This is a genomic window from Skermanella rosea, assembly GCF_016806835.2.
GTDB lineage: Bacteria > Pseudomonadota > Alphaproteobacteria > Azospirillales > Azospirillaceae > Skermanella > Skermanella rosea.
In genome coordinates, this window is the sequence record NZ_CP086111.1 from 2,989,284 (window position 1) to 3,045,303 (window position 56,020).

Here is a 56,020-nt window from a genome sequence, read left to right on the forward strand (position 1 = left end):
CGCTGACCGCCAGATAGACCATTTCCTTGGTCAGCGGATCCAGCGCACCGGGCGCCATGACCTCCTTGATGCTTTCCCAGGTGCGCTTCAGCGTCGGCGGATGATTGGCCAGCACCTTCCAGAAATTGTTGATCAGGTCGGTCTTGCGGGTCGCCATGATGTCGTCATAGACGGCGCGGACTTCGGGACTGGCGTCCTCGTACTCGACCATCTGCCCTCCCCTCGGAAATGATGCCCTTGAACACGACTGCGGGGCGCCCCGTTGGGACGCCCCGCCGATCCTAACACCGCAGGGAAGGCGAAGGATCAATACATGTGTTGGCCGCCGTTGATCGACAGGGTCGAGCCGGTGATGAAGCCGCCTTCGTCGGCCACCAGGAACAGGACGCCGCGGGCGATTTCCGACGCCTTGCCGAGCCGGCCGACCGGCACCTTGGCGACGATCTTCTCAAGCACGTTCGGGGGAACGGCGCGCACCATGTCGGTATCGATGTAGCCCGGCGCGATCGCGTTGACGGTGATGCCCTTGGCCGCACCCTCCTGGGCGAGGGCCTTGGTGAAGCCGTGGATGCCGGACTTGGCCGCCGCGTAGTTCACCTGGCCGTACTGGCCGGCCTGGCCGTTGATCGAGCCGATGTTGACGATGCGGCCGAAACCGCGCTCGCGCATGCCGTCGATCACGTTGCGGCACATGTTGAAGCAGGAGGTCAGGTTCGTCTGGATGACGTCGTTCCACTGCTCGTAGGTCATGCGGTGCATGACGCCGTCGCGGGTGATGCCGGCGTTGTTGACGACGATGTCGACCGGACCCAGTTCCGACGCGACCTTCGCGAGGCCTTCCTTGCAGGCTTCGAAGTTGCCGACGTCCCACTTGAAGACCGCGATGCCGGTCCGCTCGGAGAATTCACGGGCCTTCTCGTCGTTGCCGGCGTAAATCGCCGCGACGGTGTATCCGGCGTCCTTCAAACCGACCGAGATGGCCTCGCCGATGCCGCGTGTGCCGCCGGTAACAACTGCAACTCGTGCCATTGATTCCTCCCCCAGAAAGCGATGATGATTTGACGAGATGGTCGAAGCTGAAGCCACCACTCTGTGCGGCTTCAGCCTGACAGGCTTAACAGTCGTTCAAGTCCTCAGCGTTGACGTGCATCAATCCGGACGGAACCGGCCCAATGTCAACGCCAACGTGCACAACAGGAACCGGACCGCTTAGTCGCGTGCGACGGTGAGGGCGATGCCCATGCCGCCGCCGATGCACAGGGTGGCGAGCCCCTTCTTGGCGTCGCGCTTCTGCATCTCGTGCAGGAGGGTGACCAGGACGCGGGCGCCGGACGCGCCGATCGGGTGGCCCAGCGCGATCGCGCCGCCGTTGACGTTGACCTTGGACTTGTCCCAGCCGAGGTCCTTGTTGACCGCGCAGGCCTGCGCGGCGAACGCCTCGTTGGCCTCGATCAGGTCCAGGTCGTCGACGCTCCAGCCGGCGCGCTGCAGGGCCAAGCGGCTGGCGGGGATCGGGCCGGAACCCATGATCGCGGGATCGACGCCGGCGGTCGCCCAGGACACGATGCGCGCCAGCGGCGTGATGCCGCGCTTGGCGGCGGCGTCGGCACCCATCAGCACCAGGGCCGCGGCACCGTCATTGATGCCCGACGCGTTGCCCGCGGTGACCGAGCCGTCCTTGGAGAAGGCCGGGCGCAGCTTGCCCAGGGCATCGACCGTGACGCCAGCCTTGGGGAACTCGTCGGTATCGACGATGGTATCGCCCTTGCGGGTCTTGATGGTGACCGGAACGATCTCGTCCTTGAACTTGCCGGATTTCATCGCCGCCTCGGCCTTGTTCTGGGAGGCGGTGGCGAACTCGTCCTGCTGCTCACGGGTGATCTGCCACTTCTGAGCGACGTTCTCGGCCGTGGTGCCCATGTGGTAGCCGTTGAAGGCGTCCCACAGGCCGTCCTTGATCATGGTGTCGATCATCTGCGTGTCACCCATCTTGGTGCCGTTGCGCAGATGCATGCAGTGGGGGGCGAGGCTCATGCTCTCCTGCCCGCCGGCCACGACGATGTCGGCGTCGCCCAGCTTGATCGCCTGATAGCCGAGCGCCACGGTGCGCAGGCCGGACCCGCAGAGCTGGTTGATCGCGTAGGCGGTCTTTTCCACCGGGATACCGGCGGCGATCGCTGCCTGGCGGGCCGGGTTCTGGCCGGTGCCGGCGGTCAGGACCTGCCCCAGCACGACCTCCGACACTTCGCCCGCATCGACGCCCGCGCGCTTCAGCGCCTCGCGGATCGCCACTTCGCCCAGGGTATGGGCGGGTACCGAGCTCAGCGAGCCGTTGAACGCACCGATCGGCGTGCGCGCGGCGCTGGCGATAACGACTTCGGTCATGGGGAACGCTCCTTAGCTGATGGCAATTTTCTTATGGGCCTGCCTTTAGCACGGCTTAAACTAGCCCCGGCAATTTTTCGGCGCAAGACACCGCGGGATCATGTCCGCCCTACACTTTTGCCCGCGCCACTAAGTCGCGCATTCGAAAAGAGAAACCTAGTCTCCTAACTATCGGAACATTCACCTTCGGTTGCAAAGCCATTCGGCAAGCGGTTCCCATACCAAAGTCTGTGCCCCTGCACTGACGATCATGCCGACATGGCCCAGATGGGGATTGTGGATGGCGGCGCCCGGGATCGCGTGGGCCAGGGCCTTCGCCGAGCATGGCGGGACGATACGGTCCTTCTCGGGGATCATGACCAGCGCCGGCGGCCGGAGACGGCGGGGGTCGATGCTTTCGCCGGCGATGGTCCAGCGCCCCTCCGCCGTGTCGTTGCGGCCGTACCAGCCGGTCAGGCAGTCCCGCGCGACGGCGGCCGGCAGCGCCACGCCGTCGTTCAGCCAGTCCTCCAGCGCCACGAAACCGCGGGCGGCGGCGCCGTCCGGCGGCATCCGCGCGAACCGCGTGAACTTGCGCGCGACCTGCAGCGGATCCTGCATGGCGAACAGGGCCTGGATCGCGTCCACCGGCAGTTCGCCCCAGGCGTCCAGCACCGGCTCGTAGGGAGCAAGCGCGGCGGCCGTGCGCTTCGCCATGGCGGGATTGTCGCCGTGGAAATCCCAGGGCGTCGCCAGCAGGGCGAGTGCGGCGATGTCGCGGGGTCGGCGCTGGGCAAGCGCCGTCGCCAGCAGTCCGCCCATGCAGTATCCGACGACGGCAGGCCGGGCGGGGAACAGGTCCAGAATGGCGTTCAGCGCCCGCTCCAGTCGGCCGGCCACGAAGTCGGTCATGGTGAAGCGACGTTCCGCCGGGCCGGGCCGCCCCCAGTCGAGCAGGAGCGGACGGATGCCGCGGCGCGCCAGCCAGCGCATCAGGGAGCATTCCCCGGACAGGTCGAGTATGTAGTGGCGGTTGATCAGCGACGGCACGAACAGGACGGGCATCCCGCCGTCACCGGCACCATAGTCGAGCAAGCGGGCCGGCCCCTCGCGCCAGACCGTCGGCGGGTCGGCCAGGTCGCGGCGGTAGGGATGGTTCCGGTACCGCTCCACCCCGGTCAGCAACGCGTCGAAGCGCCACCGCATCTCGCGGTCGACGGCCCGCGCGAAGGCTTCAGGATCGACGCCGGCGAGTTCCCCCCGGAGATCCTCGGCGCGGTCCCGGAGGCTCCCCTTCCAGGGAATCGAGCCGCTCCTCAAGAACGGCAATCCGGCGGGCGAGCTCAACAGCGTGGTCAGGGTCGCCGCCATGTGGAGCGCGAGCGGACGCGGCCCCTGTCGGGGTATCCGCCATGGGTCGGCCGGCCGTGAAGGGGGCGAATGGGTCATGGAACTGCTGATGTTGACTGCTGCCGCGCGCGGCGAATGCCGAGAAGGGAGCCATGGCGGCGGCTCCCTGCCCCAGGATCTGGAAGAGGCGGGCGAAATTCTCCGCGACCTCGGGATCGACCGCCAGAGCCGACCACTGGTCCTGCCAGAGGTCCAGGTAGCGGCGCGCGAGGCTTTCCAGGGAGGGCGGTTCCTGATCCGATGAGTTGGCCATGGCGGCGAATATAATAGTGAACTACCGCATTTGAACAGGGCGCCGCCATTGTACGGTATGTCGCGGCCCGAACAGGTCGCCGCCCAATTGCGGGCGACGACGCGGCAGAAAGCTTGCTTAAGGGAGCTTTCTTCGCGTACTCCTAATGTCTTGAGGGATTTAAGCGCAATGCCACCGCGTGAAAGCATACGAAATGGCCGAAAAAGACGACGCGAAAGTTGCCCCGATCACGATCAAAAAGTACGCCAACCGCAGGCTGTACAACACTGCAACGAGCAGCTACGTCACGTTGGACCATCTCTGCCAGATGGTCAAGGATGGGATGGACTTTGTCGTCTATGACGCGAAGACGGGCGAGGACATCACCCGTTCCGTGCTGACGCAGATCATCGTGGAAGAGGAAAGCAAGGGTCAGAACCTTCTGCCCATCAGCTTCCTCCGCCAGCTGATCAGCTTCTACGGCGACAACATGCAGTGGGTCGTACCCCGTTACCTCGAATACAGCATGCAGTCGTTCGCCCGGAACCAGGAGCAGATGCGCGACTACTTCTCGAACACGATCGGCGGGATCTTCCCGTTCGGCACCACGTTCGAGGAAGTGGGCAAGCAGAACCTGGCGATGTTCGAACGGGCGATGCGGATGTTCACTCCGTTCGGTCCGCAGACCGAGCAGGGCAAGGCCGCGGCGGAGCAGTTCGACCAAGCGGCCCAGCGCGCCCGGGCCGAGAGCGAGAAGACGCTGGACGACCTGCAGAAGCAGCTGGAAGAGCTTCAGAAGCAGCTCGTCACGATCACCAAGTCCAAGGCCGAGTAAAGGGACCGGGTGACGGGGAGCCGAGAATCGGCGATGGCGTAACGGGAGCCGGTCAGCCCAGGCGTGACCGTCGGCGATCCGGACCGGCGGTCCGGGTCCGGCGGGTCGATGCCCATCCGCCCGCCCCGTGGCGACGCGTGTGTCCGAGGCGCCTCCCGCTGGGGCTAGCCCACTGTCGTCGCGGGGATTCGGAATTCCTTAAGGCCCCGGGATCGAAACTGCTGTTGAATCCCCGAAAGCCCAGCCACCAGAAGGTTCGCCACGGGAATGGCCGTAGGCCCGGTTTCACGCTCCCCGTTCCAGCCCCTGCCCGACTCGCGCAGTCTGGTGCCGGTGACACCCGCCCGTGCCCTGCCCGTCCGGGCGGATGCGGTCGAGCGTGAGAACCGCCGCCGCCCGAAGCGGGCGGAGGAACGCGAAACCGAAACGGCCACCGCCGGTACCGCCCATTACCACGCCGACCCCGCCCTGCGGGGGAACGGGACCGAGGCGCCGCACCGGGTCGCCATCGCCGCCCCGCCCCCGCCGGAGAGCGGACGCGGTTGGGCGGCACCGGGCAGTGCCCCGTTCGTGGCCCAGGTGCTGGCGCAGGAAGTCCTGAAGACGGGCCTCTACATCGAGCCGTGGCGGCAGGCGATCAGCGCCTATGAGCGCGCGAGCGAGACCGCCGCCCCGCGCCTGCGCTACGGTATGCCCTAAGGGCAACGGTGCCCGCCAGGGTTTCGGCCGCCCGTCATGAAGCGCTTGCACGGCACGGGGATTTCACATACTTGCGTTTGTGCAGCAGCGTCCATCCGATATCGCCACAGATCGCGGCAGCAAAGTGACCGTCGGTTTCACACCTACCAAACCCCTTTCCGTTTTGAGCGGTGAACGCACATGAAGACGACGGGCTCCGCGCGAACCGTGGTATGGCCCGGGCGGTCCTATCCGCTGGGCGCCACCTGGGACGGCTTCGGCGTCAATTTCGCCCTGTTCTCGGCCAACGCGACCAAAGTAGAGCTGTGCCTGTTCGACAAGACCGGAACGCGCGAGATCGATCGGGTGACCCTGCCCGAATACACGGACCAGGTCTGGCACGGCTACCTGCCCGAAGCCCGGCCGGGGACCCTGTACGGCTATCGGGTCCACGGCCCGTACGAACCGTCCGCCGGCCACCGGTTCAATCCCAACAAGCTGCTGCTGGATCCCTACGCCAAAGCCCTGTTCGGGGCGCTTCGCTGGTCCGACGCCCATTTCGGCTACCGGGTCGGCTCGACCCGCGAGGACCTGTCGTTCGACCGCCGCGACAATGCGCGCGGCATGCCCAAGTGCCGGGTGGTCGACCGTGCCTTCACCTGGGGCAACGACCGTGCGCCGCGCGTGCCCTGGAGCGACACCGTCATCTACGAAGCCCATGTCCGCGGCTTCACCATGCGCAACCCCGACGTCGGGCCCCAGCTCCGGGGCACTTTCGCCGGGCTCAGCACCCAGTCGGTGATAGACAAGCTGCGCTCGCTGGGAATCACCTCGATCGAGCTGCTGCCGGTCCAGGCATTCTGCGACGACCGCCACCTGGTCGAGCGCGGCCTCCGGAACTACTGGGGCTACAACACGATCGGCTTCTTCGCGCCGGAACCGCGGTTCATGACGACCGGCGTCCTGTCCGAGTTCAAGACCATGGTGGCACGGCTGCACGAGGCCGGGATCGAAGTCATCCTGGACGTGGTCTACAACCACACCGGCGAAGGCAACCACATGGGCCCGACGCTGAGCTTCAGGGGCATCGACAACGCCAGCTACTACCGGCTGATGCCGGGCGACAAACGCTTCTACATCGACGACACCGGCACCGGCAACACGCTGGCGATCACCCATCCCCGGGTGCTCCAGATGGTGATGGACAGCCTTCGCTACTGGGTGTCGGAAATGCATGTGGACGGCTTCCGCTTCGACCTCGCCACGACGCTGGCGCGGGAGACCCACGGCTACGACCCCGGTTCCGGCTTCCTTGACGCGGTGCGCCAGGACCCGGTGCTGTCCGGGATCAAGCTGATCGCCGAGCCGTGGGACATCGGCCCCGGCGGCTACCAGGTCGGCGGCTTCCCCCCGGGCTGGGCGGAGTGGAACGACCGCTACCGCGACACCGTCCGGCGCTACTGGCGCGGCGACGAAGGCATGCTGCCGGAACTGGCCGGTCGGCTGACGGGATCGAGCGACCTGTTCGAACGGCATGGGCGCCGCCCCTGGGCGAGCATCAATTTCGTGACCGCCCATGACGGCTTCACGCTCAACGACCTGGTCTCCTACAATCACAAGCACAACGAAGCCAATGGCGAAGGCAACCGGGACGGCCACTCCGGGAACCACAGCTGGAACCACGGCGTCGAGGGCCCCACGGCCGACCCCAAGATCGCCGACCTGCGGGAACGCCAGCGCCGCAATTTCCTGACCACGCTGCTGCTCTCGCAGGGCACGCCGATGCTGCTGGCCGGCGACGAGATCGGCCGGAGCCAGGGCGGCAACAACAACGCCTACTGCCAGGACAACGAGGTCTCCTGGATAGACTGGCAGGGCGTCAGCGCCGATGGGCGCGCCCTCGCCGACTTCACCAGGCGGCTGCTCGACCTGCGCAGGCAGCACCCGGTGCTGCGCCGCGGCGTCTTCCTTCACGGCACGAAGACATCCGCCGACGACGTCAAGGACATCACCTGGATCACGCCCCAGGGCACCGAAAAGACCAGTGCCCAGTGGAGCGACAGGCATGCCCGCTGCATCGGCCTTCTGCTCAACGGAGAGGCCGGCGACTACATGACGCACGACGGCAATGCGGCGACCGACGACCGGCTGCTGATCATCCTGAACGCCTTCCACGACACGGTGCCGTTCATCCTTCCGAAGGTGCCGGGCGGAACGGCTTGGCGCTGCCTGCTCGACACGGTCGAGGCCACGGGCCAATCCGACCGCGGGGACCTTCCGGCGGGCGACACTTTCGACGTGGACGGCCGCTCGGCCCACCTGTTCGTGCTGGTCGATACAAATCGCCTCGATTTAGCGGTGCGTTAGGGATTGGCGGCGATACTGGGCTGTCCCGCGCGCCCGCGCCGATCCCGCCCCTCTGCCGACCGATCATCGCCCATGCCAGAGTACGATCTAAGCCAGGTCGAGTGCATCCTGTTCGAGCCCGAGGGCAATGTCCGCCGCCTGATGCGCGACGCCCTGGGACATCTGCGGATCAGCCGCGTGCAGGCGTTCGGCCACATGGAGGACGTCCGGAAAGCGTTCGGAACCGGCAATCCCGACCTTCTGGTCGCCGACGCCACCGGCGCGGACAGCGAGACTTTCAGGGTCGTTCATGCGATCCGACACGGCGTACTCGGCGCCAACCCGTTCCTGGCGATCGTCGTGACCGCCTTCAACCCGACCAAGCCGCTGCTCGCCCGGGTGACCAATTGCGGCGCCGACGCGTTGCTGGTCAAGCCGCTGGCCCCCAAGCAGCTCCACGAGCGCATCACGGCTCTGGTGGAAGGTCCGCGGAACTTCGTGGTCACCAGCGACTTCATCGGCCCGGACCGGCGGAAGTCCCCGCGCGAAGGCAGCCAAATTCCCCTGGTCGAGGTCCCGAACACGTTGCGCCTGAAGGCGACCAACGCCTTCGGCAGGACCAACCCGCACGAGCTGATCGAACGGGCATCGGCCGAGGTGAACGAGCAGAAACTGTTGAGGCAGGCGTTCCAGGCGGCCTTCCTGATCGAGTTCGCGGCCCCGGGACTTGCGGTCGAGCCTGCCGAGCGGATCGCCGTGGAGCATCTCACGCGGGTGGTTCCGGTATTGGACGACCTTATCCATCGCCTGTCCGCCCAGGCGACCGGCAGCCGCGCCGCGGCGGCCGACCAGGCGAAAGCGCTGATCGCCGCGGTCGAGGTGGCGCACGCCCAGATCCTCTCCGGCATGGTTCCGCCGGGGCTGGACCGGTTGATGCCCTCGGCGCTGGAGATCATGGCGACGCTCAGCCCCGACCGCCTTGCGGATGCCCTGGCGCGCGAGGTCGGCGCTGCCGCTGCCCTTTACCGCAGCCGTCTCAATGCGTTGGCGGAGGCCAAGGCGGCCGACGGGACCAAGGGCTTTGCCCAGGGCGGAGTCGCCGGGACGGGCGGCTTTCTTTGAGCTTTCCGGGAATGGGCGGGATCATCCGCCATGTGTGGATGTTCTAAGCGGTGTCTCATCAGTCCAATCCCAGGATGGCTCCCCGATGTCCGCCCGCTTTGCCCACTCCATGCCTTTCGGCGCCGAACTCCGCCAGGACGGAACCACCCGTTTCCGCCTCTGGGCGCCCTCACATGCCGAGATCGGCCTTGTCCTCGACGGCCGGACGGACTCTCCCCTGCCGATGACGGCGCGGGAGGACGGCTGGTTCGAAACCGTGACCGACCGTGCCCCGGCCGGAACCCGATACCAGTACCGGCTGCCCGACGGGCTGTGCGTTCCCGATCCCGCCTCCCGCTTCCAGCCGGAAGACGTCAATGGTCCGAGCCAGGTGGTCGATCCCAACGCCTACGAGTGGCGCAACACCGCATGGCGCGGCCGGCCGTGGGAAGAGACGATCCTCTACGAACTGCATATCGGCTGCTTCACCGACGAAGGGACCTATGACGGCGTCCGCCGCAAGCTCGACCATCTGGCGAAGCTCGGCGTCACGGCGATCGAGTTCCTGCCGCTGGCCGACTTCGCCGGTCGGCGCGGCTGGGGCTATGACGGCGTGTTGCCCTATGCGCCCGACGATGCCTACGGCGCGCCCGACGCCCTGAAGCGGCTGATCGACGAGGCGCACGAGCGGGATTTGATGGTCTTCCTGGACGTGGTCTACAACCACTTCGGGCCGGAGGGGAATTATCTCAGCACCTACGCCAAGTCGTTCTTCACCGAGCGCCACCACACCCCCTGGGGTGCGGCGATCAATTTCGACGGCAAGGACGCACGCCCGGTCCGCGACTACTTCATCAACAATGCGCTCTACTGGCTCGATGAGTACCGGTTCGACGGGCTGCGGTTCGACGCCGTCCACGCGATCATCGACGACAGCAAGCCGCACATCCTGACCGAGCTGGCGGAGACCGTCCGCGGCAGGATCGAGTCGGGCACTCCCGGCCGGCACGTCCACCTCGTGCTCGAGAACGAAGCGAACCAGGCGCACCGGCTGGGCCGCGACGACGCCGGCCTGCCGCCCCACTTCACCGCGCAATGGAACGACGATTTCCACAATACCGCCCATGCCCTGGTGACCGGCGAGCGCGCCGGCTACTACGAGGACTTCGCAGACGATTCGCACGGCAAGCTGGCCCGCTCGCTGGCGGACGGGTTCGTCTACCAGGGCGATCCTTCCCCCCACCAGGACGGCAAGATCCGCGGCGAAGCCAGCGGTCACCTGCCGCCGCAGGCCTTCGTCAGCTTCCTCCAGAACCATGACCAGGTCGGCAACCGCGCCATGGGCGAGCGGCTGTCCGCGCTGATCCCGGCCGAGCGGCTGAAGGCGATCACGGCGGTGTTCCTGCTGACGCCGCAGATCCCCATGCTGTTCATGGGCGAGGAATGGGCCAGCGACCGTCCGTTCAACTTCTTCACCGATTTCCACGGGGAATTGGCCGACGCCGTGCGCGAGGGGCGCCGCAAGGAGTTCGCCGGCTTCGCCGAGTTCTCCGACCCGGAAGCGCGCAAGAAGATCCCCGACCCCAACGCCGAAAGCACCTTCGAGGGATCGAAGCTCGACTGGAACGCGGCGACGGCCTCCGGCCATACCGAATGGATGGACTGGTACCAAACCCTGATAGGCATCAGGTCGCGCCTTCTGGTTCCGCGGCTTGCCGGCATCGGGTCCGACAGCGTCGCGAAGGTCCGCGGCAGGACCGCGATCGAAGCCCATTGGCCTTTCAAGGATGGCGGACGGCTGACATTGATTGCTAACCTGGGCGACGAGGCCGTGGACGGTATCGAAGCGCCCACTGTCGACCCGCTGTTCGAGACCGGCCGATCCCAAGGCGGACAGCCGGCGGGCGGCGACCTGAAATCCGGACGTCTCGGTCCCTGGACCGTCGCCTGGTACATCACCGAACCGTCCGGCACGGTCTGACGCGGAGACCGGTGGGATCAAGAGGGGAAAGCAGAGCATGAAGGATGGAGCCGATCTGGACCGGCTGGCCGGGCTTTTGGGTGTCGAGCCGTTCTATCACGACATCTGGGGAAACCGGCGCGAGATCGGCCCCGCCACCAAGCGGGACCTGGTCCAGGCGATGGGCTTCCCGGCCGGCACGCCGGAGGAGGCTGCCGACAGCCTCTACCGGCTGCGGGAGCGCGACTGGCGGCGCATGCTGAAGCCGGTCTTCGTCCTCGGCGAGTCGGACGCGGTGGAGATCGATTTCACGGTGCCCGACCGCACCGGCCCCGCCGGGATCACCTGGACCCTGTCGGAGGAGTTCGGCGACGTCCACTGGGGCGAGCAGCCCCTGTCCGACCTGCCGGCGGTCGGGGAGGAGACGTTCGACGACGTCCGCTATACCCGGCACCGCCTGACCCTGCCCGAAGCCCTGCCCCAGGGCTACCACCGGCTGGCGATCCAGCTGAACGTGGCCGACAGCGTCGTTCACGAGGGGGCTGCCTGCGTGATCGTGGCTCCCGAAAGCTGCCTGTCGCCCGACGAGCTGGCGGGCGGCGACGGATGGTCGTGGGGCATGGGCGTGCAGCTCTACGCCCTTCGCTCCGCGACGAACTGGGGCATCGGCGACTATGCCGATGCCGGCACCGCGGCGGAGCAAGCCGCCGCCATGGGGGCCGGCGTGCTGGGCCTGAACCCGCTGCATGCCCTGTTTCCGGCCGATCCCAACCACAACAGTCCCTATTCGCCAAGCAACCGGGGTTTCCTGAACACCCTGTTCATCGATGTCGCCGGCCTGCCTGAGCTGGCGGAGAGTCCGGAGGCCCGGGCGCTGGTCGACAGCGCCGACTTCCAGGTGCAGCTCCAGGCCGTCCGCGAAGCGCCGCTGGTCAATTACGGGGCGGTCGCCGACCTCAAGATGCCGGTTCTAGAACTGGTCTTCAAAAGCGCCCGGGAGTCGACCGGGCCGCGCCGCGACGCCTTCCTCCTGTTCCAACGGGAAATGGACGAACCGCTTGTCCGGCAATCCGTCTTCGACGCGCTGCACGAGCATTTCTTCAAGGGCGAAGGCAAGTGGGCTTGGCAGGACTGGCCCGCGGCCTATCGCGACCCCCGGAGCGAGGCGGTTGCCCGGTTCGCGGAGGAGAAAGCCGACCGGGTCGAGTTCTTCCAATGGCTTCAGTTCGTCGCCGACGACCAACTGGCCGCGGCGGCGCACCGGGCCCATCGCGCCGGCATGCCGATCGGCTTCTACCGCGACCTCGCGGTCGCCAACCATCCCGGAGGCGCCGCGGCGTGGTCGGCGCAGGACGTCATCGTTCAGGGTGCCAATGTCGGTTCGCCGCCCGACATGTTCAGCCCCGACGGACAGAACTGGGGGCTGGCGCCGCTGTCGCCGCTCGGCCTGATCGAGACGGCGTACGAAACCTTCATCCAGTCGCTGCGTGCCAACATGCGCCATGCCGGCGCGATTCGAATCGACCACGTGATGGCGCTCCAGCACCTGTTCTGGATCCCGTCGCGGCCGGACCACGAGGGCGGCGCCTACGTGGCCTATCCCATGCGCGACCTCGTGCGCATCATCGCGCTCGAGTCCCGGCGGAACCGCTGCCTCGTGATCGGCGAGGATCTCGGCACGGTCCCGGATGGCTTCCGCCCGGCCATGCAGAAGGCCGGGATCCTGTCATACCGGGTGCTCTATTTCGAGCGCGGTCCGGACAAGGGCTTCATCGCGCCCGAACATTACCCGCGCGATTCCCTGGTGTCCGTCACCACCCACGACCTGCCCACCCTGAAGGGCTGGTGGAACGGCCACGACATCCGGATCAGGGCCGAGTTGGGGCAGTATTCCGAACCCGGTGCGCTCGATTCCGAACTGGCGGAGCGAAGGACCGATCGGGAACGCCTGCTGTCCTCCATGCGCTGGTCCGGCGTCGTCCCGCAGGAGACCGGCTCCGAAACGCTGACAGCCGAACTGGCCGGAGCCATCCATGGGTATCTGGCGCGCACGCCCGGCCGCATCCTGATGGTCCAGGTCGAGGACATGGTCGGCGAAATCGATCAGCCGAACCTGCCCGGCACCGTCCACCAGCACCCGAACTGGCAGCGCAAGCTTCCGGCCGCGATCGGGGCCATTCCCGAATCGCCGCTCGCCCGGGCCATCGTCCAGGCGATCGACCGCGAGCACGGTCGCGGCTGACCTAGGGGTCGTCATGGTGAGAATGGTTATCAGTACAAGAAATCCGGCCTTGAGAATAACTTTCAGGTTTTATTTCGGGCCGGTTCGTATATTTAACAGAACGCGAGGTTTCCGCACCCCAGTCGGGTGCGATCGAGGGGCTAGTCCACAGCGCTTGCACGGAGAAGAAAATGAAGGGCGATCCCAAAGTAATCCGTCATCTGAATACCATTCTGACGAACGAGTTGACGGCGATCAACCAGTACTTCCTGCACGCGCGCATGCTGAAGAACTGGGGACTTCTGCGGCTCGCCAAGTATGTCTACGACGAATCCATCGGCGAGATGAACCACGCCGATTACATCATCGAGCGGATCCTGTTCCTCGAAGGCCTGCCGAACCTTCAGGACCTGCACAAGCTGAAGATCGGCGAAGACGTGCCGGAGATGTTCACCTGCGACCTAGGCGTCGAGAGCCATAACCGCGCCTGCCTCCAGGAGGCGATCGCCTACTGCGAAGAGGTCCGCGACTTCCAGACCCGCGAGATCTTCGTCAAGATCCTCGATGAGACCGAGGAGCACATCGACTGGCTGGAAACCCAACTCGACCTGATCCAGCGCGTCGGTGCCCAGAACTACCAGCAGGAGCAGATGTTCGAAGCGAGCTGAGCGCTCCTTCCACATCCCTTCGTGCCAGATCCGGCGGCGGTCCCATTCGGGGCCGCCGTTTTGCTTTCCCGCTCTTGCCTGACTGTTGATACACCGGTCCGCAATCGCTAGCGTTGCCCGATGCAGCACAGCCCCCTCATGCCCCAGGCCGAGACCTCGGAAGCTCCCCCGCCCGAGGAACTGCGTCGCCTTTATGACGAGCTGTCGCCCGCCGCACAGGTCGTGGCTCACCTGAAGATCGTCGCCGGCGCCGAAGCGGGGAACAACACGCTGTACAAGGCGGCCTCGGCGGTCCGAATTCCGCTGCCCGGCGGAAAGACGCTCGGGGCGGGCTTCGTCGGTGAGGTCGTGGCACAGATCAAGGGCAGCGGCCTGTGGCTGGGATTGAACCAGGAGAGAAACCAGTTCTGCCATGACATGAACATCGCCGCTTTCGCGGATCCGCAGCATGGCCTCTATATCGAAGCGGTGGAGCGGACCAGCCGTCCCACCGGATACATCCATTATCAGGCGCATCGGACCCGGGAGCTGCGTTTCGTGGTCTACGGGAACTATGCCGATGCCATGACCGGAAGGCTGGTGGAGGACACGCCCGGCACCCTGGCCCTCCTGGCGGGTTTCTTCGGCCATGTCAGCCTGCGCCCGGACTGGGTGTCCAGCCGGGCACCCGTCATCCGGGAAGCCGTGCTGGCGGCGAAGCTCAACGTGCTTCTCCGCACCGGGCACCGCCCCCCGGATTTCGATGATCTGCGGGCGCAACTCGACCAGCTCGCGGCGGTGAGCGAGAATCCCGGCACCCGCATTTCCCTCGCGCGTTATGCGATCCTGAGGGGCGACCCTGCCGGAGCGAGTCGGATCAGGGAAGAGCTGCGCCCCGGGACGCAGGAGATCGAGGGGGAAAAGGCGAGCGACCATGCCGTGATGGTGGCCGCCTACCAGCATCTGATCTCGGCGATGGCCGATTTCCTCTGCGGACGGAACACGGAGGCGCTGGCGGAATTCCGCGAGGGGCTGAAGCTGTTCCGCAAATCCACCCGCAGGCGAAAGATCTTCCTGCCCGACATAGAGGGCCTGCTGGCGATGCTGTGCATCCTGCGGGAAGGAAATCCGGCGCTGATCCCGGAATTGCTCGGCTGGGTGGAGGATGCCGGGCGCGATACCTGGCCCGGCTCGACCCAGGGCGGCGTCGCTGCGATCTGGGCGATGGCTCTGATCGTGCAGGGAAAGGACGATGTGGCCGGAAGCATCCTGAGGAACACTGCCGCCAGATACGATGCTCCGCTGGCCCGGGCCCTCGAACCGCTTGCCCAATTCCTGCTCGACCCCTTGCCGCTCCGGGGCCGAATGGCGGAACTCAAGGCGCTGTTCGAGAGCAATCGGGACACCTTGCCGCTGGTGGCGGAGATCTACGCTTCGCTGCTGGAGAAGCTGGCTGGCGATCCCGAGATTTACAGGGAGTACCTGGAACGGCCCGACCGCCAGCCGATCATCCGCCTGGTCGACCTGATCGAGGTGAACGACCCATGGGAACGCGCGCTCGACCATCTTGAAACATTGCTGGCGCCGCCTGACAAACCGGTTGCGGAGACAGCCAGGAAGCGGTCGAAGCGCCTGATCTGGCTTCTGGAGCCCGATATCGGGACGATCGAGGTGGTCGAGCAGACCGCGAAGGTGAGGGAAGGATGGAATGCAGGACGCACGCTGTCTTTCCGCCGTGTCGGCAAAAACGAGCCGCCGCTCGAGATGGATGACCACGACCGGCGGGTGGCCTCGACGCTGCGGCGTACTCACGAGCTGAACTATTATTATCAGCCCACGACGGAAAGCTACGGCCCGGATCCCTACAAAACGCTTCTCGCCCTGGTCGGGCACCCCCGGGTGTTCCGCGCGGACGACAGGAGCCGCCAGCTCGAACTCGTCCGCTATCCGGTCGAACTGGTCGTCTCCGAGGTACGGGGCGGGTATCGCATCGCGCTTTCCCACTTCTCCGACCAGCCCACGGCCTTCCTGGAGCAGGAGACCCCTGACCGCTACCGTGTGATCGATGTCTCGGCGGACGTAGTGAAGGTCGGGTCGCTTCTCGGACCGGACGGCATGACCGTCCCCCGCGACGGACGGGACCGCGTCGTGAACCTCGTCCGGCGATCGATCGGCGGGGCGCTGCCCATCCGCTCGGAGATCGACGCCGTGGAAGTGCCGGCGATCGAGGGCGATCCGAAGCCCGTCCTTCGCCTGGTCCCGGTCGACCGCGGGCTTCGGGCGTCCGCCTTCGTCCTGCCGTTCGGGAACGCCGGGCCGCACTATCTGCCGGGGCAAGCCGGCAAATCGGTGCTGTCGCTGGTCGACGGCAAGACCCAGCGCGCCAATCGCGACCTGGAACGGGAAACGGCGGAACTCAATGCCTTGCTGGCTGCCTGTCCCAGCCTCGACCAGCGCGCCGTGGGCGAGATGGAATGGGAGCTGCCGGACCTCTATGACAGCCTTCAGTTCCTGTCGGAGGTCCAGGCATACCCCGGAACGGTCTCGCTGGAGTGGCCCGAAGGCGGCCGGCTCCAGGTCACCGTTGCGGCAGCGAGCGCCGGCATGTCGGTCAAGCTGCGGGCATCGCGCGACTGGTTCCAGGTCAGCGGCGAAATCCGCATCGACGAGAACCTGGTGATGGACCTGCGGGAGCTGCTGGACCGGGCCGCCCGGACCCAGGGCCGATTCATCCAGCTCGACGACGGTCGCTTCCTGGCGCTGACGGAGGAGTTGCGCCGCCGCCTGGATCGCCTGGGTGCGCTGTCCGAGGGCGACGGGCGGGGCCGCAAGGTGCATCGGATGGCGGCATTCGCCGTCGCGGAGGCGCTGGAGGATGCCGGGAAGCTCGACGCCGACAAGCAGTGGCGCGAGCAGCTCGAACGGATCCGGGAGGCGGGCCACCACGCCCCGAAGGTCCCCTCGACGCTCCAGGCCGACCTGCGCGACTATCAGGTCGAAGGCTTCCGCTGGCTGTCGCGGCTGGCCCACTGGGGTGCCGGAGCCTGCCTGGCCGACGACATGGGGTTGGGCAAGACCGTCCAGGCCATCGCCGTGATGCTGGAGCATGCGCCCCAAGGCGCCACCCTGGTGGTCGCCCCGACCTCGGTCTGCCACAACTGGGCCGCCGAGATCGAACGCTTCGCACCGTCCCTTTCCGTCCGCCAGTTCGCCGATGCCGGAGACCGCACCGCCCTGGTCAAGTCGCTGGGTCCCTTCGACGTGCTGGTCACCAGCTATGGCCTGCTCAACCAGGAAGCAGCGCTTCTGTCGGAAACGCCCTGGAGGATCGCCATCCTGGACGAGGCGCAGGCGATCAAGAACGCGGCGACAAAGCGCGCCCAGGCCAGCATGAGGCTCCAGGCCGACTTCCGGCTGGCCTTGACCGGCACTCCGGTGGAGAACTACCTGGAAGAGCTGTGGAGTCTGTTCCACTTCATCAATCCGGGCCTGCTGGGTTCGCTGGAAAGCTTCCGGAAGCGCTTCGCCCTGCCGATCGAGCGCGGCGACCGGGCGGCCAGGCAAGCCCTGAAGGCTCTGGTCGGTCCGTTCATCCTGCGCCGCACCAAGTCGGCGGTGCTGACCGAACTGCCGCCGCGCACCGACCAGACGATCCTGGTCGATCTGGACGACGACGAACGGGCCCTTTACGAAGCGCTGCGCCGCCGCGCCATTGAGCGGATCGAGAGCCTGCCCGACGACGCCTCCGCCCAGCGCAAGATCCATATCCTCGCCGAGATCACCCGGCTGCGGCGCGCCTGCTGCCACCCTTCCCTGGCGGCTCCCGACGCGACCGGGATGGAAGGTGCCAAGCTGTCGCTGTTCCTCGAACTGGTCGACGAATTGCTGCGCAACCGGCACAAGGCGCTGGTCTTCAGCCAGTATGTCGGGTTCCTGGAGATCGTGAGGAAGGCCCTGGAGGAACGCGGGATCGCCCACCAGTACCTGGACGGCCAGACGCCGCAGCGCGAGCGGGAGAAACGGGTCAAGGCCTTCCAGGCCGGCGAGGGCGACCTGTTCCTGATCAGCCTCAAGGCGGGAGGCACCGGGTTGAACCTGACCGCCGCGGATTACGTCATCCACCTCGACCCCTGGTGGAACCCCGCGGTCGAGGACCAAGCCTCCGGCCGCGCCCATCGGATAGGCCAGCAGCGCCCCGTCACCGTCTACCGCCTCGCCGTCGCCGGGACGATCGAACAGGGTATCCTCGGACTGCACCAGGACAAGCGTCAGATGGCTGCCGAATTGCTGGACGGCAGCGAGGCCAGCGCCAAGCTCAGCGACGAGGAGTTGATGAACCTGCTGAGCGGCTGATCCCGGGCCGAGCGATACAGGAGGACGGCAGGTTCCGCGTCACCGCACCGCATCGACCCGAACGGCGAAAACCGCGACAGCTCGCGCTGCTCCGGAATACCCGGGCGTGCGGGAGCTTAACGATGGCGAACCATTACGACGCGACGGTGAAGGAACTGGTATGGGCTGGTGCCCCGGCCCTGCTGGGAATGCTGGCGGGCGCACCGGTCCAGTGTTTCCTCTCCGCCGAGTTCTCGTTGGTGCGCCAGCGGCGCCCCGACATGGTGGCCCGACTGATGAACGGGAGCATCTTTCACCTGGAATTGCAGGCCGGCCCGGACGCGCGTCTGGACTGGCGCATGCTCGAATACTACGGTCCGATATCGGAATTGAACGACGGCGCTCCGGTGACGCAGCTCGTCCTGCACCTGGGCGAACGCGGCAGGGACAAGCCGGCCGGCATCGCACACCCCAACCTGAACTTCGCCTACCATGTCCGTTACATCGGCGACCTCGACCCCCGGCCGTTGCTCGACAGTCCGGCCCCCGAGGATGCGGTGCTGGCAATCCTGTGCGGAAGCGACGATATTAGGACGCGCGTCCGGAACATCCTGACCCGCCTCGTGCCGCTCGACCGCCGGGCTCGTGACGATGCGGCGGCCAAACTCTTAATCCTTGCCCAACTGCGCAGGGCGGTACCGGTCGTGAAGGAGGAGCTGAAGTCCATGGCAGTCCAGATCAACGTCGATGAACACCCCTATCTTCGGGAAATCGCCGCGATGGGAGAGGCCCGCGGCGAGGCCAGGGGCGAAATCAAGGGGAAGGCCGGATCCCTGATCAGGCAGATCGAGCGCCGTCTCGGACAGGTCCCGCATTCGGTGCTTGAGCGCGTGCGCGGCGGCTCCGCCGAAGAACTCGACCGCTGGATGGATGCGGTGTGCGATGCCTCCACCCTCGATGCTGGCGCGCTCGAATCGATCCTTTCCCCCGCTCAGCACTGACCCGCCCGAACCCGGTCATGTCCACCCCTGGATGCTATGTCGCCCGCTTCGATGACGGATCCGAAGCGGTGCGCGTGATCGACCCGGACGGCGCGGAGATCAACGACGATGACGCGACGTGCATAAGCGACATGCTCGGGGAGTTGCTGGACGAATTGAGCCGTCGGGGTTTCGATGCCACCTCGGCCGTATTCGCGATCAACCGCCGGACCGACGGCACGCCCTGACAGGCGCCCCGCCCTCGCGGATGCACCAGGGCGAGCGCCTCCGCCAACACGGATGCGGGCTTCCACGTTGAATCTCGTAGCGGATGGGCAATCCGTGCCGGGACCGGCTATCGGGGGCGGACACCCGTCCGCCCCCTGATCCGTCAGGACGCCTGCCGTTCCAGCACCAGAGTGCCCAGCGGCGGCACCGTGAGGCAGACCGAGTAGGGCCGGCCATGGTGCGGAACCTCCTCCGCCTCGACGCCGCCGCCGTTGCCGACGTCGCTGCCGCCGTAGACACCGGCGTCCGTGTTCAGCCGTTCGCGGTAGAAGCCGGGCAGCGGCACCCCGACCCGGTAGCCCTGCCGCGGAAGCGGCGTGAAGTTGCTGACCGAGACCATCGGACGCTCCCTGTCCTTGCCGTAGCGCAGGAAGGCCAGGACGCTGTTGTCGCTGTCGTTCGCCTCGATCCACTCGAAGCCCGGGGCTTCGTTGTCCAGCTCGTGCAGCGCGGCGGTATCGCGATACAGGTGGTTCAGGTCGCGGATCAGGTTCTGCACGCCCTTGTGGAACGGATCGTCGAGCAGGAACCAGTCCAGGCCCTGATTGTGGTTCCACTCCCGCTCCTGGCCGAACTCGCCGCCCATGAATAGCAGCTTCTTCCCCGGGTGGGTCCACATGAAGCCGTAATAGGCCCGCAGGTTGGCGAACTTCTGCCAGCGGTCCCCCGGCATCTTGTTCAGCAGGGAGCCCTTGCCGTGCACCACCTCGTCATGGCTCAGCGGCAGCACGAAGTTCTCGCTGAAGGCGTAAAGCAGCCCGAAGGTCAGGTCATGGTGATGGTAGCGGCGATGGATCGGGTCCTTGGACATGAACCGGAGCGTGTCGTGCATCCAGCCCATGTTCCATTTGAAGCCGAAGCCGAGCCCGCCCAGATAGACCGGCCGCGACACGCCCGGCCACGAGGTCGACTCCTCGGCCACGGTCATGGCGCCGGGATGGTTGGCGTAGACCAGCTCGTTCATCCGCTTCAGGAAGGCGACCGCTTCCAGGTTCTCGTTGCCGCCGTACTGGTTCGGCACCCACTGGTCGGCCTGCCGGCTGTAGTCGAGATACAGCATCGACGCCACCGCATCGACCCGGATACCGTCGAAATGGAACTGGTCCATCCAGTACAGCGCGCTGCCCAGCAGGAAACTCGACACCTCGCGCCGGCCGAAATTGTAGATCAGGGTGTTCCAGTCCTGGTGGAAGCCCTGGCGCGGGTCGGCATGCTCGTACAGATGGGTCCCGTCGAACATGCCCAGGCCGTGCGGATCCGTCGGGAAATGGCCCGGCACCCAGTCCAGCAGCAGGCCGATCCCTTCCCTGTGGCAGCGCTCGACGAAGCGGGAGAAGGCGACCGGATCGCCGTGCCGGCTGGTCGGCGCATACATTCCGATCGGCTGGTATCCCCAAGACCCGTCGAACGGGAACTCGGTGATCGGCAGCAGCTCGATGTGGGTGTAGCCCATCTCCTTGACATAGGGGACGAGATCGTCCGCCAGCTCGTCATAGGTCAGGTAACGCATCCCGCCGTCGCCGTCCGGACGCTTCCACGAACTGAGATGGCATTCGTAGATCGACACCGGCTTGGCCCGCCAGTCCGTGCGGGCCCTGTCGCGCAGCCATTCCTGGTCGGCCCAGTCATGGTCGTTCAGCCCCTGCACGACCGACGCGGTGTGCGGCGGCATTTCGGCGCGGAAGGCGTAGGGATCCGCCTTGAGGGGCATCAGGTTGCCGCCCGGCCCCTTGATCTCGTACTTGTAGCGGTCGCCCTTGGCGACATGGGGAACGAAGAGCTCCCACACGCCGCATTCGTGGCGCTTGCGCATGGGCAGACGGCGGCCGTCCCAATTGCAGAAGTCGCCGATGACGGAGACCCGCCGGGCATTGGGCGCCCAGACCGCGAACGCCGTTCCCGCGACGCCTTCCATCTCGTGCGGATGGGCACCCAGCCGCTCGAAACTGCGCAGGTGGGTGCCTTCCGCCAGCAGGTGGACGTCGAGCTGGCCCAGGACGGGCGGGAAGCTGTAGGCGTCCTCGAACTCTCCGGTATGCGTCGCGAAGTCGATGCGGAACCGGTACCGGAAGCGGTTCTTGCGATCGTCGAGCGTGATGGCCCAGAAGCCGTCGGGATGAACCTTCTCCAGATCCGCCACCGGCTGGCCGCTGTCGCTGTCGATCAGCAGGATCCGGCGCGCTTCGGGGATGAAGGTGCGGACCGTGACGGCTCCGTCCGGCCCGTCGGTGTGCATGCCCAGGATGCCGAACGGATCGCCGTGGTCGGCCCGGACGATGGCCTCGATCTCCTGCCGCAGGGCTTCGGCGCTTTTCGCACCCGCCCCGCCGGAAGGTTCGGCTACGGGCTGGCTGGTCGGGTTCTTGGTATAGGCGGTCATCAAACCTCCCCAGGCTGTGAGCTGGCGGCGTGTGCATCGAGGATGCCGGCCACCCCTTTGATCGGGATGCCCAGCCATGTCGGCCGATTGGCGGCCTCGTAGGCGACTTCGTAAAGCGCCTTCTCCAACGTGAACAGGTCGAGCAGGCGTTTTGCAACGCCCTCGTCGGCGGGATAGCTGGGACACCCCAGAATCGCGTCGTGATAGGCGGTCAGGAAAGCCCTGGACGCCTGCTGCTCCCATTCTAGCGCCGTGCCGAGCACCTTCGAGCCGGCATCGGCCTGCATTTCCTGGACCCGCTTCACCGCGGCCCAGGCGGCATAGTTGAACGACCGCAGCATGCCGGCCACGTCGCGGAGCGGCGCGTGCTTGGCCCGCCGCTGGTCGAGGGTCTTCGCCGGCTCGCCTTCGAAGTCGATGACGTACCAGTCGTTCTGCGCCTTCAACACCTGTCCCAGGTGATAGTCGCCATGGTAGCGCGTCTTGAAGCTGGTGACGCCGCCCGCGACGAGCGAACCGATCAGGTCGAGGCACTCCTGGCGGCGTTCCAGCAGCGACTCGGCTTCCGCAAGTTCGTCGCCGGCCAGCCGTGACCGGGCCTGCTCCAGGCTGCCGAAGGCGCGTTCGGCCTGCGCCCTGGCCTCCTCGATCCACCGGGCGACATCGTCGTCGGTGACCGGCTCGGGCTCGAAGGCGGGATCTCCGCTCTCGACCGCCAGCGCCCGGTGCAGTTCCGCCGTCCGCTGTCCCAGCGTACCGGCCAGGGCCATGTAGAATTCCAGGTTCTCGGCGGTGGACTGGTCCGACTCCTCGGTGGCGGGGGCGCCCAGCCGGATCTCGTCCAGGTACCGCACCAGCTGGTCGACTGTGTAGCTCCAGCCGTCGCCCTGGTTCCGCACGAAGCCCTGCACGATCATCAGGGCGGTCGACGTTCCGTCCTCATCCACGTGGAAGGCGGACCCAAGCAACGGCGGGGTGTTGCGGTAATCGGCGACCTCGGTCAGGAAGCGGCCGATCTCCAGCTCCGGATGCACGCCGCGGACCAGCTTGCGGTAGGCCTTGACCACCATCAGGTCGGCGACCAGGACGGAAGTGTTGCTCTGCTCGACGCCGAGCCGGCGGATTTCCAGCTCCTCGGGAAGCTCCAGATCCGCCATGCGCTGCGTCGGCTGGAACTGGATCGTTCCGGAGCTCGCCTTGACTTGGTCGTTGCGCTTGATCGCGTCGACCGCGGCCAGCAGGAAACGGTCGGACTGCATGGCGTCGTACAGGCCGCCCAGCCGCGGACCGCGCCGGGCGCGCGCCAGCGTGTAGGGCAGCAGGGGCGACGCGGGCGTCGCCGCACTCTCCTCCCAGGTGACGGCGAGCGGCAGGAAATACGGATGCGGCTCTTCCACCCCGGACAGCACGACGTCGATGACGCCGAGCATGAAGTTCTCGCCCCGTCCCGAAAGCTCCGCGATCGTCCGGACGCGGGTCTCGTTGATCACCTCGTCCTTGGCGCCGAACCAGCGCTGCTTGGGCAGGTAGGTCGGCAACACGTCGCGGGCCAGCTCCGTAGCGGCGCGGCCTGCCGGGTTGCGCCAGCCGTCGGTGATCACCAGCGTCACGAATTCCGGCATGACCTCGGGAAGCTGCTCGTGCCAGGCCGGCTGCTCGGCAGTGTCGGTCAGGCCGAACCAGTAGAAGCCGTAGGCGGGAAGCGTCAGCAAGTACGGAAGGTCGCCGATCGGCGGGAAGGTGCTTCGGCCGATCAGCTCGACCGGAACGCAATTCTTGTGGCGCGCCAGATCAAGCTCGACCGCCTGGGCCGAACGCGACAGGTTGGCGACGCACAGGATCACCTCCCCCTCGTGCTCGCGCAGGTAGGCCAGGACCTTGCGGTTGCCGGGATAGAGGAAGCGCAGCGTGCCGCGGCCGAATGCCTTCTGCTGCTGGCGCACCGCGATCAGCCGCTTCATCCAGTTCAGCAGGGAGGACGGGCTCCGCTCCTGCGCCTCGACGTTGACGGCGTCGAAGCCGTAGATCGGGTCGGCGACGGCCGGCAGGTAGAGACGCGCCGGGTCCGACCGGGAGAAGCCGCCGTTGCGGTCCGGCGACCACTGCATCGGCGTGCGGACGCCGTCGCGGTCGCCCAAATAGACGTTGTCGCCCATCCCGATCTCGTCGCCGTAATAGACCACCGGCGTGCCGGGCATGGAGAACAACAGGCTGTTCAGCAGCTCGATCTTGCGCCGGTCGTTGTCCATCAGCGGAGCCAGGCGGCGGCGGATGCCCAGGTTGATCCGCATCCGCCGGTCCTTGGCGTAGAAGTTCCAGAGATAGTCCCGCTCCTTGTCGGTGACCATCTCCAGCGTCAACTCGTCATGGTTGCGCAGGAAGACGGCCCATTGGCAGGTCTCCGGGATCTCCGGCGTCTGGCGCATGATGTCGGTGACGGGATGCCGATCTTCCTGGGCGATCGCCATGTACATGCGCGGCATCAGCGGGAAGTGGAACGCCATGTGGCATTCGTCGCCGCCCTTGGACAGGTCGCCGAAATAGGGCAGCACGTCTTCCGGCCACTGGTTGGCCTCGGCCAGCAGCATACGGTCCTGGTAGCCCTCGTCCACGGCGGAGCGGATCTGCTTCAGGACGTCGTGGGTTTCCTTGAGGTTCTCGTTGTTCGTGCCCTCGCGCTCGATCAGGTAGGGCACGGCGTCGAGCCGGAGCCCGTCCACGCCCATGTCGAGCCAGAAGCGCAGCACGCTCAGGACCTCGCGCATCACGGCCGGATTGTCGAAGTTCAAGTCCGGCTGGTGCGAGTAGAAGCGGTGCCAGAAATAGGCCTTGGCGACCGGGTCCCAGGTCCAGTTGGACTTCTCGGTATCCAAGAAGATGATCCGGGTACCTTGGTACTTCTGGTCGGAATCGCTCCAGACGTAGAAATTGCGGTGGTTGGAGCCCGGCTTGGCAGTGCGGGCGCGCTGGAACCAGGGGTGCTGGTCGGACGTATGGTTGATGACCAGTTCGGTGATCACGCGCATGCCGCGGTTGTGGCACTCGCGCACGAACTGCCGGAAATCCCGCATGAACCCGTAGGACGGATTGACGTTGCGGTAGTCGGCGATGTCGTATCCGTCGTCGCGCAGCGGCGAGGGATAGAAGGGCAACAACCACAGTGCCGTGACACCGAGTTCCTGAAGATAGTCCAGCTTCTGGGACAACCCCGCGAAGTCGCCGATGCCGTCGTTATCGGCGTCGAAGAAGGCCTTCACGTGGAGTTGGTAGATGACGGCATCCTTGTACCAGAGGCGGTCGTTCCGATCGATCATGGTATCCCGGGCTGTTGCAAGGACGTGGGCGCCCGTTGGTTATGGGCTTGGCGGATCTTGGCCGCTCACGGCGCCTCGGCGCGGGCTGCCGGTGCTGGATGAGCGTGCGACTGATCAGGGTAACACGCGAGATCGCTGGAAAGCACAGGCGCCCCCCAGTTTTTGCGGTCCCGGCCCTGCCCGGCCCTTGCTGCCGGCCCTCTTCGGTCAAAAGTCTCTTGGCTTTCGCCTGGACGGGAGCAGCGTCCGATCTGGCTGCGTCACCGTAAGGTCTGCCTTCGCTTGGCGGAGGGAACCGGGAGATGCTTGGCGTCCGGAGTGCCGACGACTGCGGGGCGAAGGGTGTTGGGCCTCGTCCGAAATCCGGACTAGCGCCTCATCGGCGTGACGGTGGCCGAAGTACCGTCCTCGGTGCGCGGCCGTCCGGCGGAGAGGGTGCGGTCCGGAATCAGGAAATCGATCCGGCGGAAGCCGGCGATGCGACTCAGGAGGATCTGGGGGATCTGGGCGCGATAGGCGTTGTAAGCCCGGATATCGGCATTGCAGCTCTCCCGGCGGGCCAGAAGATCCTGCTCCACGCCGGCGAGCTGGATCAAAAGCTGGTGGTGTTCCGGCGTGCGGCCGGTGCCGTCGGCCAGCTTCTCCAGAAGAGTGTTGCGTCCGAGCGCCCCGACCTCGACGTTCGCCGTCCTCTCCTGCACGACGTGCAGCAGGTGCTGAAGGCGATTGTAGATCGCCGCGATGTAAAGCACGAAAAGCGCCCCCACGATCAACGCCATATCCATATCGGTATCCCCCTGCCCCGGGAGCATACCATCGCGTGCGGCGAAAAGGCATAAATTGTCGCGGAATTTTCAGGACCGCCGTTCCAAGGGCAACTTGTCGCGCGGTGCGGCACCCGAATGGCTGCTAGTCTTCGCCAAGGTCCAGGCAGGGCCGAGATCCCCATGACCAAAGTTCTGGTCGATTTTCGACATGCAAAGCTTCAGGAGCGCTGAATAATGGCATCATACATGATCAAGGTTGCGGGCGAAGGACTGGTGACGAAGGCCCATCGCAGCGCCGATGTTGGCCCGACCAGCGGTTCTTCCGTTATTTATGAAATCCTGAACGTGCCCGCCGACGTCACGATCGACGACGTGATCTCGGCTTTCAAGAGCTACAAGCCGCAGGAGAAGGTGTACGAGATCGATTACGCCGCCCTGAAGGCCTGAAGCCGGCAGTCGCCGAGGGAACACCCGGCTGCCGCCCCGCTCCTGCGGGACGGCAGCCGGGTGGATCGGGACGGATCAGGCGGCCTTGAACCGCGTCACCCACTTCTTCAGCTCGGCGACATGCTCCGCCTCCTCCTCCGCGAACTCCTCCGCCATCATGCGGATTTCGGGGTCCTTCGTGGTGGTGGCGACGTTCTGGTAGAAGGCGTATCCGCGTTCCTCGCTGTCCAATGCCAGCGCCAGGGCATATTCCGCGTTCATCAGGTAGTGCGAGCCTTCCATGGAGGTCGCCTCCGGGCTCTCGTCGCCCGGCCAGACGAAATCCTCCGGCTTCATGTCCGGCAGTTTGTGGAATCCGGCGCGCTTGCGGGCTTCCGCCAGGTGAAGCCGCGAGAAATGCGCCATCTTTCCAAAAAACTCGGCCACCTCCCTGTTGCCGTAGGTCTTCATCGATTCGGCCAGATCGGAGAACCGCGCCGCGGCATCCTCCTCCAGCTTGATCGCATAGGCGAGAAATTCTGCTACATCGTTCATGATCAAACCAGTGTGGAGAGTGGGAAAAACGGATCACGCCCACAGTAGGACCGGGGCTGCCCGCTGTCTCGCCTTGAACCCGTCCGGACGGCACCGCGTGACGATTTGACCTAGCCTGCAAGATGGTTGCACGGCGCCTTGGCTCGGCGGATGATTGTCACCGGTGAAACCGGTCGGTAACCACGAAGGCATCTAGGGGGTTCAGGCACATGAAGAGCATTCTCATTCCGGTCGAGGAAAGCGAACTGCTGGAGTCGGTGCTGGAGACGGCCCTGCTGGTGGCACGTCGCTTCGGCAGCCACATGGAAGGTCTGCATGTCCGTCCCGATTTCGCCGGGATCATCGCGGCGACCGGCATGGGCGCGCCCTACGTGGTCGAGGATTTCCGCAAGGAGGACTGGGAAAGCATCCAGCGTTCCCGGATGGAGTTCGAGCAGTTCCTTAACCGCAACGACATACCGCTGGACGGCGGCGCCGGCACCGGCCAGCCCTGGGCGACCTTCCGGATCGAAGCTCCGCCGGGCGACGACTTCATAGGTCAGCATGCGCGGCTGTTCGACGTGACGGTGCTGGGCCAGCCGTCCCGGGGTGCCACCCCGCCCCGCATGAGCACCCTGGAGGCGGCGCTGTTCGACGGTGGCCGGGCGGCCCTGGTGGCGCCGCCGACGGCCCCGCGCCGCCTCGGCCACAACGTGATGATCGCCTGGAACGCCAGCACGGAGACGGCGCGCACGGTCGGGCTGGCCCGCAGCTTCCTGGAACAGGCGGAACGCGTATTCGTGCTGTCGGTGGAGGGCGGACTGGTCGCCGGTCCGAGCGCCGAAGAAGCGGCGCGCTATCTGACGCGCGCCGGCATTCCCGCCCAGGCTATGCACGTTCCGCAGAACCGCGGCGTGGGCGAGACGATCCTGGAGCACGCCAAGGCGCTGGAAATCGACCTGCTCATCAAGGGCGCTTACACCCAGAGCCGCCTGCGCCAGATGATCTTCGGCGGCGCCACCAGCCATATCCTGGCCATGGCGAACATGCCGGTCCTGCTCGCCCACTGACGGTCCGGAACGCCCGGACGGATCGCACTCACTGGGCGCGCGGGTCGCGCTGGAAGCGGATGACGTTCGACGGGCCGCCGGGACCGAGAAGGTCGGCCAGCACGGCGACGAGGTCCGGCGGCCGGTAGGGCTTGCATAGCCTTGCCACGCCCGCCGGGATCGCTCCGGTCGGCAGGTCGGCATAGCCGGAAGCCAGGACGATGGGCAGGTCTGGGTACCGGCTCCGCAATGTCTCGATCAGGTCCAGCCCGGTCATGCCGGGCATCGCGTAATCGGTGATGATCAGGTCGAAAGGTCCGGCGCTGTCCAGGATCTCCAGCGCGTGATCGCCGTCATGGGCCAGCGTGACAGCATGCCCCATATCCTGAAGCACCGCCTCGGCTCCCATGCCGACAAGCACGTCGTCCTCCACCAGCAGGACGCGGCACGACGGCGGAGCCGACGCCTCCTCCCGCGCATCGGACAGCAGCGGCTTGATCGGCATGACCGTTCCCGCCGCCGGCAGCCCGATCGAGATCCGGGTCCCCATGCCGATCTGGGTCAGGATGCGCAGCCAGCCGCCCGACTGAACCGCCAGTCCATGGACCATGGACAGCCCGAGGCCCGATCCCTTGCCAGGCTGCTTCGTGGTGAAGAACGGTTCGATGCATGACCTGGACGTCCTGTCGTCCATGCCGCAGCCATTGTCGGCTACCGTCAGGCAGACGAAGCCGGCGCGCGGCTGGCTGGAATCGTCGCGGTCGGCCGCCTGGTGACGCAGCGAAATGGTCAGGACACCGCCCTCGGGCATCGCGTCCTTCGCGTTCAGCACGAGGTTGAGCAACGCCAGTTCGAGCTGGTTGGCATCGACCCGGACGTTCGGCAGGCCGTCGGGCAGGTCGAACACCGTGCGGATGCCGACCCCGACCGACCGCTCCACCAGGTCCTTCATGCCTCCCACGAGGTCGCGCAGATCGACCACCTCGGGCCGCAGGTCCTGTCGGCGGGCGAAAGCCAGCAGCCGCTGGGTCAGGGTGGTGCCGCGCTCCGCCGCCTGGATCGCGCTGTCGGCGAACTGCCGCAGGCGCTCATCGTCTGGCAACCGTTTCCGGAGAAGATCCAGGTTGCTCAGGATGACCATCAGCAGATTGTTGAAGTCGTGGGCGACTCCACCGGTCAGTTGGCCCAGCAGTTCGAGCTTCTGGGCTTCATGGAGCTTCGCCTGCGCCGCCTTCAGGTCGGAGATGTCGCGCCCCTCCGCCACCAGCAGGACGGTCCTGCCCTGTTCGTCGGTGACGCCTTTCAGCGAGAAGTCGATCAGGACCCGACGATCGGCCACTCCGGTGATCTCGGCCTCGTAGCGCACGAACTCGCCGCCGGCCGCCCGGGTGATCGCTTGTCGCAGCTTGTCCGCCGCATCACCGTCCGGTCGCCACCACGGCGTTTCCCAGAACGGCATGCCGATCACGTCGGTCTGGCTCAGCCCGCCGAAATCCAGCGCCGCCCGGTTTATTTCCAGGACCGTCCCGTCTGGCCGGAGCAGGGTTATGTACTGGAACATGGAGTTGAAGATGCCGCGGAAGCGCCGTTCCTCCTCCCGCATCCTGTCGTTGGCCGCGCCGAGTTCGCGGGTCCGCTCCTCGACCTGCCCTTCCAGTAGGCGTCCCGACAGGGCAAGGGCATCGTTTGACACCGTGAGTTCCTCGCGCAGGATGGCCTCGCGCCGGCTCATGCGCAGCGATACCGCCGTCAGCGCGGCGATCCCGCACAGGAGGAGCGCGATCTGCCAGACGCTCTGGTGGAGGGTCTCGCGGAACGGAATCATCGCGCTGGAGACCGGCACGCTGGCGCTGACGATCACCGGCCAGGAGGCATGGCGCCGGAAGGAGAAGATCCGCTCTCCCCCGCCGAACGGGGACTGCGCGCGGAAGGTACCGGATTGCCCGGCGAGAAGAGACCAGAAGGCCGAATGGTCCCTGTAATTGCGGCCGATCTCCTGGGGCGCCATGCCCGTTCGGGCGATGACGCCGCCATCGAGGTTCCAGACCATCAACTGGACGCCCGCCCCCAGATCGCTGGTCAGCGGAACCTGCTCGAAGAAGGTCGGCCGCAGCGAGATCTGGGCGATCCCGTCTAGGGACCCTTCGCTGTCGCGGATCGCCCGGGAGTAGGTGAACAGGATTTCCCCGGAGAATCGGCCGATCAGAGCCTCTCCGATATGGCGGTCCGCCCCGGCCAGGTGCTCCTTGAGCCAGGCGCGGTCGGTGAAATCACCCGAAGGCGCCGGAAACTGCGTCGTCAGCAACGCGGGTGTCCCGTTGCGGTCGACCACGAAGATCTGCAACCCGATGATCCGGCGCGCCAGGTCGGCCAAGTAACGGTGAGGCTCCAGCCGGTTGCGGATCTGCTCGACGCCGCCCTTCTGCCGGACGTAACGGACGACCTCCAGAGCGATCAGGTCGCTGGTCTCGAAAACCCGGTCGATGTATTCCTCGGTCATGCGAGCAAGATCGCGGCTCGCAGACTCGGCTCTTGCAAGTTCGCGGTCGTACTCCGACCACAGCCAGACCGCCCGCATACCCACAAGGCTCAGCGCGAAAAACGCCGCCATCGTCAGGATCAGCAGGTCCATGCGTCGCCGACTCAAAATTCAGCCACTCCGTTACGGACGAGGTGCTACCTTAGTGATAATACCATCGCATCTCTTCCGAAGGAACGGAGCATAATCATTCGAAGATGTCATGGGCGGTTTTTACCGAGAACCCGGCTCATGGCTGCCCGTTCACGCCGTGCGGACCGTCATCGATCCCGATCGCCGTTCGGCCGTCGCCCGCAAGGCCGCCGCCGACGATGCGCCATTCCCGGCACGGGGCTGAACAGGGTGCGGGAGTTCAAGGGACCGGGGGTTCCGGTCCTATCCGAACCGGCGGTCGATCCCCCGCCGGGTTTCCGATCGAATCCGCTGCGGTCTTCAACATCCAGGTGAACCACAGGACGATCCCGGTGAACTTGCAGCCGTCCTCCACAATGTACAGAACGAGTTCGGACTCCATCAGTCCCAGCCCGTTCAGGAGCGCCGGGTTGTCGAATACGACGCTGCCGGCGAGGAAAGCGACTGCGGAAGCAAGCAGCATCGGGTTGTTGCGGACCAGGAACCTGAAGAATGTCATGCCGAACGCCGCCGCCAGCGCCAAGTACCCCACCTTTATGTAGCGCTCCCGAATGCCCAGTCCTTTCGGCAAAACCTGCTCATGGAGCATGAAGGCGTCGTCAACCAGCAGAAGCAGCGTGAGAAGACCGGCGATCCTGAAGAAGCGGCGGGCCGGCGCATCCTCGGCGCCCCGGAGCACTGCGGCCGCCAATACGGCGACCCCGGCTGCGGCGGCCCAGGAGAACAGCCCGAGGGTGGAGATCAGTCCGAGGAACGGGTCGTAACCGACGATGTCGGCCGGATCGTTGAGAAGTTCCCCGTAAGTATACCTACTCTGGAGGAATGCCAATGTGACGACGATCGCCGGAACCGAAATACCTGCCGCCAGCCACCGGTGCGACGTGTCCCCGCTTGCAGTAGTGTCCGGCGAATTTCTTGAGCTGTTCTCCGTGATCGACGCCACCGCCACACCCTTCATGATTCGTTTGTTAACAAATCATGACGGTTATGTGACGCTATTGTCAAACTTGTTGGAAAGACGCGTATTCGTTAATACAAATGCTGCCCGCCGGTAACGAATATCTCCGTTCCGGTCACGTAGCTGGAGGCGGGCGAGCTGAGATAGAAGACCGCCGATGCGACGTCCGCCGGCTGTCCGAGCCGATGAAGCGGAATGCGGGGGATCAGGATATCGGTTTCCGGCGACAGCATCGCGGTCTCGATCTCTCCTGGCGCGACCGCATTGACCCGCACGCCAAGGTCGGCGAACTCCACGGCCATCTCACGGGTCAAGCCGGACAGTGCCGCCTTCGACGTGCTGTAGGCCGAGCCCGCGAAGGGATGGACCGCATGGCCGGCGATCGAAGTGATGTTGACGATGGCGCCCTTGCCTTTGGCGAGCGAGGCGGCGAAGCCGCGGGCCAGGACCAGCGGGGCGAAGAAGTTCAGTTCGAAGACGGACCGCCAGGCGTTCAGGTCGCCGTTCAGGCAGCCGAGACGTTCCTTGATCGGCGTCTTGGGCGATACCCCGGCATTGTTGACCAGCGCATGAAGCGGTCCACCGCCCAGCACCCGGTTCGCTTCCTTCACGAACTCGGCGCGGCTGTCCGGGTCTCCCAGGTCGGCGGCGATATGGTGGGTCCAGTTGGGATCAGCCTTGCAGTCCTCCGGGATCGTCTCCCTCGAGCAGGTGATCACGCGCCACCCCTCATCGCTGAATCGCTGCACGGTGGCGTGGCCGATCCCCCGGCTGGCGCCGGTCAGGATGACGGTCGGTTTCTCGGATGCGGGCGTCTCTGGCATGGCCCCACATTACCGCATCAACCCGATCGCTGCAAAGCCGGCCAAGCGATCCCCCGTCCCCGGCCCGCCCCCTATCCCAGCAGCTGGAACGCCGGCCCGCCACGCCCCAGCAGTTCGGCGCGATAAGCTTCGACGACGGCCTCGTCTCCCCGGTCGGCGCGCGGCAGGTCGATGGGCAGGTCGGCAAGCACCCGCGTGGGAGGAGCCGAGAGCAGCACGAGCCGGTCCGCCAGCTGGATCGCCTCCCGGAGATTGTGGGTGACGAACAGGACCGTCGTCGGCCGGGCGTTCCACACGTCAAGCAGCAACAGCCGCAGCCGCTGTGCCGTCAGTTCATCCAGCGACACGAAGGGTTCGTCCATCAGCAGCAGATCCGGCTGGACGACGAAGGCGCGGGCGAGCGCCGCCCGTCTGGCCATGCCGACGGACAGCCGGCCGGGATACTGGTCCCGGACGCGGGTCAGGTCCATGGCGTCGAGCAAGGCCGCGATCCTGGCTTCGGCTCCCGGATCGCGGTCGGGGGCGGGGTCCAGCACCAGCGCGAGATTCTGATGGACTGTGCGCCACGGCAGCAGGCGGGGGTTCTGGAAGACATATCCGAGGACCGGGCGGTCCCGGCCGGCCGCCGTGGGCAACCGCACCCGGCCGCTGAAATCGCGGTCGAGGCCGGCGACGATGTTCAGCGTCGTCGTCTTGCCGCAGCCGGACGGACCGACCATCGCGACGAACTCGCCGCGGCGCGCCGCCAGCCGGAACCCGCGCACCGCCTCGTGGGCGGGGGCGTCGCCGACCGCCGGAAACCTCTTGCTGTCGATTTCGACCAACAGGTCAGGCACTGCATCCGGTGCCGAGCCGGACAGAGCATCAAGGTCGGGAGTCCGGGCGAAGGTGATCGACATCAAACCGTACCAGACGAAACCAAGCTCGAACCTTAGTCTTCTATCACCCTATCGCCTATAGCACTATCGTGGCACTGGCGCGACCGTCCCGCCCTGTGATTGCCTGCATCGATGAAGCGGACATGCCGGACCGGGCGCGCCTTCGCGTCGACGATCGCGCTGCTGAGTTGTCTTCTGGCGGCACCAGCCCCGGGAATGGCTGCCGACACGCGGCCCGGGTCGGAAGTACCGCTGCCGGACGGCTATCGCCTCGATCGTTACCGGGCTCCCGTTCCGTCCCATGTGCCCGGAGCCGCGACCGTCTCCCTGGAGGAGGCCGAGGCGCTTCACAAGGCCGGGAACGTGCTGTTCATCGATGTCATGAAGGTTCCCAGAGCGGCTTCACCCGGCATTTCGGGCAAATGGCTGGTGGCGAAGCCCCACGTCGCGATCGCCGGCAGCACCTGGCTCCCCGAGGTCGGAGAGGGCCGGCCGGATCCCGTCGTCGAAGACTATTTCCGTCGCAATCTCGAACGGCTGGCCGCGGGCGACAAGGCTGCCGGCCTGCTGTTCTATTGCGTGACCGATTGCTGGATGTCGTGGAACGCGGCGAAGCGCGCGCTATCCTGGGGATACACGCGGGTATACTGGTTCCGCGACGGCATCGACGTGTGGCAACAGTTCGAACTGCCGACCGAATTCGTCGACCCTGTGCCCCTGGACGCAGGTTGACCATGGTCAGCGGATCAGCCGGACCTAAATGTCGGACTCTGCGTACGCGAAGCCTGGCCCGAAAGGAATGACGCCCGTGCGAAAACTGATGGCTGTCGCCGTCCTTCTTTCCGGATGCATGGCGTGGTCGGACGGACCGGCGGAAGCCGCCGGAAACCCCTCCGCCTGCATTCCCCAAGGGGCCTGGATCGAACCGGCGGACAAGGCGGCCGGCGACGCGATCGCCGTGCCCGAGCTGTTCCGCAGGGCATCCGGAATGCCCGTGGTGCTGCTGGGCGAGCGGCACGACAGCGCGGAGCATCATCGCTGGCAATTGCACACGCTGGCCGGTTTGCACGCCCACCGGCCGGAGCTGGTGATCGGGATGGAGATGTTCCCGCGCAGGGTCCAGCCGGCACTGGACCGATGGATCGCCGGCCGGACGACGGAGGAGGAATTCCTGGCCGAGAGCGACTGGCGAACCGTGTGGGGTTATGACAGCGCGCTGTACATGCCCATCCTCCAGTTCGCCCGGATGCACCGGATCCCGGTTATCGCGCTGAACGTCGACCGCGCGCTGACGGCGCGCGTGGGACGGGAAGGCTGGAACAGCATCCCGCCGTCCGGCCGCGAGGGGGTCGGCGATCCCGCCCCGGCACCCTCGGCCTATACCGACAACTTGGCGGAAATCTACTCGGCCCATGGACGCGAACCCGGGACAGGCGACGTGAGGGAGGATCCCTCCTTCCGCCGATTCCAGGAGGCCCAGCTCCTTTGGGACCGCGCCATGGCGGAGGCGATCGCCGACGCCCACCGCCGCACGGGTGCGACGGTGGTCGGCATCGTCGGCGCGGGCCATATGGAGGGTCGCCACGGTATCCCGCACCAACTCTCCGACCTCGGCATCGGGAACAGCATGGTCCTGTTGCCCTGGAGCGCGGGCATTCCCTGCTCGGAACTCGAGGCCGGCCTTGCCGACGCGGTGTTCGGCGTCTCCGACGATCCGGAGGAACAGGGATCCTGGCGCCCGCGGCTGGGGGTGAGCCTCTCTCCCCAGGAGGAAGGCTTGCGCATCGAGTCGGTGGTCGGCAACAGCGTGGCCGAGACCGCAGGGCTCAGGGCTGGGGACATCATCCTCGCCGCCGCCGGCACGAAGACCAGCGAAGTCGGCAAGTTCATCGACATCGTCAACCGTCAGGCACCGGGAACATGGCTGCCGCTCAGCGTGCGCCGGGACGGGTCCACTAGGGAGATCGTCGCCAAGTTCCCGGTTTCCTGAGATCCAGGCGCGAATCGCCCCGGATCACGCCTCAACGGCCGACTTGGCGGCGTTGGCTTCGCGCAGCTCCTCCCGCGAACTCCAGACAACCTCGGCGTTGGAGCCCGGCAGTTTCACCAGGACTGCGGCCGGCTTCTTGCGGCCGGACACCGCCTTCGCCGCGTCGATCGCATCGGCCACGGCATCCCGCTGGCTCAGGTAAGGACCGTGGGATTCCGTCCCATTGTCCACGTACCATTTGCCGACTCTGGTCGTTACGAAGAATTCATTGGTAATCATTGTTGCTCTCTCATATCCGACGACATGTCGCTCCGACAGCGCGGCTCCGGACATACCAATGTCAAACCATCGCCCACGATTGTTCAAGCAAGGTATTTGAGTAGAATCCGCACTGCGACTTACAAGTGGATCAGCATCCAGGATGCAGCAGACATGGGAAATACAGTTCCGTCTGTTCGGTTTCGTACAATGGGTGGGCTCGTGGAAGAGTATAGAGTTTTCCGCAGTTTTTTTTCCAGGATGCGTCCGTTACCGTACAGACTTGGCCGGCTAACTGTCCCCCTATTGCCTTTGCACAAGGAGAGGACTGATGACAGATACGGATCGCGGAGCCTTGAGTCCGCGTCTGGCGGCATTGATGGAGCGGGCCAAGGCCGCCTTCGAACGGTCGCGGCGTGTCGTCGAAGAGGCACGGCAGGTCAGGGCGATGGCGGAGGCCAGGCGCTCCAGCGGGTCCGCACATGGCATGCCTGCCGAGATCGGAACGGATCCACTGGAAAACCGACCCGGCACCTGATCCTCCGCCAGTACCTTTCTCCCGATCCGACGCCCCATCCGGCGGCCCGACATGCGCCGGCGGGTGACCGGCCACGGCGTACGTTGAACAACCGACGACATCGAACTAATGTCCCGTCCTCGATGTGACGTCGTGCCCAGGGCCATGCCCCATGGCGATGTACCGGGTCGTGTATTGGGAGAAGGAAGCATGTCCACCGAAAAAGGCTATCCGCGCGACATGATCGGCTACGGCGCCCAGGTGCCGGATGCACAGTGGCCCAACCGCGCCCGCATCGCCGTCCAGTTCGTCATGAACTACGAGGAAGGCGGCGAGAACAACATTCTGCATGGCGATGCCGCGTCGGAAGCGTTCCTGTCGGAAATCGTGGGCGCCCAGGCTCTCCAGGGCGTCCGGCACATCAACATGGAGTCGATCTACGAGTATGGCAGCCGTGCCGGCTTCTGGCGGCTGATGCGGATCTTCGGCGAGCGGCGCCTGCCCTTGACGGTGTTCGGCGTCGCCATGGCGATGGCACGCAACCCCGAAGCGGTCGCCGCCATGATGGAGGCGGGGCACGAGATCGCGACCCACGGCTGGCGCTGGATCGATTACCAGTACATCAGCGAGGACGTCGAACGCGACCATATGAGGCGCGCGATCGAGATCCACGCCGAGCTGACCGGAAGCCGGCCGCTGGGCTGGTATCTCGGCCGCTGCAGCCCCAACACGAGGCGGCTGGTGGCCGAGGAAGGCGGCTTCGTCTACGATGCCGACAGCTATGCCGACGACCTGCCCTATTGGGACGACAGCCACGGCAAGCCGCAGCTGATCGTTCCCTATACGCTGGACGCCAACGACATGCGATTCGCCACGTCGCAGGGCTTCAATTCCGGCGACCAGTTCTTCAGCTATCTCAAGGACAGCTTCGACGTCCTTTATGCCGAGGGCGCCAAGACGCCGAAGATGATGTCCATCGGGCTGCATTGCCGCCTCGTCGGACGTCCCGGCCGCGCCGCCGCCCTGGCCCGTTTCCTGGACTACGTCCAGAGCCACGACCGTGTCTGGATCTGCCGCCGGATCGACATCGCGAACCACTGGCGCGAGCAGCACCCGTACCGCGCCCTGCCGCGCAACGGCTGAGCGCCGCCGACATAAGGAGACAAGCCACGATGTTGAGATTCCTGGGCGGCGCGATCGGCATCATCTTCCTGATCGGACTCCTGGTCCTGATCGGGCTGCTGGCGCTGATCTTCTGACGATCCTGCCGGCGCTCACGGCGAGCGCCGGCTCCCGGGCTCATCGCAGGGTCGGATCGAACGGGTGCAGTTCGACCCTGCCCCCCGACGTCGTCAGCATGTGGCCCTCCGGAACCTCGTGCCAGACCGCCTCTATGGCGTCCAGCGGCTCCGACAGGACGAGGACATCCCCCTGGCTGCTCTCGAAACGGCAGCAGCCCTTGTCGACGCTGATGCCTCCCCCCAGTGCATAGAACAAGGTCGGCGAGGCCCGGTCGCTGGAATGGCGGAGTGCGTACAGCCGTTCGCCGTCGGTCAGGCAGGCGGTCAGCCGGAGCGGCTCGATGATGCCGTGGGCGGCCATGGCCTCCCCGATCTGGCGGCACGTCCGCGCGAAGGCGGCATGGACATCTTCCGCAACGCCGTTGGTCAGCAGCAGGTAGAAGATCACCTCGCTGTCGGTACTGCCCTCGCGGAACGGATAGAGGTCGTCGGCGATCAGGTTCTCGACCGCGCGCCGGACGACCGGCCAGCCGCCGATCTGCCCGTTATGCATGAACAGCCAGCGGTCAAAGCGGAACGGATGGCAGTTGACCCGGGCCGTGGATGCCCCGGTGGACGCCCGGACATGGGCGAAGAACAGCCCCGACTGGATCTGTTCGGACACGGAACGAAGATTCAGGTCGTTCCAGGCCGGCATCGTATCCCGATAGAGGCCCGGCTTCCGAAGATGCCCGTACCAGCCCAGGCCGAAACCGTCGCCGTTGGTCGGGACATGTCCGCGCTGGGCCGCGAGCGACTGGTGGATCAGGGAATTGGCAGGTTTGAACAGAAGAGTATCGATCGGGATCGGACGGCCTTGATAGGCCAGCCAACGGCACATGCTAGCTCCGCGAAGGTGTTCGGATCGTGGGGTTGACCGGAAGAGGTAAGGTTAACCCCATGGCAGAATTATGTCGATGCCCCACCCCGGAACAAACCCGAGAGCCCGCGATAGATATCCCGGTACAGTGTCAATTTGGACGCATGCCGCTCGGCCGCGGCATGGTCCGGCTCGATCACGAAATCGGTTTCGGGCGCGGTGCAGACCGCCGCCATATCCTCGCCGGTGACCGACAGACGGGCCAGCCGGGCGGCCCCGAAGGCCGGCCCCACCTCGCCGCCCTTGTGATAGGTCAAGGGGCGGCCCAGCACGTCGGCCAGGATACGCCCCCACAACCGGCTCCGCGCGCCGCCGCCGATGACGGACACGGTGCCGATCTCCGTGCCGGCCTCGGCCAGCACGTCCTGACCGTCGGCGAAGGCGTAGGCCACGCCTTCCAGCACGGCGCGGGCGAGGTCGGCGCGGTCATGATCGTGGTTCAGCCCGAAGAACACGCCCTTGGCATCGGGATCGTTGTGGGGCGTGCGCTCCCCCGACAGGTAAGGCAGGAAGAGCAACGGTCCGGTGTCGCGGTCGGCGGCCTCGACTTCCGCCAGAAGCTGGGCTTCGCTGGAGGCGCCGGTAAGTCGGGTCACCCAGGCAAGGCAGCTCGCCGCGCTCAGGATCACCGACATCTGGTGCCACAGGCCCGGGAAGCAGTGGCAGAACGCATGGACTCCGCGCGCGGGGTTGGGCGCGAATCCGGCGTTCGCGACGAACAGGACGCCCGACGTGCCGAGCGACAGGAAGGCCGATCCGGGCTTCAGCACGCCGACGCCGGCGGCCCCGGCGGCATTGTCGCCGCCGCCGCCCGCCACCTCGACCGAATCGCCCAGGCCCCAGGCGGAGGCTACCTCCGGAAGCAGAAGGCCGGTCGGTTCCGACCCCTCGAACAGTTCCGGCATTTCGCCCTCGTCCAGGTCGGTCGCCGCCAGCAGCTCCGGCGACCAGCGGCGCCGGGCCACGTCGAGCCACAGGGTCCCGGCCGAATCGGACATATCGGATGCGTAACGACCCGTCATGCGCAGGCGGACATAGTCCTTGGGCAGCAGCACTTTGGCGACTTCGCGGAAAACCTCGGGCTCGTGCCTGGCGACCCACAGCAGCTTCGGCGCGGTGAAGCCCGGCATGGCCAGGTTGCCGGCGATCTCCGAAAGCGACGGCATCCTGCGCGTCAGCTCGGCACATTCGGCACCGCTTCGGCCGTCGTTCCACAGGATGGCGGGCCGCAGGACGCGGTCCCGGCCGTCCAGCAGGGTGGCACCGTGCATCTGGCCGGACAGGCCGATGCCGGTCACCTGCGCCATCTCCGCGGGATGGGCGCGTCGCAGTTCCGCCGCAGCCGCGTTGGTGGCACGCCACCAGCTTTCCGGATCCTGCTCCGACCACAGGGGATGCGGGCGCGAGACGGTGAGCGGCGCCAACGCCTGGGCGACGACCCGCTGTTCGGTGTCCACCAGGACCGCCTTCACTCCCGATGTGCCCAGATCGATCCCAAGAAACACGAATCCGCCTCCCTGCCCGTCCATGGAGCCGCCGGGCTATTGCATGAGCCAATCCCCTGGCGCGCCTTTCATTTGCCGGTAGGCTATGCCATATCCGCCACTCACCACAACGGCGCAACGTCAGCCGAGAGGCAGCCATGGCAGAACCGGGAAGCACGATCGTCCTCCGCCACGGCCCGCTGGAATGCGCGATCAGCCCGGAGTGCGGAGGATCGATCACCCGGCTGATGCTGCACAGGGAAGATCTGCCGCCGCTCCACCTGATGCGGCCGGCCCAGCCCGGCGCCATCGACCGGTGCGAGGCGGCCGACCTGTCCTGCCATCCCCTTGTCCCCTTCTCCAACAGGATCGCCGGCAGTCACTTCGTCTTCCGGGGCCGCGCGGTGAACCTGCCGCCCAACGCGCCGTTCATCGCCGACGTGATCCACGGGCACGGCTGGCAGGCGCCCTGGACGGTTTCCAGCCACGGCGACAGCGCGGCGATGCTGACATTTGACTACGCCGCCGGGACCTGGCCCTATGCCTACAGGGCGACCCAGCGGTTCGAACTCGCAGGCGACCGCCTGACGCTGACGATGGAACTGCTGAATACGGGCGATCTTCCGATGCCGGCCGGGCTCGGGCTCCATCCCTACTTTCCGAAGCCGATCGGCACCCGCCTGACCGCGGACCTCGACGGCGTCTGGCTCGGGGACGAGGGCCATATCCCGACCGAGCGGGTGCCGCTGCCGCTCGCCTGGGATTTCCCCCACGGGATCACGCTGGACGAGGTGGTGCTCGACAACAACTTCACCGGCTGGAACGGCCGCGCGCGGATCGAGTGGCCGGGTTCGGGAACGAGCCTCCTGATCGAGGCGACGCCGCCGTTCCGGCATGCCGTCGTCTACGTGCCGCACAACCAGGATTACTTCTGCTTCGAACCGGTGAGCCACATGACCGACGCCGTCAACCGGGCCGCCGCCGGCGAGCGCGGCACCGGCTTCGCGGAGTTGGCGCCGGGCGCCACCTTCGGCGGTTCCGTCACCTTCACGGTCGAACCGGATGATTGATCCTGCGGGGATTGATCGGGGAGTCCGCACCCCCATCTCTGGCATTGATCGGGGTCCGGGCCCCTCTGGCGGGCGCCCGCGCGCCTCGTGATGTCGGACCCTTCATCTGCACGATGCACCTGGAGGGTGACCATGAGCGAAACTAACGAACCCGTCGGCAAGGCTGCCGAAACCCTTGAGAAATTCGCCAGCGACGCAGGCGCGGCGGCGAACACCGTCTCGTCCGGCTGCTCCGGACTATGGGATGCCGGAATGTCGGCGCTGGAACTGGTGATGGACGGGAAGAGCGGCGAGGCCATGGCGGTGATGTTCAGCCCCAGCCTCAGTTGCTACGACAGCGTCGTCGCCGCGATCATGGGGTTGTTCCCGTTCCTGTCCTGACCCGTTCCGCCCTTGCGCGGGAAGAGCGGCACGATCGATCCGGGGCATTTCCCGCGAGTTGAGTCCAAGAACACCGAAAAGCCATGATGTTCGGCTTTAGTTCTGTGGATACATGCGATAGACTCTGAACTGAATCAATATTTTATCGTGTGCGGTTCAGATGTCTTCTCAGGGTGGTCGGGCGGCTCCGCAGGGCTGGAACGGGGAAACGCCATGATGGCGGGATCCCATGCCCTGATCGGCTCCGCCTCGTGGCTTTACCTTGCCCACGGCATGGGCCTGCCCTTGTTCGACCCGGTGGCGCTCGGGCTGGCCGTCGCCGGTTCGCTGGGTCCCGACATAGATCATCCGAAATCATGGGTCGGACGGCGTTTGAAGTTCATCTCCGTTCCGCTGTCGAAACTGTTCGGGCACCGCGGACTGACCCACTCGATCGTTGCGGTCGTCGGATGTATCGCCGTGCTGCGCTGGGACGGGCAGCAGTGGCACCACACCCTGCCCTTCGTGATCGGCTATGCCAGCCATCTGGCAGCCGACCTGATCACGCCCGCCGGATTGTGTCTGGCTTGGCCGCTTCGGCGGACCTTCGCGTTTCCCCTGATCAGGACCGGATCCTTCGCCGAGCAGGCGCTGGTGACGATCGTCGCCGGGTGGCTTTTTGCCCGGGCACTGGGCAGTTGCGGTTGAAAATCCGAACGTAGATTGTGTGATGCAGCAAAGCCGACTGCAGTAGCCCGCATGACAAAAAGACGAAGCTGGATAGAAGTCTTTGTGCCGGGTCGGAAGAAGCTCATATGCCTGCTATAAAGCCCGACCGACAACCATAAAACACTTAGGGAGAACTCAATGCCCGACCAGTCTCTGCAGACCGTCAACGACAGCACCGCCATGCGCGCCGCACTTGTACATATCATGTTACTCGATGATTACATCGGTACGGTGCTGAGCCGGGCGGAGGCCTGCGAGCCTGGTTTTCTCCGTGACAGCCTGATCGATTATGTCGAAACGCTTCAGCGCGAACGGCTGTCCTACTACCGGATCGGCCTGAGGGACAGCCTGCCCGGCGAAGACGCCGGGCAGGCTGTCGCCCTGGACGAGGCGGCCTGACACTCAGTCCGCCGCCGCCTGGCGTTCGGCGTCGCTCAGGAAGGGATAATCCGTATAGCCTTCCGCCCCGCCGCCGTAGAACGTGTCCCGGTCCGGCTCGTTCAGCGGGGCGTTGATGCGCAGGCGCTCGACCAGATCGGGGTTGGCGATGAAAGGCCGACCGAAGGCGACCAGATCGGCCTCGCCGGTTTCGCGAAGCCTGATCGCCTTGTCTCGGTCGATCAGGTTGTTCGCGATATAGAGCCCGTTGAAGATCCGCCGCAGCTTGCGCAGGTCCACCGGGCCGGTGACCTCGCGGCTGGCACCGGTGGCACCTTCCACCAGATGCAGGTAGGCAAGGCCGAAACGGTTCAACTGTTCGACCGCATAGGTGAACACGGGATCCGGGTCGCTGTCCGAGATGTCGTTGGCCGGGCTGATCGGCGACAGGCGGATGCCGACCCGGTCGCCGCCCCAGACACCGACGACGGCTTCGGTCACTTCGAGCATCAGACGGGCGCGGTTCTCGATCGATCCGCCATAGGCATCGGTCCGCTTGTTCGTGCCGTCGCGCAGGAACTGGTCGATCAGGTAGCCGTTCGCGGCATGGATCTCGACGCCATCGAAGCCGGCGCGCTTGGCGTTCCCAGCCGCGGTCCGGTACTGCTCGACGATGCCGGGGATCTCGTCCAGGTCAAGGGCCCTCGGGGTGACGAAGGGAACGAAGCCCTCTTCCGTGAAGGCCTTGCCTTCCGGCTTGATCGCGCTCGGAGCGACGGGAAGGGCGCCGTTCTCCTGCAGGGACGGGTGCGAGATACGGCCGACATGCCACATCTGGAGGAAGATCCTGCCGCCCTTGGCGTGCACGGCGTTGGTCACCTGCTTCCAGCCCGCAACCTGCGCCTCGCTATGGATGCCGGGCGTATAAGCGTAGCCCTTGCCCTGGCGGGAGATCTGCGTCGCCTCGCTGATGATCAGGCCGGCGGTGGCCCGCTGGCCGTAATATTGCGCATGCAGGGCGAACGGGGCGTCCTCCTTGTTGGCGCGGCTGCGGGTCAGCGGGGCCATGACGATACGGTTCGCCAGGGTATAGGGGCCCAGCTTGACAGGATGGAAAAGATCGCTCTCGCTCATGGTTCTTCCTTTGGTTACGGACCGATTGGTCCAGAATTTGCGCAGAAATGGGCTGACGGTGGATCGCGTCAGTCCAGGGCTTCGAGGGTGGTCGAGACGACGTCCTCCAGGGCCTGGGGGTCACGGCCGGCTTTCGCCATGACCTGTAGGCCGCAGAGGGAATTGACGAGATACCGCGCCAGCGTGCGGGGATCGTGGCGGGCCGAGATGCCGCCGTCCGCCTGTCCGCGGGCAATCAGGCGGTGGTACAGCTCCTCCATCCGGTCCAGGTGGGCGGTGATGGCGGTTTCTATGACGGGATCGTGCGGGGCAAGCTCGACGGCGCAATTGACCGTCAGGCACCCGCGCCGGTCCCCTTCCGCCGTGGGCCGTTCAATCACGCTCCTAAGCTGGACCTCGATGAGGCGGCGGGCACACCCGCCCGAACCGACGCAGGCGTCCAGGCGGGCAGCCTCGCGGTCGCCGTAACGGCGCAACGCCGCCATGAAGGCATCGTGCTTGCTGCCGAAAAACTCGTAGAAACTGCTCTTGCTGAGGCCCATAGCCTCCAGCAGGTCCGTCATCGAGGTGCCGGCATACCCCTTGGTCCAGAACACGTGCAGCGCACGGTCCAGAGCTTCGTCGGCATTGAATTCGCGCGGTCTCGCCATGACCGATACATGGGCGTTCCGGACCGTACAGTCCAGAAAAAAAGGTGCCCGCTCCGCATGAGAAGGATCTATGCGGGTCATGAAAATTGCTCGTTTGTCCGCAAGTCCGGTTCCGCCCCACAGTCCAGGCACACGGTGATGCTGGGAGGAGGCCATGGGGGACTACGACCTGAACGGCACCCACGTCGCGAGCGCGGTCGCGATGTGTCTCTTCATACTGCTCCTGAAGACGACCCTGGACCCGAAACGGTCCTTGCGCCAAGCCCTGTTCCTGCCGCCTGGCCGGTCGCGCTGGCACAGGCTGTATTGGCGGCTGTCGCCCCTGCTGTTCGTCGCCATGGCGGCACTTGCCGCAGTCAGCTATCTGCCCCCGGCCGGCGATGCCGCGGGATGGCTGCGACTGGTCAGCCTTGGCTTGCTCGTGCCGCTGATGGCACTCGCCGCCGCTGCCGAAAGCGAGACCGGCGCCTGAGGGCTCACCGGCACCGCTTCATCGGCGCCACGGAAACCATCTCGAGTTTCAGGCAGCCTCGCTGACGGCCATGACGCCGCCGATCATGCCGTAGCAGCGGCGATCGTCGCGCATGGTCGACAGCAGGTCCATAAGGCTCTCGCGGACGAAGGGATCGGACTGCCCGGCCAGTTCGGACTCCGTGACCTCAATGAATCGCTCGATCAGGCGGGCATGGACGCGGCTGGATTGAGCGAGGCGAAGATCAGTGTAGCGGCGAACGTCGGTCATGATCGGCTCTTTCGTGAGAGGTTTGTCGAAGTGGCGCCTTGCTGTCCACGAGGCAATACTGACCTCAGAATCTTAACGACAAGTAAATATCGTTTAACGGCGGGGTTTGGTTTAGGGATTACCCCATTTTATACCGCATATGATAATGTAGATCCTGCTAATCCGTTCGGCCGAAGTCTTGACCTTTCCAACAACACTTGGCTATAGGGTTACCTCTTTCGATACGAGGCAGTGTTCTTCTGCCCGCTAAATCCTGGCCCTGACAACGAAGATCGACTAGGATCTGCGGCAATCCGGGGGAGGCAGATGCATCATGGGCGCGTTTCCGATCATCGACAGCCATGTGCACCTCTATGACCCCGCCGTCCTGAGCTATCCCTGGATGGCCGGCATTCCGGCGTTGAACCGTCCCCACCTGCCCGCCGATTTCACCGACGCCTGCGGTCCCATCCCGGTGGACCGGATGATATTCGTCGAAGTCGACGCCGCTCCCGCGGATCGGCTTGCCGAGGCGGACTGGGTAAGCGGGCTGGCGCATACCGACCCGCGCATCGGCGCCATCGTCGCGTCGGCGCCCCTCGAACTCGGAAGTGCCGTCGAACCTCATCTGGACAAGCTTGCCGAGCGTCCCCTGGTGCGGGGTGTCCGCCGGCTGATCCAATCCGAGCCCGACCCGGAATTCTGCCTTAGGCCGGATTTCATCGAGGGCGTCCGGCTGCTGCCCCGGTACGGCTTCAGCTTCGACATCTGCGTCTACCATGGACAGTTGGCAGCGGCGGTCGACCTCGTCAGGCGTTGCCCCGACGTCCGTTTCGTTCTGGACCATGCGGGCAAGCCGGGCATCCGGGCCGGGCTGATCGACCCATGGCAGGCCGACCTCCAGGCCATGGCCGAACTGCCGAACGTCTGGTGCAAGCTGTCCGGCATGGCGACCGAGGCGGACCATGCCTCTTGGAACCGCGAGGACCTGCGGCCCTATATCGACCACGTGATCGAATGCTTCGGCTTCCGCCGGGTGATGTTCGGCGGCGACTGGCCCGTCAGCACCCTGGCTACCGACTATCCACGCTGGATCGAGACCGTGCTCTGGGCGACCCAGTTCTGCTCCAGCGCGGACCGGCGCCGCCTGATGAGGGAGAACGCCGCCGAATTCTACGCGTTGTAGTCCAGGTTCCAGTCGCGGTAGCGCTCGGGATCGTTGGTCCATTCCTCCCGCACCTTGACGTGCAGGAACAGGTGGACCCGGCGCTCCAGCATTTCCTCCAGTTCCACGCGCGCAGCGGCGCCGATCTGCTTGATCCGCTGGCCACCCTTGCCGAGGATGATCGCCTTCTGGCTATCCCGCTCGGTGAAGACGACCATGGAGATCTTGACGCTGCCGTCGTCGAACTCCTCCCATCCCTCAGGCTCGACGGTGGCCGAGTAGGGCAGTTCCTGGTAAAGCTGGAGGAACAGCTTCTCGCGGACGATCTCGGCCGCCAGAAGGCGCATCGGAATGTCGGAGAGCTGGTCGGACGGGAAGTGCCATGGACCTTCTGGAATGCGGGACGCCAGATGCCTGCGCAGGTCGTCGACGCCGTTGCCGGTCTCCGCGGAGATCATGAAGGTATCGGTGTAGATGCCCTCGGCGTTCAACTCCGCGGAAAGCGCCAGCAGCTTGTCCCGCTTGATCAGGTCGATCTTGTTCAGCGCCAGGATGACTTGACGGCCGGAGTCCTTGAGCCTGGCGATGATGGCGCGGGTATCGGCGTCGATCGATTTCCGCGCGGCATCGACCAGCTGCACCACCAGATCGGCATCGCCGGCCCCCTGCCAAGCTGCGGCGACCATGGCGCGCTCCAGCCGCTTCTTGGGCGCGAAGATGCCGGGGGTGTCCACGAAGATCACCTGCGAGTCGCCCTCGGTCGCGATACCCAGCACCCGGGTCCGGGTGGTCTGGACGCGCGGCGAGACGATCGACACCTTCGCGCCGATCATGGTGTTCAGCAGGGTGGATTTGCCGGCATTGGGCGCCCCCACCAGGGCCACGAAGCCGCAGCGCGGATGTTCGGGCACAGGGTCCTGCGCTTGTTCAGCGGTCTCGTCACTCATTGATCGGTGCTCCGACGCGGCGCAGCATCTCGCTCGCCGCGGCTTTCTCTGCCGCCCGCTTCGAATTGCCCTGGGCGACGGCGGGCTCGAAGCCCTGCAGATGCACCCTGACCTCGAACTGCGGGCTGTGGTCCGGGCCGGACTGGCCCAAGGTTTCGTATACCGGCAAGGGCTTTCCCCGCCCCTGCGCCCATTCCTGGAGCGCCGTCTTGACGTCCTGCGGCGGCGACGCCGTCCGGTCGATCTGGTCGGCCCAGCGGCTGCGGATGAAGGTTTCGGCGGCGGGCAGACCGCCATCCAGGTACAGCGCGCCGATCACCGCCTCGCAGCAGTCGGCCAGGATCGTGCCGTTGGTCCGTCCGCCGGACTCCGCCTCGCCGGTTGAGAGCCGCAGGTAACGGCCGAGGTCCAACTGGGCCGCTACCTGGCTCAGGGTCTCCCAACGGACAAGGCTGGCCAGACGCCGGGCCAGCGCGCCCTCGCGCTCGCCCGGGAATCGCTCCAGCAGCCAGTTGGCGATGACCAGTCCAAGGACCCGGTCGCCCAGGAACTCCAGGCGCTCGTAGGCGAGCCCCGGAATAGCCGCCCTGCCCGGCCGCCTGCCCAGGCGTTCCATCCCGCTGACGCTGGGATGGGTCACCGCGTCCACCAGAAGGTCCGGCTGCCTGAACCGATGCCCGAGGGCGTCCGCGAGTTCGGCCAGATCGCCGGGACCGGGCTGACCGTTCTGTTGCTCGCTGCCGATGGCGGACATGCCGTCCCCCTCAGTTCACGCCGTCGAAAATACGGTCGAATCGCACGGCCCACGGCCATTTCCAGAATTCCCAGAAGCGGGCATCGTCGTCGATCGAGAAGAACAGGAACTCGGCCCGCCCGACGAGGTTCTCGACCGGGACGAACCCGACCATCGCGCCGACCCGGCTGTCGAGCGAGTTGTCGCGGTTGTCGCCCATGGCGAAGAAATGGTTCTCCGGAACCACGTACACGGGCGTATTGTCGAGCGAGGCGCTGTCGCTCTCTTCGATGATGCGGTGCTGACGACCGTTCGGCAGCGTCTCGATGTACTGGGCGACTCGGATCTGGCGGCCGAACTGGTCGGTTGTGACGAAGTCCTCCACGCGGTCGCGCTTCACCGCTTCCCCATTGATGTGCAGTACGCCGCCGATCACCTGGATCCGATCGCCGGGGAGCCCCACGATGCGCTTGATGTAGTCGGTCTTGTTGTCCCGCGGCAGCTTGAACACGGCGACGTCGCCGCGCTCAGGCTTGGTGTAGAGCAGACGACCGTCGAACAGCGGCGCGCCGAAGGCGACCGTGTACTTGCTGTAGCCATAGGAGAATTTCGAGACGAACAGGTAATCGCCCACCAGAAGCGTCGGGATCATCGATCCTGACGGGATGTTGAACGGTTCATAGGCGAAAGTCCGGACGCCGAACGCGATCACGACGGCGTATACGACCGTCTTTATGGTCTCGCCGATGCCGCCGCTCTTGTTCTTCTGCATCGATTCTGTCTGCTTTCTCGTCAATTCTGTCATGGCGTGACGCCACCCGGGGGCGGCTGCTCCGTGGCGGTCAGGTTCGAGGGGTGGAGGAGCCGTCCAGGACGGCTTCACCGGCGGGCACGGCGGATATGATGACGATGGCTTGCGCCAAAGGAAGGTCGTCGGTCAAGGTGAGATGTATCACGGGTGACATGCCCGGCGGCGTGATCTGCTTCAGGCGCTCCAGGGCGCCTCCGGTCAGAAACATGGTGGGCTGTCCGCCCGGCAGGTTCACCACGCCCATGTCGCGCCAGTAGACGCCGCGGTTCAGTCCGGTGCCGAGCGCCTTCGCGCAGGCCTCCTTGGCGGCGAACCGCTTGGCGTAACTGGCGGCGCGCTGGTTGCGCCGGTCCGACTTGTGCCGCTCCACCTCGGTGAAGACGCGGTCCAGGAACCGCTCGCCGTAACGCTCCAGGGTGCGCTCGATGCGCCGGATGTCGATCAGGTCGTTGCCGATGCCGAGGATCATGGCGTCACGCACCGCGCCGGTCGTCGGCACCGGACCGCGCACGGTCCATCAATGCGCGCATCCGCCGGATGGTCCCGTCCAGCCCGCCGAAAACCGCCTCGCCGATCAGGAAGTGCCCGATGTTCAACTCCACGATCGTCGGAATGGCCGCGACCCGGCCGACGGTGTCGAAGGCGAGGCCATGGCCCGCATGGCACTCCAGGCCGATCCGCTCTGCATGGGCGGCGGCAGTCCGGATGCGCTCCAGCTCCTGGTCGCGGACATCGTCCGCCTCGGCGTCGCAATAGGCTCCCGTGTGAAGCTCGACCACCGAGGCGCCCAGCGCCGCGGCGGCATCGAGCTGGACCGGATCGGGGTTTACGAACAGGGACACCCGGATGCCGGCGGCGCCCAGGTCCCGGATCATCGGGGCGAGCGCATCGCGGTTGCCGGCCGCGTCGAGCCCGCCCTCGGTCGTCCGCTCCTCCCGCCGTTCGGGAACGATGCAGGCGGCGTGCGGCCGGTGGCGCAGGGCGATGGCGACCATCTCCGCGGTCGCCGCCATCTCCAGGTTCAGGGGGAGGTCGATCTCCGCGACCAGCCGTTCGATGTCGTCGTCCGTGATGTGGCGCCGGTCCTCGCGCAGATGGGCCGTGATGCCGTCGGCCCCGGCCTGCGCCGCGGCGCGGGCGGCGCGAACGGGATCCGGGTGCCTGCCGCCCCGGGCATTCCGGACCGTCGCGACATGGTCGATGTTCACGCCGAGGCGCAGGGTGCGTATCATACTTCAAGCTCCAGCTTGCGGTGCCGCGCCTTTTTCGTGCGCCGCAGGACACGCCGGGCATGATAGGCGGATACCGCGGCGCGTACGGGAAAGAAGAACAGGAACCAGGCGACGATCCCCAGCAGCGTGCCGCCGATGACCATGGGCAGGAACACCTGTCCCGGATGATCGAGGATCATCGTCAGGGTCAGGTGCCGGACAGCCACTTCCCCTCCGTGCGAGTGTCCGGACACCATAGCCCCAACACGGTACGTCGCCAACCAGATGCCGGGAAAAGTCCAGGGATTTCCGACGACGGTCCCGATCGCCGACGCCAGCAGGTTGCCGCGAAGGATCAGGGCGAGACCTGCCGCGAGCAGGAAGTGGAAGCCGATGAAAGGCGTGAAGGAGACGGCGGCTCCGCATGCGAAGCCGGCCGCGATGGAGTAAGGCGTTCCCGGAAGCCGGCCGATCCGGTGACCCACGTAGGCCGAGGAGCGGCGCCATCCCGCGCGCGGCCAGAACATGTCGCGGATTCGATGGTGGAAGGCATGCTTGGTTCGGCGGCGGAACATGGTTGGGAGCGGATCAGTCTGTCTGGACAGGACGGCGTTGCGACGGGGGACAGCGGATACAGCGCCGGAGGCGCGCTTCCGCCCCCCGTCTTCGTCCTATATGGAGCCGGCGGTGCGTTCAGTCACCGTCCGCGTGCCCGATCGACCGAATTGATCACCGGAGTTGCCCGGAGAGCCGCGATGATGTTGGTCAGATGCTTCACGTCCTTGACGTCGATGTCGATCAGCATCTCGAAGAAGTCCGTGTTCCGGCTGGTGATCTTCAGGTTGGTGATGTTGCCGCCGTTCTTTCCGATCACGGTGGACAGGGTTCCCAGGCTGCCCGCCTCGTTCGCGATGATGACGTTGATGCGGCCGACATGCTCCTCGGCCGCCTCTCCGCCGCTGTCCCAACCGACATCGATCCAGCGTTCCGGCGTGTCGCTGAAGCTCTCCAGCGTCTCGCAGTCTATCGTATGGATCGTGACGCCCTTGCCGGTGGTCACGATACCGACGATGCGGTCGCCCGGCAGCGGGTGGCAGCATCCCGCGTAATGGACCGCCATGCCCGGTATCAGGCCGCGGATCGGGAGCGGGATGTCCTTCTTGTGCTTGTGCCGGGTGGACCGGCTGATCGGAACGACCTTGTCGTCCCGCTCCGACGCCGGCTTGTGGCCGGGGAAGACCGCGTTGAAGACCTCGCGCGCCGACTGGAGCCCGGCGCCGACGCTGGCGAACAGGTCGTCCACGGAGGACGCCTGGAAGATCTTCACGACGCCTTCGACCGCCTTGTCGGAGAACTCGTAGCCCTCCTGCCGGAACAGCTTCTGGAGCAGGGCCTTGCCGAGATCGATGTACTGCGAGCGCTGCTGGGTGCGGATGAACCTGCGGATCCGCGCCCTCGCCTTGCCCGTGACGACGAAGCGCTCCCAGGTCGGCGACGGCGTCTGGGCCTTGGAGGTGAAGATCTCCACCTGGTCGCCGTTCTGGAGCTGACTCCGCAGCGGCAGCATCCGCCCGTTGACCTTGGCCCCGACGCAGGTATCGCCGATCTGGCTGTGGACCGCATAGGCGAAATCGACCGGGGTGGCGCCGCGCGGCAGGGCGATCAGGTCGCCCTTGGGGGTGAAGCAGAACACCTGGTCCTGGAACAGCTCCAGCTTGGTGTGCTCCAGGAACTCCTCGGGCTTCTGGGCATGCTCCAGGATATCGAGCAGCTCACGCAGCCAGCGGTATTGGCGCCCCTCGGTGCGCTGGTGGTTCTGCTTGTAGGCCCAATGGGCGGCGACGCCCAGTTCCGCCACCTCGTGCATGTCGGTGGTGCGGATCTGCACCTCGATCCTCTGGCGCTCCGGCCCGATCACCGAGGTGTGGATGCTGCGGTAGCCGTTGGGCTTGGGAGTCGAGATGTAATCCTTGAAGCGGCCCGGCACGACCGGGTAGCGGGCATGGATGACGCCCAGGGCCTGATAGCACTGCTCGACCGAGTCGACCATGACGCGGAACGCCATGATGTCGGAGAGCTGCTCGAAGGCCACGTTCTTGCGCTGCATCTTGCGCCAGATCGAGTAGGCCGTCTTCTCCCGCCCGGTGACCGTGGCGTCGGGCAGGCCGTGCTCGGCAAGGGTATAACGCAGCTCGTCGAGGACCCGGCCGACCAGCCCGCCCTCCGACGTGCGCAGGAAAGCCAGGCGGGCGAGAATGCTGTCCCGGGCGTCGGGATTCAGCTCGGCGAAGGAGAGGTCTTCCAGCTCGTCCTTCATCTTGTGGATGCCGATGCGTTCGGCCAGCGGCGCATAGATCTCCAGCGTCTCGCGGGCGATCCGCTTCCGCTTCTCCGGGTCGCGCAGGTACGACAGCGTCCGCATGTTGTGGACTCTGTCGGCCAGCTTGACCAGCAGGACCCGGATGTCCTCCGACATGGCCAGCACCAGCTTGCGGAAATTCTCCGCCTGCTTGGCCTGGTCGGTCTGGGTCTCGATGTTCTGGAGCTCGATCCGGGACAGCTTGGTGACCCCGTCGACCAGCTTGGCGATATCGGCGCCGAACAGGCGCTGCACGTCCTCCAGGGTCGCGACCGTGTCCTCGACCGTGTCGTGCAACAGGGCCGTCACGATCGAAGCGCTGTCCAGCTTCATCTGGGTGAGGATGCCGGCGACTTCCAACGGGTGCGAGAAGTAGGGGTCGCCATTGGCCCGCGTCTGCGAACCATGGGCACGCATCGAGAAGACGTAAGCGCGGTTGAGGGCGTCCTCATCCGCGCCCGGATCATACGCCTTGACGCGCTCGACAAGTTCGTACTGCCGGATCATCGCCCCTCACCCGCGGCAAACGACGGCGTCATGAATTCGATCTCGCACACTCGTACGGCGATCCTCCCGCGATCCGACACGCGAATTTCCGGCCGGCCCCTTACTCGTAGGCCTTGCCGACATCGTCGACGTCGCGGTCGACGAGTTGGCCTTCCTCGCTGTCGATGTCGATGCCCGGCTCCTGCTCCATGTCGGCGAGGACATCATCGCCCTCCTCCACGTCGCCGTCGGCGCCCATGTCGTCGCCGCCCAGGTCGTCGTCACCCACGGTCATCTGCTGGGCCCAGGCCTGCTCGCCGGCCATCAGCTCGACGATATCGTCTTCGGGCTCGTCGGCCTCGACCACCTTCTGGTGGCCGCGGATCAGCGCGTTGCGCAACTCGTCCAGGCCGATGGTTTCGTCAGCGATCTCGCGCAGCGCCACGACCGGATTCTTGTCGTTGTCGCGGTCGATCGACAGCGGAGCACCCGTGGCGACATCCCGCGCCCGCTGGGCGGCCATCATGACCAGTTCGAAACGATTTGGGATCTTGATGACGCAATCTTCAACGGTTACGCGTGCCATAAGGGGCAAACTCCAACAATATGCCAAGCTTTTCTATATACGGTTTGGGCATGACCGAAGCAAGCGCGACACATCTCATGCCTTCGGTTCGGCCCGCTGGTCGGCGGGAAGCGCCTCGATCAGGTCCGACAGGGCGGCTCCCGTGGCCGGATGCCTCCAGTCCGGCGCGATGTCGGAGAGCGGGAGCAGGACGAAGGCCCGCTCGTGCATCCGGGGATGCGGGAGCGTCGGAGGCGTCGCGCCGTCTGTTACAAGTTCGTCATACGCGATCAGGTCCAGGTCAAGGACACGCGCTTCATTGCCAATTGTGCGGGTCCGCCCGAATTCCGCCTCGACTTCATGCAGTACTGACAAGAGGCCGGCAGGGTTCAGCCCTGTAGATACCGCGGCGACTCCGTTAACAAACCAGGGTTGATCTGACACTGGAACTGGTGCCGTCCTGAACCAGCGCGAGCGGGCGACCACAGAGATTCCGCGGTCTTGCAGCGCACCTATCGCAGCTTCGCATATGTCTTGGGGCGAGCCATACACATCACTGGAAAGGTTTGATCCTAATGCGATGAAAATCACTTTTCTCGTGACCTCCAGGGAACCTCTTGTCTGCTTGGAAACATTGCCCTATCTCTACATCGTGGCCAATGCGGCATTAAAGACCCTCCTGCTTGGCGACCGGAGCGGGACAAGAAATTGGCCGGTGCGTGACAACCATTATAGTCAAAAAGGTAATCAGATGATTTTCTATCAAGAAGAACGCATCGCAATGTTCATAGACGGTGCAAATTTATATGCTGCAGCGAGAGCGCTCGGCTTTGATATCGATTACAAACGCCTCCTTGATCTGTTCGCATCCAAAGGTCGCCTTGTCCGGGCATTTTACTATACGGCGCTAGTCGAGGATCAGGAATACTCCCCGATCCGGCCGCTGGTGGACTGGCTCGATTACAATGGTTACACCATGGTAACAAAGCCCACAAAGGAATTCACGGACGCGTCCGGCCGCCGCAAGATCAAGGGCAACATGGACATCGAACTGGCCATCGACGTGATGGAGATGGCCGAGCATGTCGACCATATCCTGCTGTTTTCCGGCGACGGCGATTTCCGGCGGCTGGTCGATGCGGTGCAGCGGAAGGGAGTGCGGGTGTCGGTGATCAGCACGGTTCGCAGCCAGCCGCCCATGGTCGCCGACGAACTGCGCCGGCAGGCGGACAACTTCATCGAACTCCAGGATCTGTCGCCGTCGATCGCCCGCGTCCACCAGCATCGCGATCCGCCGTCAAACGATCCGCACAGCAATCTCTACGAGACCGCCTGACCACCTGCCGATCTTCCGATGTCGCAGGAACGAAAAGCCGGACCGGGATGGATTTCCCGGTCCGGCTTTTCGTTTTCCAGGCGAATCATCCTTCAGCCGGAATCGCTCAGGGCTTCAGGACGACCTTGATGCAGTTGTCCTTCTTCTCCCGGAAGATCCGGTAGCCTTCGGGCGCCTGATCCAGCGGCAGCTTGTGGGTGATCACGAAGCTGGGGTCCAGGTCGCCGTCCTGGATGTGCTTCATCAGGCGCGGCAGGTACCTGTGGACGTGGGTCTGCCCCATCTTGAATTTCAGCGACTTGTTGAAGGCAGCCCCCATGGGGATCTTGTCCACCACGCCGCCATAGACGCCGGCCAGCGACACCGTACCGCCCTTGCGGCACGCCATGATCGCCTGACGCAGCGCATGGGCCCGGTCGGTGGTCATGAAGGCGGCGAACTTGACCCGGTCGTAGACCGCGTCGACGCTTCCGCCTCCATGGGCCTCCATGCCGACGGCATCGATGCAGCTGTCCGGACCGCGCCCGCCGGTCAGTTCCATCAGGCGGTCGTGAACGTCCTCCTCGTCGAAATTGATCGTGATCGCCCGGCCATCGCGCGCCATGGCGAGTCGCTCCGGCACCCGGTCGATCGCGATCACCCGCTCCGCCCCGAGGAGATAAGCGCTGCGGATCGCGAACTGCGCGACCGGCCCGCAGCCCCACACCGCGACCGTGTCGCCGGGCTCGATATCGGCGTTCTCGGCCGCCATGTAGCCGGTCGGAAAGATGTCGGTCAGGAACAGGACCTGATCGTCGCTGAAACCGTCGGGGACCTTGTAAGGCCCGACGTCGGCGTAAGGGACGCGGACATACTCGGCCTGACCGCCGGCATAGCCGCCGAACAGGTGGGTGTAGCCGAACAGCCCCGACGGCGACTGCCCCATGACCTTCGACGTCATCTCCGCATTGGGATTGGAGTTGTCGCACAACGACCAGAGGTCGTGGTCGCAGAAGTAGCAATGCCCGCAAGCTATGGTGAACGGAATGACGACACGGTCTCCGACCTTCAGCCGTCCCGGCTCCTTGCCGACCTCGACCACCTCGCCCATGAACTCGTGGCCCAGGATGTCGCCGGATTTCAGCGAGGGAATGTAGCCGCCGTACAGGTGCAGGTCCGAGCCGCAGATCGCCGTCGACGTGATCTTGACCACCGCGTCCCTGGGATTCAGGATCTTGGGATCGGGCACGGTGTCGACCCGGACATCTTCCTTGCCATGCCAGACCAGTGCGCGCATCGGAGTCTCCTTTGTCTTTCCGTCGGAGGCTCCAACCGGGTTCGGCTGGTATGGTTCCTTAATCCACGTCCTTCCCCTTGCTGCGCATCACGCGAGCCTTGTCCCGCTGCCAGTCGCGCTCCTTCTCCGAGGCGCGTTTGTCCACCTTCTTCTTGCCGCGTGCGACCCCAAGCTCGACCTTGGCGATGCCCCGCGCGTTGAAATAGATCGACAGCGGGACGATCGTGACTCCTTCGCGCTTGATGGCGCCCATCAAGCGGTTCATCTCCCGCTTGTGGACCAGCAGTTTGCGCGGCCTCTTGGTCTCGTGCTGATAATACTGGCCGGCGAGCTGGTACTCCGGGATGTAGGCGTTGACCAGATACAAGGCGCCGTTCTGCTCGCCCGCATAGGATTCGTTGATGCTGGCTTTGCCGGCCCGGAGGGATTTCACCTCCGTGCCGACCAGCATGATCCCCGCCTCGAGCGTTTCATCGATGAAGTAA

54 protein-coding genes and 1 pseudogene (2 of these 55 only partly in view) are annotated in these 56,020 nt (G+C 65.7%); 25 read left to right on the forward strand and 30 right to left on the reverse strand.

Translation table 11 applies throughout. The features are described 5' to 3' along the window. The 4 genes from JL101_RS13825 to JL101_RS13840 form a co-directional block, all read right to left on the reverse strand. Nucleotides 1-211 carry the 5' portion of a carboxymuconolactone decarboxylase family protein gene (locus JL101_RS13825; RefSeq protein WP_203095648.1) on the reverse strand. Its footprint begins 170 nt before the window's first position, so the window shows 211 of its 381 coding nt (coding positions 1-211); it begins with the start codon at nt 209-211; the stop codon falls past the left edge of the window. 95 nt (nt 212-306) lie between these two features. Beyond that, entirely contained in the window at nt 307-1,029 is a 723-nt protein-coding gene (gene phbB / locus JL101_RS13830) for an acetoacetyl-CoA reductase (RefSeq protein ID WP_203095650.1), read from the reverse strand. A gap of 180 nt (nt 1,030-1,209) precedes the next feature. After that, on the reverse strand, nt 1,210-2,385 hold the full coding sequence (locus tag JL101_RS13835; RefSeq protein ID WP_203095652.1) for an acetyl-CoA C-acetyltransferase: 1,176 nt from the start codon (nt 2,383-2,385) through the stop codon (nt 1,210-1,212). Between the two features lie 180 nt (nt 2,386-2,565). Beyond that, nucleotides 2,566-3,735: an alpha/beta fold hydrolase gene (locus JL101_RS13840; RefSeq protein ID WP_228435447.1), complete on the reverse strand. Its 1,170-nt coding sequence runs from the start codon at nt 3,733-3,735 to the stop codon at nt 2,566-2,568. A 76-nt stretch (nt 3,736-3,811) separates the two neighbouring features. Between JL101_RS13840 and JL101_RS13845 the strand changes: the two genes are divergently transcribed. From JL101_RS13845 to JL101_RS13895, 11 genes are all read left to right on the forward strand, one after another. Further along, nucleotides 3,812-4,018 carry a hypothetical protein gene (locus JL101_RS13845; RefSeq protein ID WP_203095656.1) on the forward strand — a complete coding sequence of 69 codons (207 nt, stop codon included), beginning with the start codon at nt 3,812-3,814 and terminating at the stop codon, nt 4,016-4,018. A 202-nt stretch (nt 4,019-4,220) separates the two neighbouring features. Further along, complete coding sequence (gene phaR, locus JL101_RS13850; RefSeq protein ID WP_158045137.1) at nt 4,221-4,841, forward strand: polyhydroxyalkanoate synthesis repressor PhaR; 621 nt, start codon at nt 4,221-4,223, stop codon at nt 4,839-4,841. Between the two features lie 267 nt (nt 4,842-5,108). After that, nucleotides 5,109-5,540, forward strand: coding sequence for a hypothetical protein (locus tag JL101_RS13855; protein WP_203095658.1), 432 nt, complete (start codon nt 5,109-5,111; stop codon nt 5,538-5,540). Nucleotides 5,541-5,720: 180 nt separating this feature from the next. After that, a complete protein-coding gene (glgX, locus tag JL101_RS13860) occupies nt 5,721-7,886 on the forward strand; it encodes a glycogen debranching protein GlgX (protein ID WP_203095660.1) in 2,166 nt (721 codons plus the stop codon). Between the two features lie 72 nt (nt 7,887-7,958). Then, nucleotides 7,959-8,987: a response regulator transcription factor gene (locus JL101_RS13865; RefSeq protein WP_203095662.1), complete on the forward strand. Its 1,029-nt coding sequence runs from the start codon at nt 7,959-7,961 to the stop codon at nt 8,985-8,987. Nucleotides 8,988-9,072: 85 nt separating this feature from the next. After that, the gene (gene treZ / locus JL101_RS13870; RefSeq protein ID WP_228435448.1) at nt 9,073-10,947 is read left to right on the forward strand and encodes a malto-oligosyltrehalose trehalohydrolase; all 1,875 of its coding nucleotides are present in this window, start codon (nt 9,073-9,075) and stop codon (nt 10,945-10,947) included. Between the two features lie 37 nt (nt 10,948-10,984). Further along, nucleotides 10,985-13,168 carry a 4-alpha-glucanotransferase gene (malQ, locus tag JL101_RS13875; RefSeq protein ID WP_203095664.1) on the forward strand — a complete coding sequence of 728 codons (2,184 nt, stop codon included), beginning with the start codon at nt 10,985-10,987 and terminating at the stop codon, nt 13,166-13,168. A gap of 170 nt (nt 13,169-13,338) precedes the next feature. Then, on the forward strand, nt 13,339-13,815 hold the full coding sequence (gene bfr / locus JL101_RS13880) for a bacterioferritin (protein ID WP_201070021.1): 477 nt from the start codon (nt 13,339-13,341) through the stop codon (nt 13,813-13,815). Nucleotides 13,816-13,953: 138 nt separating this feature from the next. Next, nucleotides 13,954-18,147 (forward strand): DEAD/DEAH box helicase, encoded by a 4,194-nt coding sequence (locus JL101_RS13885; RefSeq protein WP_203095666.1) that lies wholly within the window; start codon nt 13,954-13,956, stop codon nt 18,145-18,147. Between the two features lie 122 nt (nt 18,148-18,269). Next, the gene (locus JL101_RS13890; protein ID WP_203095668.1) at nt 18,270-19,127 is read left to right on the forward strand and encodes an RpnC/YadD family protein; all 858 of its coding nucleotides are present in this window, start codon (nt 18,270-18,272) and stop codon (nt 19,125-19,127) included. 17 nt (nt 19,128-19,144) lie between these two features. After that, a complete protein-coding gene (locus tag JL101_RS13895) occupies nt 19,145-19,354 on the forward strand; it encodes a hypothetical protein (protein WP_203095670.1) in 210 nt (69 codons plus the stop codon). Nucleotides 19,355-19,497: 143 nt separating this feature from the next. Here the strand turns inward: JL101_RS13895 and glgB are convergent, their stop codons facing one another. From glgB to JL101_RS13910, 3 genes are all read right to left on the reverse strand, one after another. Continuing rightward, nucleotides 19,498-21,774, reverse strand: coding sequence for a 1,4-alpha-glucan branching protein GlgB (glgB, locus tag JL101_RS13900; RefSeq protein WP_203095671.1), 2,277 nt, complete (start codon nt 21,772-21,774; stop codon nt 19,498-19,500). Continuing rightward, nucleotides 21,774-25,088 (reverse strand): maltose alpha-D-glucosyltransferase, encoded by a 3,315-nt coding sequence (gene treS / locus JL101_RS13905; protein ID WP_203095673.1) that lies wholly within the window; start codon nt 25,086-25,088, stop codon nt 21,774-21,776. The genes glgB and treS overlap by 1 nt, the downstream gene beginning before the upstream one ends. Nucleotides 25,089-25,456: 368 nt before the next feature. Next, entirely contained in the window at nt 25,457-25,873 is a 417-nt protein-coding gene (locus JL101_RS13910) for a LemA family protein (RefSeq protein ID WP_203095675.1), read from the reverse strand. Nucleotides 25,874-26,101: 228 nt separating this feature from the next. On the opposite strand from JL101_RS13910, the gene JL101_RS13915 reads away from it, so the two are divergent. Further along, the gene (locus JL101_RS13915; protein WP_228435449.1) at nt 26,102-26,302 is read left to right on the forward strand and encodes a hypothetical protein; all 201 of its coding nucleotides are present in this window, start codon (nt 26,102-26,104) and stop codon (nt 26,300-26,302) included. A 75-nt stretch (nt 26,303-26,377) separates the two neighbouring features. Here the strand turns inward: JL101_RS13915 and JL101_RS13920 are convergent, their stop codons facing one another. Then, complete coding sequence (locus JL101_RS13920) at nt 26,378-26,836, reverse strand: ferritin-like domain-containing protein (protein WP_201070044.1); 459 nt, start codon at nt 26,834-26,836, stop codon at nt 26,378-26,380. A gap of 209 nt (nt 26,837-27,045) precedes the next feature. On the opposite strand from JL101_RS13920, the gene JL101_RS13925 reads away from it, so the two are divergent. Continuing rightward, on the forward strand, nt 27,046-27,885 hold the full coding sequence (locus JL101_RS13925; RefSeq protein WP_203095679.1) for a universal stress protein: 840 nt from the start codon (nt 27,046-27,048) through the stop codon (nt 27,883-27,885). 28 nt (nt 27,886-27,913) lie between these two features. Here the strand turns inward: JL101_RS13925 and JL101_RS13930 are convergent, their stop codons facing one another. The 4 genes from JL101_RS13930 to JL101_RS13945 form a co-directional block, all read right to left on the reverse strand. Beyond that, nucleotides 27,914-30,496: a hybrid sensor histidine kinase/response regulator gene (locus tag JL101_RS13930; protein WP_203095681.1), complete on the reverse strand. Its 2,583-nt coding sequence runs from the start codon at nt 30,494-30,496 to the stop codon at nt 27,914-27,916. A gap of 259 nt (nt 30,497-30,755) precedes the next feature. After that, the gene (locus JL101_RS13935; RefSeq protein WP_203095682.1) at nt 30,756-31,493 is read right to left on the reverse strand and encodes a hypothetical protein; all 738 of its coding nucleotides are present in this window, start codon (nt 31,491-31,493) and stop codon (nt 30,756-30,758) included. Nucleotides 31,494-31,564: 71 nt separating this feature from the next. Next, nucleotides 31,565-32,317: an SDR family NAD(P)-dependent oxidoreductase gene (locus tag JL101_RS13940; protein WP_201070058.1), complete on the reverse strand. Its 753-nt coding sequence runs from the start codon at nt 32,315-32,317 to the stop codon at nt 31,565-31,567. A 71-nt stretch (nt 32,318-32,388) separates the two neighbouring features. Beyond that, entirely contained in the window at nt 32,389-33,153 is a 765-nt protein-coding gene (locus JL101_RS13945; RefSeq protein ID WP_228435450.1) for an ABC transporter ATP-binding protein, read from the reverse strand. 174 nt (nt 33,154-33,327) lie between these two features. On the opposite strand from JL101_RS13945, the gene JL101_RS13950 reads away from it, so the two are divergent. Together JL101_RS13950 and JL101_RS13955 are read left to right on the forward strand one after the other, a co-directional pair. Further along, complete coding sequence (locus tag JL101_RS13950) at nt 33,328-33,927, forward strand: PQQ-dependent catabolism-associated CXXCW motif protein (RefSeq protein WP_203095686.1); 600 nt, start codon at nt 33,328-33,330, stop codon at nt 33,925-33,927. 88 nt (nt 33,928-34,015) lie between these two features. Further along, nucleotides 34,016-35,185 (forward strand): ChaN family lipoprotein, encoded by a 1,170-nt coding sequence (locus JL101_RS13955; protein ID WP_228435451.1) that lies wholly within the window; start codon nt 34,016-34,018, stop codon nt 35,183-35,185. Nucleotides 35,186-35,209: 24 nt separating this feature from the next. Here JL101_RS13955 and JL101_RS13960 read toward each other — a convergent pair whose 3' ends face one another. Then, nucleotides 35,210-35,464: a hypothetical protein gene (locus JL101_RS13960; protein ID WP_203095690.1), complete on the reverse strand. Its 255-nt coding sequence runs from the start codon at nt 35,462-35,464 to the stop codon at nt 35,210-35,212. 310 nt (nt 35,465-35,774) lie between these two features. On the opposite strand from JL101_RS13960, the gene JL101_RS13965 reads away from it, so the two are divergent. From JL101_RS13965 to JL101_RS37105, 3 genes are all read left to right on the forward strand, one after another. Beyond that, on the forward strand, nt 35,775-35,981 hold the full coding sequence (locus tag JL101_RS13965) for a hypothetical protein (RefSeq protein ID WP_203095692.1): 207 nt from the start codon (nt 35,775-35,777) through the stop codon (nt 35,979-35,981). Nucleotides 35,982-36,170: 189 nt separating this feature from the next. Then, entirely contained in the window at nt 36,171-37,103 is a 933-nt protein-coding gene (gene puuE / locus JL101_RS13970) for an allantoinase PuuE (protein WP_203095694.1), read from the forward strand. Between the two features lie 29 nt (nt 37,104-37,132). Further along, entirely contained in the window at nt 37,133-37,219 is an 87-nt protein-coding gene (locus JL101_RS37105; RefSeq protein WP_456115347.1) for a small membrane protein YohP, read from the forward strand. A 40-nt stretch (nt 37,220-37,259) separates the two neighbouring features. Here the strand turns inward: JL101_RS37105 and JL101_RS13975 are convergent, their stop codons facing one another. Together JL101_RS13975 and xylB are read right to left on the reverse strand one after the other, a co-directional pair. Further along, a complete protein-coding gene (locus JL101_RS13975; RefSeq protein WP_203095696.1) occupies nt 37,260-38,081 on the reverse strand; it encodes a class II glutamine amidotransferase in 822 nt (273 codons plus the stop codon). 68 nt (nt 38,082-38,149) lie between these two features. After that, the gene (gene xylB / locus JL101_RS13980) at nt 38,150-39,625 is read right to left on the reverse strand and encodes a xylulokinase (protein ID WP_203095698.1); all 1,476 of its coding nucleotides are present in this window, start codon (nt 39,623-39,625) and stop codon (nt 38,150-38,152) included. A 137-nt stretch (nt 39,626-39,762) separates the two neighbouring features. Here xylB and JL101_RS13985 point away from each other — a divergent pair, with 137 nt between their 5' ends. The 4 genes from JL101_RS13985 (at nt 39,763) to JL101_RS14000 (ending at nt 42,162) form a co-directional block, all read left to right on the forward strand. Further along, a complete protein-coding gene (locus JL101_RS13985; RefSeq protein WP_203095700.1) occupies nt 39,763-40,674 on the forward strand; it encodes an aldose 1-epimerase in 912 nt (303 codons plus the stop codon). Between the two features lie 132 nt (nt 40,675-40,806). Then, nucleotides 40,807-41,055 (forward strand): hypothetical protein, encoded by a 249-nt coding sequence (locus tag JL101_RS13990; RefSeq protein ID WP_203095702.1) that lies wholly within the window; start codon nt 40,807-40,809, stop codon nt 41,053-41,055. 213 nt (nt 41,056-41,268) lie between these two features. Beyond that, nucleotides 41,269-41,742, forward strand: a complete 474-nt coding sequence (locus tag JL101_RS13995; RefSeq protein ID WP_203095704.1) for a metal-dependent hydrolase — start codon at nt 41,269-41,271, stop codon at nt 41,740-41,742. A 159-nt stretch (nt 41,743-41,901) separates the two neighbouring features. Further along, nucleotides 41,902-42,162 (forward strand): hypothetical protein, encoded by a 261-nt coding sequence (locus JL101_RS14000; protein WP_203095706.1) that lies wholly within the window; start codon nt 41,902-41,904, stop codon nt 42,160-42,162. A 3-nt stretch (nt 42,163-42,165) separates the two neighbouring features. On the opposite strand, the gene JL101_RS14005 is transcribed toward JL101_RS14000, so the two are convergent. Together JL101_RS14005 and JL101_RS14010 are read right to left on the reverse strand one after the other, a co-directional pair. Next, complete coding sequence (locus tag JL101_RS14005; protein WP_203095708.1) at nt 42,166-43,275, reverse strand: alkene reductase; 1,110 nt, start codon at nt 43,273-43,275, stop codon at nt 42,166-42,168. Between the two features lie 68 nt (nt 43,276-43,343). Then, nucleotides 43,344-43,925, reverse strand: coding sequence for a TetR/AcrR family transcriptional regulator (locus tag JL101_RS14010; protein ID WP_203095711.1), 582 nt, complete (start codon nt 43,923-43,925; stop codon nt 43,344-43,346). A gap of 154 nt (nt 43,926-44,079) precedes the next feature. On the opposite strand from JL101_RS14010, the gene JL101_RS14015 reads away from it, so the two are divergent. Continuing rightward, nucleotides 44,080-44,397 carry a hypothetical protein gene (locus JL101_RS14015; protein ID WP_203095713.1) on the forward strand — a complete coding sequence of 106 codons (318 nt, stop codon included), beginning with the start codon at nt 44,080-44,082 and terminating at the stop codon, nt 44,395-44,397. A 48-nt stretch (nt 44,398-44,445) separates the two neighbouring features. Here the strand turns inward: JL101_RS14015 and JL101_RS14020 are convergent, their stop codons facing one another. After that, a complete protein-coding gene (locus JL101_RS14020) occupies nt 44,446-44,667 on the reverse strand; it encodes a hypothetical protein (RefSeq protein ID WP_203095715.1) in 222 nt (73 codons plus the stop codon). Between the two features lie 313 nt (nt 44,668-44,980). On the opposite strand from JL101_RS14020, the gene JL101_RS14025 reads away from it, so the two are divergent. After that, nucleotides 44,981-45,832: an amidohydrolase family protein gene (locus tag JL101_RS14025; protein WP_203095717.1), complete on the forward strand. Its 852-nt coding sequence runs from the start codon at nt 44,981-44,983 to the stop codon at nt 45,830-45,832. Here JL101_RS14025 and era read toward each other — a convergent pair. From era to folK, 10 genes and pseudogenes are all read right to left on the reverse strand, one after another. Then, a complete protein-coding gene (era, locus tag JL101_RS14030; RefSeq protein WP_203095719.1) occupies nt 45,820-46,758 on the reverse strand; it encodes a GTPase Era in 939 nt (312 codons plus the stop codon). The genes JL101_RS14025 and era overlap by 13 nt on opposite strands. Then, the gene (rnc, locus tag JL101_RS14035; protein ID WP_203095721.1) at nt 46,751-47,512 is read right to left on the reverse strand and encodes a ribonuclease III; all 762 of its coding nucleotides are present in this window, start codon (nt 47,510-47,512) and stop codon (nt 46,751-46,753) included. The genes era and rnc overlap by 8 nt, the downstream gene beginning before the upstream one ends. 10 nt (nt 47,513-47,522) lie before the next feature. After that, nucleotides 47,523-48,263 (reverse strand): signal peptidase I, encoded by a 741-nt coding sequence (gene lepB, locus JL101_RS14040; RefSeq protein WP_228435452.1) that lies wholly within the window; start codon nt 48,261-48,263, stop codon nt 47,523-47,525. A 70-nt stretch (nt 48,264-48,333) separates the two neighbouring features. Then, nucleotides 48,334-48,771 (reverse strand): holo-ACP synthase, encoded by a 438-nt coding sequence (gene acpS, locus JL101_RS14045; protein ID WP_203095725.1) that lies wholly within the window; start codon nt 48,769-48,771, stop codon nt 48,334-48,336. 4 nt (nt 48,772-48,775) lie between these two features. Next, nucleotides 48,776-49,534, reverse strand: coding sequence for a pyridoxine 5'-phosphate synthase (locus tag JL101_RS14050; RefSeq protein ID WP_203095727.1), 759 nt, complete (start codon nt 49,532-49,534; stop codon nt 48,776-48,778). Then, nucleotides 49,531-50,040, reverse strand: a complete 510-nt coding sequence (locus JL101_RS14055; protein WP_203095729.1) for a DUF2062 domain-containing protein — start codon at nt 50,038-50,040, stop codon at nt 49,531-49,533. Before JL101_RS14055 ends, JL101_RS14050 begins: the two co-directional genes overlap by 4 nt. Nucleotides 50,041-50,210: 170 nt before the next feature. Beyond that, entirely contained in the window at nt 50,211-52,379 is a 2,169-nt protein-coding gene (locus JL101_RS14060; protein ID WP_203095731.1) for a RelA/SpoT family protein, read from the reverse strand. Nucleotides 52,380-52,479: 100 nt separating this feature from the next. After that, the gene (gene rpoZ / locus JL101_RS14065) at nt 52,480-52,944 is read right to left on the reverse strand and encodes a DNA-directed RNA polymerase subunit omega (protein ID WP_203095733.1); all 465 of its coding nucleotides are present in this window, start codon (nt 52,942-52,944) and stop codon (nt 52,480-52,482) included. A 75-nt stretch (nt 52,945-53,019) separates the two neighbouring features. Next, a complete protein-coding gene (locus tag JL101_RS36785) occupies nt 53,020-53,154 on the reverse strand; it encodes a hypothetical protein (RefSeq protein ID WP_323374746.1) in 135 nt (44 codons plus the stop codon). Nucleotides 53,155-53,166: 12 nt separating this feature from the next. Then, nucleotides 53,167-53,514: pseudogene (folK, locus tag JL101_RS14070) on the reverse strand (2-amino-4-hydroxy-6-hydroxymethyldihydropteridine diphosphokinase); the annotation flags it as partial. A gap of 160 nt (nt 53,515-53,674) precedes the next feature. Here folK and JL101_RS14075 point away from each other — a divergent pair. Further along, complete coding sequence (locus JL101_RS14075) at nt 53,675-54,259, forward strand: LabA-like NYN domain-containing protein (protein WP_158048089.1); 585 nt, start codon at nt 53,675-53,677, stop codon at nt 54,257-54,259. A gap of 106 nt (nt 54,260-54,365) precedes the next feature. Here JL101_RS14075 and JL101_RS14080 read toward each other — a convergent pair whose 3' ends face one another. Next, entirely contained in the window at nt 54,366-55,535 is a 1,170-nt protein-coding gene (locus JL101_RS14080) for a zinc-dependent alcohol dehydrogenase (protein ID WP_203095736.1), read from the reverse strand. A 58-nt stretch (nt 55,536-55,593) separates the two neighbouring features. Beyond that, on the reverse strand, nt 55,594-56,020 hold the 3' portion of the coding sequence (gene smpB / locus JL101_RS14085; protein ID WP_201070157.1) for an SsrA-binding protein SmpB. It continues 62 nt past the right edge of the window; 427 of the gene's 489 nt are visible here — the last part of the coding sequence; its start codon lies beyond the right edge, outside the window; it ends in the stop codon at nt 55,594-55,596.

What these genes read in the sequence shown, in the direction of transcription:
- phbB (WP_203095650.1), bottom strand. Translation starts at nt 1,029, where the DNA reads ATGGCACGAGTTGCAGTTGTTACCGGCGGCACACGCGGCATCGGCGAG.
- JL101_RS13835 (WP_203095652.1), bottom strand. Translation starts at nt 2,385, where the DNA reads ATGACCGAAGTCGTTATCGCCAGCGCCGCGCGCACGCCGATCGGTGCG.
- JL101_RS13840 (WP_228435447.1), bottom strand. Translation starts at nt 3,735, where the DNA reads ATGGCGGCGACCCTGACCACGCTGTTGAGCTCGCCCGCCGGATTGCCG.
- JL101_RS13845 (WP_203095656.1), top strand. Translation starts at nt 3,812, where the DNA reads ATGGAACTGCTGATGTTGACTGCTGCCGCGCGCGGCGAATGCCGAGAA.
- phaR (WP_158045137.1), top strand. Translation starts at nt 4,221, where the DNA reads ATGGCCGAAAAAGACGACGCGAAAGTTGCCCCGATCACGATCAAAAAG.
- JL101_RS13855 (WP_203095658.1), top strand. Translation starts at nt 5,109, where the DNA reads ATGGCCGTAGGCCCGGTTTCACGCTCCCCGTTCCAGCCCCTGCCCGAC.
- glgX (WP_203095660.1), top strand. Translation starts at nt 5,721, where the DNA reads ATGAAGACGACGGGCTCCGCGCGAACCGTGGTATGGCCCGGGCGGTCC.
- JL101_RS13865 (WP_203095662.1), top strand. Translation starts at nt 7,959, where the DNA reads ATGCCAGAGTACGATCTAAGCCAGGTCGAGTGCATCCTGTTCGAGCCC.
- treZ (WP_228435448.1), top strand. Translation starts at nt 9,073, where the DNA reads ATGTCCGCCCGCTTTGCCCACTCCATGCCTTTCGGCGCCGAACTCCGC.
- malQ (WP_203095664.1), top strand. Translation starts at nt 10,985, where the DNA reads ATGAAGGATGGAGCCGATCTGGACCGGCTGGCCGGGCTTTTGGGTGTC.
- bfr (WP_201070021.1), top strand. Translation starts at nt 13,339, where the DNA reads ATGAAGGGCGATCCCAAAGTAATCCGTCATCTGAATACCATTCTGACG.
- JL101_RS13885 (WP_203095666.1), top strand. Translation starts at nt 13,954, where the DNA reads ATGCCCCAGGCCGAGACCTCGGAAGCTCCCCCGCCCGAGGAACTGCGT.
- JL101_RS13890 (WP_203095668.1), top strand. Translation starts at nt 18,270, where the DNA reads ATGGCGAACCATTACGACGCGACGGTGAAGGAACTGGTATGGGCTGGT.
- JL101_RS13895 (WP_203095670.1), top strand. Translation starts at nt 19,145, where the DNA reads ATGTCCACCCCTGGATGCTATGTCGCCCGCTTCGATGACGGATCCGAA.
- glgB (WP_203095671.1), bottom strand. Translation starts at nt 21,774, where the DNA reads ATGACCGCCTATACCAAGAACCCGACCAGCCAGCCCGTAGCCGAACCT.
- treS (WP_203095673.1), bottom strand. Translation starts at nt 25,088, where the DNA reads ATGATCGATCGGAACGACCGCCTCTGGTACAAGGATGCCGTCATCTAC.
- JL101_RS13910 (WP_203095675.1), bottom strand. Translation starts at nt 25,873, where the DNA reads ATGGATATGGCGTTGATCGTGGGGGCGCTTTTCGTGCTTTACATCGCG.
- JL101_RS13915 (WP_228435449.1), top strand. Translation starts at nt 26,102, where the DNA reads ATGATCAAGGTTGCGGGCGAAGGACTGGTGACGAAGGCCCATCGCAGC.
- JL101_RS13920 (WP_201070044.1), bottom strand. Translation starts at nt 26,836, where the DNA reads ATGAACGATGTAGCAGAATTTCTCGCCTATGCGATCAAGCTGGAGGAG.
- JL101_RS13925 (WP_203095679.1), top strand. Translation starts at nt 27,046, where the DNA reads ATGAAGAGCATTCTCATTCCGGTCGAGGAAAGCGAACTGCTGGAGTCG.
- JL101_RS13930 (WP_203095681.1), bottom strand. Translation starts at nt 30,496, where the DNA reads ATGGACCTGCTGATCCTGACGATGGCGGCGTTTTTCGCGCTGAGCCTT.
- JL101_RS13935 (WP_203095682.1), bottom strand. Translation starts at nt 31,493, where the DNA reads ATGAAGGGTGTGGCGGTGGCGTCGATCACGGAGAACAGCTCAAGAAAT.
- JL101_RS13940 (WP_201070058.1), bottom strand. Translation starts at nt 32,317, where the DNA reads ATGCCAGAGACGCCCGCATCCGAGAAACCGACCGTCATCCTGACCGGC.
- JL101_RS13950 (WP_203095686.1), top strand. Translation starts at nt 33,328, where the DNA reads ATGAAGCGGACATGCCGGACCGGGCGCGCCTTCGCGTCGACGATCGCG.
- JL101_RS13955 (WP_228435451.1), top strand. Translation starts at nt 34,016, where the DNA reads ATGGCTGTCGCCGTCCTTCTTTCCGGATGCATGGCGTGGTCGGACGGA.
- JL101_RS13960 (WP_203095690.1), bottom strand. Translation starts at nt 35,464, where the DNA reads ATGATTACCAATGAATTCTTCGTAACGACCAGAGTCGGCAAATGGTAC.
- JL101_RS13965 (WP_203095692.1), top strand. Translation starts at nt 35,775, where the DNA reads ATGACAGATACGGATCGCGGAGCCTTGAGTCCGCGTCTGGCGGCATTG.
- puuE (WP_203095694.1), top strand. Translation starts at nt 36,171, where the DNA reads ATGTCCACCGAAAAAGGCTATCCGCGCGACATGATCGGCTACGGCGCC.
- JL101_RS37105 (WP_456115347.1), top strand. Translation starts at nt 37,133, where the DNA reads ATGTTGAGATTCCTGGGCGGCGCGATCGGCATCATCTTCCTGATCGGA.
- JL101_RS13975 (WP_203095696.1), bottom strand. Translation starts at nt 38,081, where the DNA reads ATGTGCCGTTGGCTGGCCTATCAAGGCCGTCCGATCCCGATCGATACT.
- JL101_RS13985 (WP_203095700.1), top strand. Translation starts at nt 39,763, where the DNA reads ATGGCAGAACCGGGAAGCACGATCGTCCTCCGCCACGGCCCGCTGGAA.
- JL101_RS13990 (WP_203095702.1), top strand. Translation starts at nt 40,807, where the DNA reads ATGAGCGAAACTAACGAACCCGTCGGCAAGGCTGCCGAAACCCTTGAG.
- JL101_RS13995 (WP_203095704.1), top strand. Translation starts at nt 41,269, where the DNA reads ATGATGGCGGGATCCCATGCCCTGATCGGCTCCGCCTCGTGGCTTTAC.
- JL101_RS14000 (WP_203095706.1), top strand. Translation starts at nt 41,902, where the DNA reads ATGCCCGACCAGTCTCTGCAGACCGTCAACGACAGCACCGCCATGCGC.
- JL101_RS14005 (WP_203095708.1), bottom strand. Translation starts at nt 43,275, where the DNA reads ATGAGCGAGAGCGATCTTTTCCATCCTGTCAAGCTGGGCCCCTATACC.
- JL101_RS14010 (WP_203095711.1), bottom strand. Translation starts at nt 43,925, where the DNA reads ATGGCGAGACCGCGCGAATTCAATGCCGACGAAGCTCTGGACCGTGCG.
- JL101_RS14015 (WP_203095713.1), top strand. Translation starts at nt 44,080, where the DNA reads ATGGGGGACTACGACCTGAACGGCACCCACGTCGCGAGCGCGGTCGCG.
- JL101_RS14020 (WP_203095715.1), bottom strand. Translation starts at nt 44,667, where the DNA reads ATGACCGACGTTCGCCGCTACACTGATCTTCGCCTCGCTCAATCCAGC.
- JL101_RS14025 (WP_203095717.1), top strand. Translation starts at nt 44,981, where the DNA reads ATGGGCGCGTTTCCGATCATCGACAGCCATGTGCACCTCTATGACCCC.
- era (WP_203095719.1), bottom strand. Translation starts at nt 46,758, where the DNA reads ATGAGTGACGAGACCGCTGAACAAGCGCAGGACCCTGTGCCCGAACAT.
- rnc (WP_203095721.1), bottom strand. Translation starts at nt 47,512, where the DNA reads ATGTCCGCCATCGGCAGCGAGCAACAGAACGGTCAGCCCGGTCCCGGC.
- lepB (WP_228435452.1), bottom strand. Translation starts at nt 48,263, where the DNA reads ATGCAGAAGAACAAGAGCGGCGGCATCGGCGAGACCATAAAGACGGTC.
- acpS (WP_203095725.1), bottom strand. Translation starts at nt 48,771, where the DNA reads ATGATCCTCGGCATCGGCAACGACCTGATCGACATCCGGCGCATCGAG.
- JL101_RS14050 (WP_203095727.1), bottom strand. Translation starts at nt 49,534, where the DNA reads ATGATACGCACCCTGCGCCTCGGCGTGAACATCGACCATGTCGCGACG.
- JL101_RS14055 (WP_203095729.1), bottom strand. Translation starts at nt 50,040, where the DNA reads ATGTTCTGGCCGCGCGCGGGATGGCGCCGCTCCTCGGCCTACGTGGGT.
- JL101_RS14060 (WP_203095731.1), bottom strand. Translation starts at nt 52,379, where the DNA reads ATGATCCGGCAGTACGAACTTGTCGAGCGCGTCAAGGCGTATGATCCG.
- rpoZ (WP_203095733.1), bottom strand. Translation starts at nt 52,944, where the DNA reads ATGGCACGCGTAACCGTTGAAGATTGCGTCATCAAGATCCCAAATCGT.
- JL101_RS36785 (WP_323374746.1), bottom strand. Translation starts at nt 53,154, where the DNA reads ATGCACGAGCGGGCCTTCGTCCTGCTCCCGCTCTCCGACATCGCGCCG.
- JL101_RS14075 (WP_158048089.1), top strand. Translation starts at nt 53,675, where the DNA reads ATGATTTTCTATCAAGAAGAACGCATCGCAATGTTCATAGACGGTGCA.
- JL101_RS14080 (WP_203095736.1), bottom strand. Translation starts at nt 55,535, where the DNA reads ATGCGCGCACTGGTCTGGCATGGCAAGGAAGATGTCCGGGTCGACACC.